Source organism: Actinomadura chibensis NBRC 106107, assembly GCF_001552135.1.
In the GTDB taxonomy this organism is placed as follows: domain Bacteria; phylum Actinomycetota; class Actinomycetes; order Streptosporangiales; family Streptosporangiaceae; genus Spirillospora; species Spirillospora chibensis.
Genome location: NZ_BCQP01000058.1, coordinates 1 through 57671 on the forward strand (window position 1 = coordinate 1; position 57671 = coordinate 57671).

Below are 57671 nucleotides of genomic sequence, written 5' to 3' on the forward strand. Positions count from 1 at the left end.
GCGGGTACCCGCCGGGGCAGGGCGGGCGCCCGGGCGGCGGCGGGCCGAGCAAGCCGCTGATCGCCACCGTCGCCGCGCTGGTCACGGTCGCGGCGGGGGCGGTGCTGTACGTCGCGTGGCCGTCGGGGGACGACTCGTCCGGGAAGACCGGCGCGCATCCGTCGCCGTCCAACACGCAGGTCGCGCAGAAGAACCCGATCCCGCCCGCGACGAAGGAGCAGGCCGCCGCGCTGAACGCGATCCTGAACGCCAGCGTCGACACCCGCCGGATCCTCGCCGGGGCGCTCGGCCGGGCCGGGAAGTGCAAGACGCTGCCGCAGGCGATCCAGGGCTTCCAGATCGTCGCGCAGCGGCGGCAGAACCAGCTCGTCCGGACGCGCGACCTCCAGGTCGACAAGCTCGCGAACGGCGAGCGGCTCCGCGCGTCGCTGACCGAGGCGCTGACGGCGTCCCTCCAGGTCGACCAGGTCCTGCTCCAGTGGGCGCAGCAGAACCAGCCGCGCTGCCACGGCCGGCCGAAGCCGAGCGCGGCGCAGGTCCCGGGCCGCGCGCCGATCGAGCAGCGGGCGACGGCGGCGAAGAAGAAGTTCGTCGTCCTGTGGAACCCGGTGGCGAAGAGGACCGGCCAGCCGCTGCGCAACTGGCAGCGGGTGTGACGGCCGGTCACGACCCGGTTTCGACCTTGGGCGGACGGGTTCCCGTCCGGCGGCGGGGCAGTATCTTGTCACCGTCGTGTCTCACGGGGTAGGGGGCCTCATGCGGTGTCCGGTCTGCGGAGGCGAGACGCCCGCGGCGTTGCCGAGGTGCACGCGCTGCGACGCGCCGCTGAACGGACCGCCGGGCGTCGAGTCGACGACCCGCGACGAGCCCCCGGCGCCGCCGTGGGGAGCGCCGCGGCCCGAGCCGCGGATCCCCGTGCCGTGGGAGACGCCTCCCCCGCCGGGGCAGCCGCCGTCCGACTACACGACGCCGATGCCGCCGTCGGACGAGACGATCACCCGGCTGTCCGCCGAGCCGTGGTCGGAGCCCGCGATCTGGCAGCCGCCCGCGCCGCCGAAGAAGAGCCGGGCCCCGTACTTCCTCGCGGCGGCGGGGGTCGTCCTGCTGCTCGGGCTGGCGCTCGGAATCGTGTTCTGGCCGAGCGGGTCGGGCCCGTCCGCCGGGCCGACGCGAGGCGGGGCGCCGTCGACGCTGCAGAGCCAGGGCGCCGTCCCCGAGACGGAGGAGTCGGCGAGCGGCGGCGACCTCGACGCGCAGGCCAAGGCGGTCGACGGCCTGCTGGAGGAGATGGGCTCGACCCGGTCCGACCTCGGCTCGGTCGTGGTCGCCGGGTGCGGGACGAGCGGCCTCCAGCGCGTCCTCGACGCGCGCAAGGCGCAACTGGAGAAGGCCCGCGCGCTGGAGGTGAGCGCGCTCGACAACGGCGACCAGATGAAGGACGCGCTGGTCCGCGCCCTTGAGGCGTCGTCGGAGTCGAACCAGCGCTACCTGGACGTCGCGCCCGGCTGCCCGTCCGACTCCGAGGTCGCCGACGTCAACCAGCGGGCGAGCGACGCCAAGAACGAGTTCATCGGCTACTGGGCGCCGATCGCGGAGAAGGCCGGGCTGCCCGCCCGCAGCGCCGACGACATCTAGCGGCCCCCGGTCACTCGCCGCCGGGCTGGCCGCTGGGCTGGCCGAGGACGGGCGGCCCGCCGGACGGGTCCTCGAACGGCGCGATGAAGCGCTCGACCCAGCTCAAAACCGGTTCCAGCCAGTCGGTGACGCGCATCGTCTCGGCGACGTCGTCGATCTGGGCGTCCTCCTCGACGCCGATCGCGACGACGGACAGGTCGCGGTAGAAGCCGTCCTGGCCGTCGTCGCCGTAGAGGGCGGTGAGCGCCAGCGGGCGGTTGCGCTCCAGCTCCATCGACAGCGGGTGGCGGCGCAGCGCGCGGAGCCGGTGGCCGAGCTTCGGCGCGGGCGGCTGCTTCAGCCCGGGGAGCTGGTAGTCCAGCGGCGGGGCGGCGGCGTGCTTGTCCGGGGTGCCGCCGCCGTAGGGGAAGATCCGGTCCAGCTCGTGCAGCCATCTGACCTGCGGGATGACCCAGGTCGGGCCGGGCGCGGCGCCCGCCTGCGCGCCGCCGAGCAGGCGTCCGGCGACCTCGGCGACGGCGGCGGTCAGCTCGGCGGGCGGGTACGCGGTGCGCAGCGACCGCGACCGCCTGGTCACGGCACGTTCCAGCACGGTCGCGAGCGCGCACTCGCGCAGCCGGGGCGCGAGCCGCGACCAGGCGCGGCCGAGCTCGGCCGGGACGGCGGGCAGCGGCCGGTTCACGACGTGCGCCAGCACCAGCGTGTCCGCCCACAGCCGGAGCCACGCCCAGTCGGGGTTCCCGGCGACGAGGTCGGCCTCGCGCAGCTCGTACAGGGTGCAGGCCCGGCCGGACCGGCACTCGCAGCCGCACGCGGCGGAGCGGCGGCCGTCCACCGGCGGCGGCGGTCCCGGCAGCTCCGCCTCGCGGCCCTCGCCCAGCGGGACGCGGACGCGCAGCGGGCGGTCCATGCCGTCGGCGAACACGGCCGCGACGCCGGGCCGGAGCGACACCACGGCGCGGGACTGGTCGGCGTCGAGGTTCATCGCCGCGCCGACCTGGTGGCGGTCGTCGAAGGCGGGCAGCCGGTGCACGACCTTCAGCGCCGTGTTCTTGATCACGTCGGGGACGAGCTTGGTCGGGATCTGCTCGGCGACGATGATGCCCTCGCCGTACGCGCGGATCTCGGCGAGCATCCCCGCGAACAGCTCGACGGCGTGCGAGCTGCCGCGCTCCGGGCCGCGGTTGCGGAGCAGCCGGTGCGCCTCCTCGATGACGATCACGTGGCGGAGCGCCGGGTCGTCGGTGCGGTCGCGGCGGCGTTCGCGCATGCGGAGGTGCTCGACGATGCGGATGATGAGCGTCCCCATGAGGAACGCCTTGTCCTCGTCGTTGGCGACGTCCTCGATGGCGAGGACGATGTTGTCGCGCAGCATGCCGCCGATGTCGGCGGGGTGGCCACCCTCGAAGAACCGCCCGGCGGAGCCGATGCGCAGGGAGCGGAGCCGGACGTCCACGAACCCTTGCACGTCGGCCATCAGCTCGCGCCCGTAGCCGACGTCGGAGATGACCTGAAGCGCGGCGTTCTGCAGCTGCTCCAGCGTCGGGACGGCGGGCTCGATCAGCGAGCCGGGCACGCCCGCGCCGGTCACTACGTCCCACCCGTTGTTCTCGTACACGCGCTGGAGCGCCTGCGCCATGATCTGCGGGAACGGCTCCTCGGCGTCGAACGCGGCCTGGAACAGCGCCCGCACCATGTCGATGTGCGCCTGCACCGGGTACCCCGGCTCGGGCGCGAGCGGGTTCACCGACAGCGGCACCGACTCCGGGTCGGACGGGTTCACGACCGTCACCGGCCCGCCGAGGTCCCGGATGCGCCCGGCCATCGCCGCGTACTCCGACTTCGCGGGCTCGATCGCGAGCCACGGGATGCCCGCGCGGGTGAGCTGCTCCAGCAGGTGCCGGACGGTCTGCGACTTGCCCGCGCCCGTCGCCCCGGTGACGAACACGTGCCGGTTGATCGTCGAGCGCGGCACGGTGAACCGGCCGACCTGCCGGTCCTGCCCGTCGAGGATCGCGCCCAGCTCGATCTGCGCGGGCTCGTCCGCCGGGCTCTCGGCCGCGACGGTCTCGGACGTGACGTCGAAGTACCCGGCCTCCAGGACGCGCAGCCCCGGCACCTCGCGGCGCGGCAGCCCGGCCAGCGCGGCGAGCGCCCCGGCGGTCGCGACGAACGGGAAGCGCTGCTCCGGCTCCGCCGCCGCGCGGACGGCGGCCGGTTCCGCGCCGGGCCGCAGCATCCCGCTGAACGAGCCGCTGCCGTGCCCCGACCGCAGCCGGTACGGGTGGTGGCCGAGCTCCATCGACCCGACGAGCACCGGCGCGATCTGCCCGAGCTCCGCCTGCGTCGCGGCCCCGGCGACGACCCTGACCTGCCACAGCCCGGCCTCGCGGAACGCGTCCAGCTCGGCGAGCCGCTGGTCGGCCCGCGCGACGGCGAGCCGGGCCTGCTCGTCCTCGCCGCGGCGCAGCATCCGCAGCTCGTGGTGCAGTTCGCGCATCTCGGTGTCGATGAGCCGCTCGTCGCACGGATCGGCCACGACGAACCATCCGAACGGCCGCTCCATCAGCGTGACGAGCGTCGCCTCGAACAGCCCGGGACCGGTGTCGGCGCGGCCGACCTGCGGGGCGAGGCGTCCCGGGCAGCGCGTCCACGCCATCCGCTCGGCGCGGCGGAGCCACTCGTCGCCGATCGGCACGCCGCGCGCCCCGCTCGGGAACAGCAGCCCGTCCCCCGCCCCGCCGACCGGCCCGGCGTTGGTGATCAGTTCGAGCGGGGACCCGCCGCCCGCCGACAGCCAGCCGACGACGAACGGCCTGCGCAGCCGCGCGGCGGACAGGGCGGCGGGCAGCACGCTGACGAAGTCCCACTCCGCCGACGCGTCCCGCTGCGGCGCCGGGATGGCCTGGATCCGGTACCAGGGGCCGGGCAGGGCGAACTCGTCGGGGGGCGGCACGGCGGCGGCCGGGACCGTCCCGCGCGTCATCCCGCGCATGCCCGGCGGCGGCGACCCCGGCGGCACGCCGGGGCCCCTCCCGTAGGGCGGCATTCCCGGGGGCGGCGAACCAGGCGGCGTCACCCCAGCATCCTTACGCGTCGCCCGCTCCCCCGACAACGCACGATCAGGAAGTGGACGGCGGGTCGGCCTTGTGCCGCCCGGACGGTTTCAGCGGCGGCATGATCCGTGGCGGCCGCGGACCGGCGGCGCCGCGCGGGAGGGCGTGCCGGGCGCGCGGGAGGCGCGGGGACGCGACGTCCGGCTGCTTCGGCTCGGCGGGCGCGGGCGGCTCGGCCGGCTCCGGCGGCTCCGGTGGCGCGTCGTCGGCCGCGTCGCGGGTCTCCTGGTGGCGGAGGTACTCCTCGAACTCCATCGAGTGCGCGGTCGGCAGCGTGATGATGCCGGGGTTGGCGTCGACGAGGAGGGTGCGGCGGCCCGTCGTCCCGGAGTGGGTGAAGACCATCGCGGTCGGCGGCAGCTCCTGGAGCTGCGGCGGCTCGACCAGCAGTTCGCGGAAGCGCTGCTTGCGGTCGGCGGCCGGGGCGCGCCCGGCGACGGTGCGGCCCCAGGCGGTGGCGGAGCTGATGCCCTCGACGAGGGCGGAGTCGTCGGCGGCGGGGGCGGGCAGCGGCGACCAGACCGGGTCGGTGAGGCCGTCGCCGCGCGGGCGCGCGTAGGCGACCGTGCTGGCGTAGCTCTCGCCGGCGATGTCGAACAGCGTCTCGCCCGCCGAGTCGGTGATCTCCGCGACGAGCAGCGGCTGCCCGGCGCCGATGTGCTCGGCGGCGACGCGGGCGTCCTCGGGGTTGCCGAGCCGCATGAAGCCGACGGCGGCGTGGCCGCGGCGGCCGAGCCGCTCGCGGACGTGGCCGGGAATGGAGCGGTACATCAGCACGAGCCCGGTGCCGGTGGCCTCGCAGGCGTCGATGAGCCGGTCCAGGACGTCGCCGCGCAGCTTCTCGGCGCCGCAGAGGAACAGCGTGTGGTCCCAGCGCCCGCCGGGCGGGGACTCGCGGATCCGGTGCGTCAGCGCGGTCGTCACGTACGTGCCGAGGATGCGGTTGGTGAGGACGCCCGCGCGCCGGTCCATCGACACGACGTGCAGCCTGGACGGCGGGAGCCGGACCTGCTCGGTGGCGAGCTTCTCCAGCTTGCGGAGCTGCGCCTCCAGCGCCCACGCGCGGCGGACCACGATCCGGTCGGTGGCGTCGCGGCCGAAAAGCGTCGCGATCCGCTCCAGCTGGTCGTCGGTGAGCAGGCCCTTGCGCAGGTCGTCGCGCGGGTCGCCGACCTGGGCGAGGACGCGCAGCGCGGCGGTGATGCGCGGGATCGTCGCGTCCGCGCCGAGCACCTCGATGAGACGTTCCAGGATCGAGTTGTCGAAGGACAGGTCGCGGGTGCCGCCGTCCTCCTCGCCCGCGCTGACGACCAGGGACAGCACGTCGGCGAGCGCCTCGCGGTTCAGGCCGCGGGTGACGTCCAGGCGCGGCAGGTCGGCGGGCAGCACCCAGACGAGCGGGTCGTCGCCGCGGTCGGCGGCGAGCCGCAGCAGGTCGTGCGCGACCGCGCCCTCCGACAGGTCGATGACGGTGAGCCGCGCGCCCACCGCGAGCCGCGCCGCGCCCATCGTCGTCACGGCCGCGGACCAGCCCGCGAGGGTGCCGCCGACGACGTCCACCCGGTCGACGCCGGGCGGGACGGCGACCGGGTACCACTCGCGCTGCCCCTCGTAGGCCGACCGGCGGCGCTCCCACTCGGCCCTGGCCTTGGCGTAGGCCTTCTCGGCCGCGTCGGACTCGCGCTCGCGGGCGGCGCGCTCGCGCTCCTCGGCGTCCCGCTCGATCGCGATCCGCTCCCGGACGCCGCGCTCGTCCCGCCACAGGGCGCCGCCGGTGATGGCGAGGACGACCGCGCAGGCGAGCAGCGCCACCGCCGCGAACGCCCACGGCAGGACGCCCGTGACCGCGCACACCAGGAACAGGACGACGCCGACGAGCCCGCCGCCGAACGCCGTGCGCAGCGGGCGCGCCGCCATGTGCTCGCCCGGCCGCCGCGCGGGCGCCGCCGCCGGCATCCGCTCGGGCCGCTCGGGACGCCCCGGGGGCGGCCCCGGATCGGGGTGCACCTGCGCGTAGCGCCAGCCCACGTAGACGCGGTCGGGCTGTGTGAGCCGCGCCATCGCGGACCCGCTCGCCATGTCCGTCACGTCGAGAGACCCCTGGGAGTCGCGGGAATGATGGAAACGCCTGGGGGTGGCCGGGTTGGTTGGTTTTCTACGTTCTTCTACACCGCACAGAGTAAAGAGCTTCCCGCGTCCACGCGTCTTCTTCAATGGAACAGGACTACCGATGCCCGACTCCCCGCGCTAATTCGGTCACCAAGCCAACCTGCGGGAAAGATCGGACACGCCGTGCCATACCCCTGGCCGCATCCGGCCATGGCGGCGGTGCGGACGGTAATGTCCCGTGTCGGGCGGACGACGACCGACGTGTGAGGAGCCCGTGTGTCGCTGACCGGCTGGCCGCTGGCGGGCCTGCTGATCGTCGCCGTGGCCGCCGCGCTGGCGGGCGTGGCGCTGGGCTGGGGACGGCTCGCGGGCCCCGGCGTCCGGCGCGTCGCCGCCAGGTTGGGCGTCCTGGTGCTCTGCCAGGCGCTCGTCACCGTGATGGTGCTGACGCTGGTCAACCGCCATTTCGGTTTCTACGCGACGTGGGACGAACTGGTCGGCGCGGCCGGGATTGGGACGGGCCGAATCGTCCCCCAGCAGGGGCGCGGCGGGGCCGGGGCCGGACTGGTCCACCGCGCGCCCGAGGTGTCGGTCGGCGGCGCCCCCGAGCGGGACGGGCGGCTCGACACCGTCGACATCCACGGCGCCCGGTCGGGCCTGGACGCGCACGCCTACGTCTACCTGCCGCCGCAGTACTTCGACCCCGCCGCGAAGGACCGCCGGTTCCCCGTCTCGCTGGCGTTCAGCGGGTATCCGGGGGTGCTGAGCAACCTCGTCACGCAGGTCAGGCTGCCGCAGACGGCGCGCGACGAGGGCCGGGCCGGGCGGGTGCGGCCGACGGTGTACGTCATGCTCCGCCCCTCGACGGTGCCGGGACGCGACACCGAGTGCCTCGACGTCCCCGGCGGCCCGCAGTCGGCGACGTTCTTCACGCAGGACGTGCCGGAGGCCGTCCGCTCCGCCTACCGGGTGTCCGGCGAGGCGAGCGGGTGGGGCGCGCTCGGGCTGTCGACCGGCGGCTACTGCTCGCTCAAGCTCGCCATGCGCCACTCGGACGTGTTCTCCAGGGCGGCGTCGCTGTCCGGCTACTACGGCGCGATCAAGGACATCACGACCGGCGACCTGTACGGCGGGAGCCAGGCCGTCCGGAACGAGAACGACCTGTTCTGGCGGCTCCGGCACCGGCCGCAGCCGCCGATCTCGGTGCTGCTCACGACGAGCCGGGTCGGGGAGGGGAACAGGAACGGGACGCAGCGGTTCCTGTCGCTGGTCAGGCCGCCGATGCGGGCGTCGTCCCTCGTCCTGGACAGCGGCGGCCACAACTTCGGGACGTGGCGGCGCGTCCTGCCGCAGGTGCTGCGCTGGATGAGCCAGGGCCTGACGCCGTGAGAGCGCTCGCGGCGGCACTGGCGACGGTCGTCGCAATCGCCGGGTGCGCGGCGACCGAGGCGGGCACGCGCCCGCACCGGCCCGCCCACCGCCCGGCGGCCGCCGCCTTCGCCCCCTTCCCCGAGCACCTCGTGGACGACCGGCAGGCGATGTACCCGCGGCTCGTCCGGCTGCGCGACGGCCGGATCGTGCTCGGCGTCGCGACGGGCGCGGGCGGCGGCCTCACCGACACCGCGCGGTTCTACGAGAGCGCGGACGGGGGCCGCACGTTCCGGACGCTGTCGGAGATCCACGACCCGGCCGCCGCCGGAGGGCGCGGCGCCTGCTGCGGCAGCCTGCTCGAACTGCCGCGCGCGGTCGGCGCGCAGCCCGCCGGGACGCTCCTGTGGGCGGGCACGGCCGGGATGAAGAACGACGCCCCCGAACGCCTGCCCGAGTTGCGCGTGTGGCGCAGCGGGGACGGCGGGCGCACCTGGTCCTACCTGTCGAGCTGCGCCACCGCCGACGCCGGGACGCCGTGGGACCGGGGCCTCTGGGAGCCGGAGCTGTCCCTCGACGCGCGGGGACGGCTCGTCTGCTACTACTCCGACGAGACGCGTCCCGGACACGACCAGGTCATCATGGAGGCGCTGTCCCTGGACGGCGGCGCGACGTGGGGTTCGCGGACGCCGGTCGTCGCCCTGCGCGGGCGCGGCGACCGGCCGGGCATGCCCGTCGTCCGGCGCCTCCCGGACGGTTCCTATTTCATGGCCTACGAGATATGCGGGCCTTATGCGAAGTGCGGGGTCCGCTACCGGCGCTCGCCGGACGGCTGGGCCTGGGGCGACCCGGCCGCGCCCGGCGCCGCCGCGCGCACCTCGGACGGGCGCGGCCTCTACCACGCGCCCACGGTCGCCCGGGTCCCCGGCGGCGGCCCGGCCGGGACGGTCCTGCTCATCGGCGGCATCGTCCGGGACGCGCGCGGGCGGCTGGCGCGGGACGCGAGCGGCTCCACCGTCTTCGCCGCGAACGCAGGCGGAGCGGGCCTCGACTGGCGTGTGGAACCGGCGCCCGTCCGTGTCTCGTTCCCGGCCGAGCCGGAGCAGTCCGACGTCGTCTGCGCCAACTACAGCTCGGCGCTGCTCCCCGCGGAGGACGGGAAAGGGCTGCTGGAGGTCGCCACCAAGCGCGGCAAGGACGGCATCTGCCGCGCCTACGCGGGCGCCTCCCTCCGCCCGCAGCCAGGGCGGTGATCCGTCCGGGTCACAGGTCGCGGCATTCGGCGCCCGCGCAATGGCGGTACGAGGCGACCAGCGATTTGAGTTCGGCCTTGCGCGGCTCGGGCGCCTGCGTCCACAGATTGCCCAGCTCCCACGGATCGCGGGCGAGGTCGTAATACTCGCGGTCGCCGTTGTCGTACTCGACGTACAGCTCGTTGGCCGTGCGGACGGCGTAATAGGTCGGCGGGTTCCCGCCGTACCGTTTCGGCAGGTCCGGGTCGTCGTGCCGGTAATTGGGGCCGAGGTGCTCGATGAACGCGCTCGTCCGCCAACTGGGCACGGGCCGCCCGCGCAGCAGCGGGACGAGGGAACGGCCGTCCGCCGACTCGGCGGGCCGCAGCCCCGCCATTTCCTCGATGGTCGGGCAGATGTCGGTGTTCTGCGCGAACCGCCGCTCGGTCTTCCCGGCCGGGACGCCGGGGCCCGCCACGATCAGCGGCACCCGGATATCGGTGTCGTAGGCGGTCAGCTTCCCCTCGACGAGCCGGTGCTGCCCGAGGTGGTAGCCGTTGTCGGAATTGAAGACGAAATAGGTGTCGTCGGCGAGGCCCTTGGCCTCCACCGCCGCCTCCAGCGCGCCGATCATCCGGTCCACCGACTGGACGGCCCGCACCCGCTGCCGGAACGCCTGGTCGACGGCGCCGACCTGCCGGGCCCGCAGCCGCGGGTATTTCCGCAGCCAGCCGGGCTTGTCGCCGATGTCGGGCTCGTTGAACCCCGGCGTGCGGGGCGCCCTGACGTTGCCGAACTTGCGGGCGTCCTCGGGCGCGGGCGTCGCGGGCGCGTGCGGGGAGAACGTCGACATCTCCAGCAGGAACGGCTGCCGGACGTCCGCCGCCCGGTTGATGAAGTCGACGCCTTTGCCGCTCAGCACGGTGTTCAGGTAATCCCGCGGGGAGCGTCCGTAGTGGGTGAGCGTCCCGTTGCCGTTCAGCCAGTAGTTGTAGTTCGCGTATCCGAGACCGGTGACCTGCCATTCCGTCCAGCCGGGCGGAACGTAGGTCCGGGACGACCCCTGCCGCTTCGTCGTCTCGTAGCCGTTCAGGTATTTGCCCATGAGGGCGGTGCGATATCCGGCCTTCCGCAACGCGACGGCGAAGGTGTCCTGCTCGTTGCCGCGGTCGCGGAACACCGGGAAACCGCCCGTGGGCGGGTCGTTGCTGCGGACCCCGGTGTTGTGCGGGTATTTCCCGGTCAGGATCGTCGCCCGGGACGGGCAGCACAGCGTGTCCGCGACGAAGTAGTTCGAGAACGTCAGCCCGCGCCGCTGCAGCCGCTTGACGTTCGGCATGTAGTCGACCAGGTCCCACGAAAGGTCGTCGGTCAGGATGTAGACGATGTTCGGCCGCCCCTTTTCGGGCGGGCGCGTCGCCTCGACCCTTCCGTCCTTGCGGTCGCCGGATTCCTGGGAGCGCATGCATCCGGCCAGGGCCAGGGCGGCGGCCAGCAGCGCCGCCACCGGCACGACCCATCGTCGCGGCATCGCGGCGAGCATCACACACCCTTCGGACCGGCGGGGGGACCGACCGGGGCGGCGGGGCCGCGCCGGGACGGGATCGACATGATCAGGCTAGGGCACCGAGGCGGGCGGGACCGCCGGAGCGTCAAGCCGCGCGCGCTCCCCCTCGTCCGGCGGACCGTCCGGCTCCGGGCGGGCCGGCGGCCCGGCGGGACGCGCGCCGCCGCCGCGGATCTGCGCCATCGCCGCCGCGAGCCGCGGCCGCATCAGCGCCTGCACCGGACGCTCCACCAGCCAGTGCACGGCCGCCGCCGAGGCGACCGCCGCCGCGACGATGACGGGCAGGATCGTCCACCGGTCGAGGAACGGGTGCGGGAAGAACACCTTCACGATCGCCCGCGCCACCGTCTCGTGCAGCAGGTAGAGCGGGTACGCGAGCCCGCCGAGGACGGTGAACAGGCGCCACCGCAGCCACGACAGCCGTCCGAACGCCGCCAGCGCCATGACCGCGTAGAACACCGTGACCACGACCGGAATGACGATTTCGTGGACGCCCTTCCACGCGTTCAGCGGGCTGACGCCCTCGACGAGGTAGTGCACCGACAGCGCCCACGACGCGGCGACGACCAGCCAGAGCGCGATGTTGGACCCGAACCGGTGCAGCAGGAAGAAGGCCATCCCCGCGATGAAGAAGGGCGCCGTCTCGGGCAGCACGACGTCCTGCAGCATCCGGCTGCCGCCCTCCTTGGCGAACGCCCCGATGATCAGCCAGGAGACCATGAACGTCACGCACCGCGCGTACGTGATGCCGACGCGGGCGAAGAGCGCGATGAGCACGTAGAAGTGCAGCTCCACCCAGAGCGCCCAGTAGACGACTTCGAGCGGGGCGACGTGCATGCCGTCCTGCAGCATGGTGAGGTTCGGCAGGACGCGCCGGACCGGGTCGGCGCCGTCCCCGTACGGCACCGCCGCCCCGCAGGCCAGGTAGAGCGTCAGGCTGAGCAGGACGCTGACCCAGTACGCCGGGTACAGCCGGACGACGCGCGCGACGGCGAAGTCGCCCGCGTTCCGCCCCCAGGCGGACATCAGGATGACGAAGCCGCTGATCATGAACACGAGCTGCACGCCGAGGTAGCCGAAGTGGGCGACGTCGGCCAGCTCGGGATAGATCTTCTGCGCGTCCCGCCCGGCCCAGACGGTGCTGCGCACGCCCGCGAAGTGGTGCAGGACGACGAAGCCGACGGCGGCGAAGCGCAGCAGGTCCAGCTCGCGCAGCCGGGTCGGCGGGCCGGCGGCGGCGGGGGGACGGGTCATCGGGAGGCCTCCGCGGGACTGCGGGACGGGGTCTGGCGGCGGACGGTCGGGAGCCCCTCCCGGCGCAGCCGGGCGAGGGCGGCCTTCAGCCTGCCGCGCGCCCAGCGCTGGGCGGGCGCCTCCACGAACCGCTGGACCAGGTACGCCGACGCGAGGGCGGCGGCGCAGGACACTCCGAGGAGCGTCCACCGGCCGAGGTGGGCGCCGAGCAGATCGTCCAGGACGCGTCCGACGGTCTCGTGCACGAGGTACAGCGGGTACGTCAGCGCGCCGAGGACGGTGAAGCCGCGCCACCGCACGATATCGAACATGCCGACGGACACCATCGCCATGACGAGGAACGCGAACGTGACGCCGCCGGTGACGACCGCGTCCCACACCTTCGGCCACATGAGCTCCGGGCTGACGGACGCGATCCGGTACGGGACGGCGAGCGCCCAGCACCCGAACACGACCAGCCACAACAGCAGGTTCGGCCCGAACCGGTGGATCAGGTAGAACGCCATGCCCGCGACGAAGTACGGGGCCCAGGGCGGCATCAGGATCGCGGCCAGCGGCAGGAAGTCGGCCTCCATCGAGAAGGTGCCTAGAACGATCCAGAGGACCATGAACGCGAGGCACCGCTCATAGGTGATGCCGCGCCACACGAGCAAGGAGATCAGGACGTAGAAGTGGAGCTCGACCCAGAGCGTCCAGTAGACGACCTCCATGTGGTTCACTCCGATGCCCATCTGGAACATCGTCATGTTCGGCAGGTACACGGCGAGGGGGTTGTGGCCCGACCAGGGCGACTGCCCGATGGCGAGGAACGCGACGAGGGCGAGCGTCACGCCGAACCAGTAGCCGGGGAAGATGCGGGCGACCCGGGACACGGCGAAGTCGCCGACGCCGCGTCCCCACGCGCTCATCAGGATCACGAACCCGCTGATGAGGAAGAACAGGTCGACGCCGAGGTTCCCGAAGTGCGCGATCTGCGCGATCCCCGGCATGTTGTGGTGGTTCTGGACGCCCCATCCGCTGAGCCGCCCCACATAGTGGTGGATCATCACGAGCATCGCCGCGACGAACCGCAGCAGGTCGATCTCCCGGAGCCGGGCGGGCGGCGGACTGAGCGCGGTCATCGGCCCGCCTCGGACGCCTCCGCCCGCCGCAGGCTCGCCCGGCGGCGCTCCTCCCGCTTCTTCAGCAGCAGGTCGGCGGCGGTGTCGATGTCGCCGTCGAAGACCACGCGGCCGTCCTCCAGGAAGACGCCGCGGGTGCAGAGCTGGCGCAGCAGCGTGACGTCGTGCGCGACGATCACCATCGTGCGGCCGCTGTCCCGGTACTCGTGGAGCCGGTCGATGCACTTGCGGCGGAAGAGCGGGTCGCCGACCGCGAGCACCTCGTCGATGAGGAACACGTCCGGGTCGGTGTGGACGGCGATGGAGAAGGCCAGCCGCATGAACATGCCGGACGAGTAGAACCGCACCGGCTGGTCGAGGAACTGACCGATGTCGGCGAACGCGACGATCGAGTCGAACTTGCTCAGCGTCTCGGCACGGTCCATGCCGAGGATGGCGCCGTTCAGGAAGACGTTCTCGCGTCCCGTGAGGTCGGGGTGCAGGCCGGCGCCGACCTCGATCAGCCCGGCGACCCGGCCGCGGACGCGCACCGAGCCCTCGTCCGGCGGCATCACGCCCGAGATGATCTTCAGGAGGGTGCTCTTGCCGGAGCCGTTCACCCCGACCAGCCCGAGGGCCTCGCCGACGCCGACCGTCAGCGTGACGCCGTCCAGCGCGGTGAACCGGTCGCGCAGCCTCTCCCGGCGCAGCGCCCGCACGGTCATGTTCTTGATCGAGCGCGCGTGCCGCAGCGTGAACCGCTTGGACACGCCGTCGACGACCAGGGCCCGGGGCATCACAGCTCCTCCGCGAAGCGGCGCTGCAACCGGGCGAACACGAACTGCCCCACCGCGAGCAGCACGACGGCGATCGCCAGCAGGACGAGGGCGTCCCGGGTGAGCCCGGCGGGGAACTCATGCGTCCGGTCGGTCGTCGGCCACCAGAACGCCCGCTCGAACAGCAGCACCCCGACCGCCATCGGGTTCGAGAGGTAGAGGTCGAGGCCCCAGCCGGGCGCGGTGTCGCGGACCATCGTCCACGGGTAGATCATCGGCACGGACCAGGTGACGAACAGGGTCGCGATGTCCACCACCTTGTCGGTGTCGCGGTAGAAGACGTGCAGCGCTGAGCAGATCAGCCCGAGCCCGATGCCGAGCACGGCGACGAGCGCGAAGCCGAGCAGCGCCGACCCGACCGCGAGCGCGGACGGCGTCCACCCCCACGCGATCGCGACGCCGAGCGCGATCGCCACCCCCGGCACCAGGTGCACGCACGACACCAGCAGCGACGCGACCGGGAACAGCTCGCGCGGCAGGTACACCTTCCGGATGAGCGGCGCGTTGCCGAGCACCGAGTGCGTGGTGTTGATCAGCGTCTCGTTGAAGAACGAGACCAGCACGAGCCCGGAGAACATGAAGATCGGGAAGTGCTGGACGTTCTTGCTCATCCCGAGGAACACGCCCGCCACGAAGTAGAAGACGGAGAAGTGCGCGGCCGGGCGGACGTAGGACCAGCCGAGGCCGAGCAGCGACCCCTGGTAGCGGGCGCGCAGCTCGCGCCGCACGATCAGGCGCAGCAGGTAGCGGCGGCGCAGGACGTCGGCGAGCCCGCCGCCCCGGCCCGGCTCGACCAGCTCGGGATCGTCCGGCGCGACGGCGGACTCCGGGGCCGTCGTCACCGGCGCCGCGCCCGGTCGAAGGTCTCGCGCCATTCCTCCGGCGAGGTGAGGCCGGGCAGGGCCTCCCGGTAGCGGCGGCTCAGCGGCGCCCAGTCCTTGCCGAGCCGGGCGTGCAGCGCCGACGCGCGCCGGATCAGCGACCAGAACCGCTGCGGGTCGCGCTGGTACCAGGACACCTTCGTCCCGTCGGCGGACGACACGAGCGCGCTGTTGAACTTCGTCAGCAGCCACCAGGTCTGGTCGACGTGCGGGACGAGCGCCTCCGGGTGCGTCTTCGGGAACGGCCCGACCGGCTTCACCTGCCGGGCCGCGCCGAGCAGCGCCGTCTGGAACATGGCCCGCCGGTTCTTCGGCGCGACGACGTCGCGGCCCTTGCGCGGCGGCTTGCGGCGCCGGACGGCGGGGAACTCGTCCAGGTCGGACTTGGCCTGCGCGTCCACGAACCCGGCGCGCAGCTCCCGCAGCTCGCCCATCTTCGTGACGATCGAGGGGTGCAGGTCCTCCGGGCCCTTGAGCGCGTCCTCGATCGCCAGCAGCATCAGCTCGGCCGTGGAGTACTGCATGGCGAGCGCGTGCTTGATGGTGATGAAGAGGCTCTCCTTGAGCATGTTGCCGCCGCGCTCGTACGGCGAGTACATGAGCGCGGTGACGATCCTGTTCCGCTCGGTGAAGTACGCCTGCCAGTCGGTCATGACGTCCTTGGAGTGCCACGGGACGTGCCACACCGCCGCGCCCGGCAGCGAGACGGTCGGGAACCCGGCGGCCTTGGCGCGGAGCCCGTACTCGATGTCGTCCCACTTGATGAAGAACGGCAGCGAGAGCCCGATCTTGCGGATGACCTCCACCGGGATGAGGCACATCCACCACGCGTTGTACTCGACGTCCGCGCGGCGGTGCAGCCACGGGGTGTCGCGGAGCGGGTGGGCGGCGAGGTCGTGCGACAGCTCGGTGTGCGCGGCGGGCACCATCCACCAGCGGTAGCGGGCGATGCTCTCGCCGAACACGTGCAGCACCGACCGGTTGTAGAGGTCGAGCATGTGCCCGCCGACGAGCATCGGGCCGCGCGCGAGGTCGGCGAACGTCACCGAGCGGAGGATGCCCTCGGGTTCGAGGATGACGTCGTCGTCCAGGAGCAGCGCGTACGTGCTGCGCCCCGACTCGACGGTCTCGTGCATGACGCGGGAGAAGCCGCCGGACCCGCCGAGGTTGGCCTGGTCGATGACGCGGAGCCGGCCGCCGAGCGCGTCGGCGGCGGCGGCGAAGTCGGGGTGGTCCTCGACGCGGTCGGTGCCCTGGTCGACGACGAGGATCTCGTCCACGGCGTCGAGCACGTCGCCGGACGCGGCGAGCGCCGTCAACTGCTCGACGCAGAACCTCGGGCGGTTGAAGGTGGTGATGCCGATCGTGGCGGTGCCGGGCGTCGTCCGGTCGGTGGACGCGCACCAGTCCGCGCTGTCGAGCACGGCGGTGCGGCCGTCGGCGACGATGTCGAACCAGTACCAGCCGCCGTCGATGAACGGCGCGAGCGGCAGGTCCACGACCCGCTCGACCGACGAGTCGGAGTCGACGTGCAGGGACTTGACGCGCTCCTGGTGGCCCTTGCCCGTCGAGCGGTAGATGAGGATCGTCGCCTCGCCGCGCACCTGGACCCGCAGCCGGACGTCCTCGACCGTGCTCCACCTGCGCCAGTACCCGGCGGGGAACGCGTTGAAGTAGCTGCAGAACGACACCCGCGTCCCGGACGGGACGACGATGCTGCGCCGTCCGACGATCTCGGCGCTGTCGTCCTTGGACGAGGGGCGGTAGGCCGCCGCCGCTCCGCCGTCGTCGTCCTGCTCGGCGCGGACCCGCTCGGCGGCGCTCCGCAGGTCGGCGGTGCGGCGTCCGAAGACCGCGTTCCCGTCCACGTACAGCTTCAGGACGTCGAAGTCGCGCTCCCCGGGCATGACCACCCGGTGCAGGACGCGCAGGTTCTCGTCGGTCATCGGTCAACTCCTCCGTCGGTCAGCCGCTCGCCCTGGGTGAAGTGGGGGCGCAGCCGGTTGTCGACCATGCCGAGCGCGCTGGCGATCGCCATGTGCATGTCGAGGTACTGGTAGGTGCCGAGGCGCCCGCCGAACAGGACGCCCTCCTCCCGCCGGGCCAGCTCGCGGTAGCGCAGCAGGCGGGCGCGGTCGGCGGCGGTGTTGACGGGGTAGTACGGCTCGTCGCCGCGCTCGGCGGACCGGGAGAACTCCCGCATGATCACGGTCCGGTCGTCCGGGTAGTAGCGCCGTTCCGGGTGGAAGTGCCGGAACTCGTGGATGCGCGTGTACGGGACGTCCTCGTCGGCGTAGTTCATCACGGCGGTGCCCTGGAAGTCGCCCGTCTCCTTGACCTCCATCTCGAAGTCGAGCGTCCGCCAGCCGAGGTCGCCCTCCGCGTAGCCGAAGTAGCGGTCGAGCGGGCCGGTGTAGACGACGGGGACGCGCCCGGCGAGGTCGTCGCGCAGGTCGAAGAAGTCGGCGCCGAGCCGCACCTCGATGTTCGGATGGTCGGCCATCCGCTCCAGCCACGCCGTGTACCCGTCGACCGGGAGGCCCTCGTGGGCGTCGCCGAAGTACCGGTTGTCGAACGTGTACCGGACCGGGAGCCGCGTGATGACCTCCGCCGGAAGGTCGAGCGGGTCGGTCTGCCACTGCTTCGCCGTGTACCCGCGGATGAACGCCTCGTAGAGCGGGCGCCCGATGAGCGAGACCGCCTTCTCTTCGAGGTTGCGCGGCTCGCGTCCGGGCGCGATCTCGGCGGCCTGCTCGGCGATCAGGGCGCGGGCCTCGTCCGGGGTGAACGCCCGGCCGAAGTACGCGCAGATCGTGCCGAGGTTGATGGGCAGCGGGTACACGCGGTCCTTGAACGTCGTGTACACGCGGTGCTGGTAGCCGGTGAAGCGGGTGAACCTGTTCGCGTACTCCCACACGCGCTCGTTGGACGTGTGGAACAGGTGCGCCCCGTACCGGTGGACCTCGATGCCCGTCTCGGGCTCGTCCTCGCTGTAGGCGTTGCCGCCGATGTGGTCGCGGCGTTCCAGGACGAGCACCCGGAGGCCCAGTCCGGCCGCGCAGCGCTCGGCCACGGTGAGCCCGAAGAAGCCGGAGCCCACCACTACAAGATCAACGTTCACGGCCCATCTTTCCTGCGACGCCCCCGCCGCGTCGGAGCGCGATCCGTCCCCGCGTCCTGGCCCGCGGCCCGCAGGCGTCGGGAGGGAGCGACGTCGAGGATCGGCACTGAGAACTGACACGAGTTGATCGACGATGCCGCCCGCTAAGATACCGACACCCTCATCCCGGTTGTGCTGAATGACCCCGGTTGGCCGGTTGTACCCTGCCTTGTGATCCGGACCGGCGCCCCGCGCGTCGCACCCGTCCAGCCAGAGGAGTCCACTGGTGGCAGCGGTCTCCGGCGACTCCCCGCCGGTCGTCTACCTCCATATCGGCGCCCCGAAAAGCGGCACGACATTTCTCCAAGGTCTGCTCTGGAAGAACGCCGACGCCCTTTCCGAGGCGGGGGTGCTTCTGCCGGGCGGCTCGTTCGACGCGCACGTCCGCGCGGCGCGCGACCTCCGCGGGATGAAGCCCGAGCCCGACGATCCCGGCCCCGGCTGGGACGGCGCCTGGGACGAGCTCGCCGACGCGGTCAAGGCGTCGTCCGGACACCGCGCCGCCGTCATCTCCAACGAGGTCATCTGCGCGGTGGACGAGGAGGTCGCCGGACGGGTCGTCCGGTCGCTCGCGCCCTGCGAGGTCCACGTCGTCTACTCCGCGCGCGACCTGACGGGGCTGCTGCCGTCCGAATGGCAGGAGTACGTCAAGCACCGGTTCCACTACGGCTTCGACCACTGGCTGGACGAGGTGGTCGACGGCCCGCGCGGCACCGGCGCGGCCTGGTGGTTCTGGCGGGTCCACGACGTGGCCGACGTGCTCGGACGGTGGGCGCGGCACGTCCCGCCGGAACGGGTGCACGTGCTGACCGTCCCCGGCCCGGACGCGCCCCGCGAGCTGCTCTGGGAGCGGTTCGCCGGGCTGGTGGGCTTCGACCCGTCCGTGGCCGACCCGTCCGAGGCCCGCGCGAACGCGTCGCTGAGCTGGACGGAGACCGAGCTGCTCCGGCGGGTGAACGCGGCCGTCGACGACGACGTCCCGATGTGGCTGTACCACCGCCTCGTCACCGACGTCCTGGCGCTGACCGTCCTCCCCGGGCGGGGCGGGCCGGGACGGGTGCCGCTGCCCGCCGAGCGCCGCGCGTGGGCGGAGGCGAAGGCGCACGAGCGCGTGGACGCGGTCCGCGCCGGAGGCTACGACGTGGTCGGCGACCTGGAGGAGCTGCGGCCGCGCGGGCCCGCGCGGGCGCCGGAGTCCGGCGCGCCCGGCGACGCCGACCTCCTCGACGCCGCCGCGCACACGATCCTCGGCCTCCTCGACCGGGTCTCCGTGCTCACCGAAGAGCTCACCGAACTTCAGCGCGAACGGCGCGAGCAGCACGAGACGGCGCTGCCCAAGCTGATGGCGCGGCACCTCAGCGAGCGCAACGGGGCCGTGTGGAGGATGCGGGTCGGCTACTGGCATCTCGTCGAGAGGATCAAGGGGATCGAGCCGCCGCCGCCCGCGCCCGAGCCCGACTCCGAGTCCGAGGACGACGGGGCGGACGCGCCGGGGACCGTCCTGTCGAGCAGGGCCGCGCGGCGATGAGGCCGACGGTGTACGCCGTCGTGGTCACCCACAACCGGCGCGACCTGCTGACGGAGGCGCTGGACGCGCTGGGCCGCCAGACCCGTCCGCCGGACGGCGTCGTCGTGGTGGACAACGCGTCCGGCGACGGCACGGCGGCGCTCGTCCGCGACCGGTTCCCGGACGTCGACCTGGTCGAGCTGGCCGCGAACACCGGCGGCGCGGGAGGCTTCGCGGCCGGGATCGCCCGCGCGCTGGAGACCGGCCGCGCCGGGACGCTGCTCCTCTGGCTGATGGACGACGACACGATTCCCGAGCCGGGCGCGCTCGCCGCCCTGCTGGACGCGCGCGAGCGGGCGGCGCCGGAACCCGTCCTCGTCGCGAGCCGCGTCGTGTGGACGGACGGCCGCGACCACCCGATGAACACCCCGCGCGTCAAGCCGGGCGCCTCGCGCGCCGAGCTCGCCGCCGCGTCGGCGGCGGGCTGCCGCCCGATCCGGTCGGCGTCGTTCGTGTCCGTCCTCGTGGACGCGGCCGCGGTGCGCGAGCGCGGGCTGCCGGTCGCCGACTACTTCCTCTGGAACGACGACTTCGAGTTCACGACGCGGCTGCTGCGCGGGCGGTCCGGGCTGTACTGCCCGGCGAGCGTCGCCGTCCACAAGACGCGGACGTTCGGCGGCGCCGACGCCGACCCCGGCGACCGCTTCTACTACGAGGTGCGGAACAAGGTGTGGCTGTTCACGCGCAGCCGGGGACTCGCGCCCTGGGAGCGCGTCCTGTACGCGGGGTCGTCGGTGCGGCGGTGGGTGCGGACGTACGTCCGGTCGGCGGACCGGGCCGTCCTGCGCAGGGGCCTGCGGGCCGGTCTCGCGGACGGGCTGCGCCGCCGTCCCCGCCCGACGGCGGAGGTCATTTCGGCGGCCATGCGTCGATATGATCCCTGACGACCACGACCGCGGAGGGCCGACGGGGAGGCGGGTGTGACTCCGAAGGAGACGCCGGACGGCGAGCACCGGGACGACCTGCCCGGCCCGCCGCCGCGTCCGCAGTGGCTGGACGAGGACGACGAGCCCGCCGAGCCCGCCGAGCCCGCCGAGCCCGCCGCCGATCCGGCGCCGTCCGAGGAACCGGCGGAGGACGACGACGGCAGGACGCAGGTCGTGAAGCGGGCCGCGCGGCCGTCCGGCGGGCTGGCCGACTTCACCATGACCGACTTCTCCCGAGGCACGCCGTCCGCCGAGACCGAGACCGAGGACGAGGAGGAGGGCGCCGACCGCACCCGCGTGGAGCGTCCGGCGGCGCGTCCGGCGCAGCCCGAGCAGCAGCTCCCGCCGCTCCCGCCGTTCCCCTGGGCGCAGGAGGTCCCGGACCCGCCCGCCCCCTCGCCCCAGCCCCCGCCTCCGCAGCCTCCCGCTCCCCGGCCACCGGCCCCGGAGCCGTTCCCGTACGCGCAGGAGATCCCGGAAACCCCGAAGCCTCCGGCTGCCGAGCCCTTCCCCTACGCGCAAGAGATCCCGGAGACACCGAAGCCCCCGGCGGCCGAGCCCTTCCCCTACGCGCAGGAGATCCCCGACACCCCGAGGGCACCGGCTCCCGAGCCGTTCCCCTGGGCGCAGGAGATCCCCGGCCAGACACCGGCGCCGGCGGCGCCGCAGCCGTTCCCGTACGCGCAGGACGTCCCCGGCCGGGGCCCCGCCGCCTCCCCCGGCCCCGTGGCGCCGCATCCGGTCGCGCCCCCGCCGCAGGTCGACGAGCCCTGGCGGCAGGCGCCGAAGCCCAAGCGCAAGGGCGGGGGCGTCGCCAAGAAAGTTCTCCTCGGGACGGCCGGTGTCGTGGTCGTCGGCGGCCTGGTCGCGGGCGGCTTCGTGATCCTGAACGGCCGCGGCGGCGGCTCGGACGACGGCGGCGAGGACGGCGCGAGGCTCGCCGGGAAGCTGTTCGCCGCCGACCCCGCCGCCCGCGTCGACGGACGCGACCAGGAGCTCACCGGCGTCGCGGCGTCCGGCGCCACCGTGGTCGCGGTGGGCGGCGAGGCCGACCCGGGCAACTACCGGGGCGTGTTCGTCGTGTCCGGCGACGGCGGCCGCACGTTCAAGACCGCCGAAGTGCGGGGCGCGGACGGCGGCGAGCCCGGTCCCGGCGAGGTGCCGCGCGTGGTCGCGGGCGGCCAGGGCGGCTGGGTCGCGATCGGCACGCGTCCCGGCGGCGGCGCGGTGTGGACGAGCGCGGACGGCCGCGCCTGGCGCCGCCAGCCCGACGCGGCGGGCGACGTGTTCGGCCCCGGCAGCCGCGTCACCCAGGTCATCGGCACCGACAAGGGCTTCCTCGCGCTCGGCGAGCAGTCCCGCAAGGGCGACTTCAGCGACGCGACCCCGGCCGTGTGGCTGTCCGCGGACGGCCGCAACTGGGACGCGCTGACCGGCTCCCGGATCGGCGTCCCGCTGCGCGGCAAGGTCGTCCTGGAGGAGGCGGCGGCGAGCGGCGGCACGGTCCTGATGGAGAGCGCGCACACGCCGTCGCCGGGCAAGGCGTCGTTCCGCCGCGCGTGGCGGTCCACCGACGGCGGCCGGACGTGGACCCCCGCCAAGATCCCCGCGCCGAAGGGCACCCGCGGCCTGCGCATCGGCGGCGGCCGGACGGGCCTCGTCGCCGTCCGCGAGGTGCAGTCGGGCAAGTCGGTGTTCGGGCAGGTGTACACGTCCCCGGACGCGGCCCGGTGGAAGGCGGCCGGGAAGCTGGCGCCGTCCGGATACCGGCAGGTCAGGCAGCTGCTCTCGACGGACGCCGGGTACGCCGCCATCGTGGAGCGGGCGCGCGACGTCGCCGTGAGCCGGTCCGCGGACGGCGCGTCCTGGCAGGACGCCGGGACGCTCCCCGCCGCGTCCGGCCGCGCCCTGCTCGGCGCGTCCGCGACCGCCGAGCAGACGGTGCTGGTCGGCCGCGACCCGGGCGAGGGCGACCTGAACCCGCTGCTGGCGGTGCGGGACGCGCGCGGCGCCGAACTCCCGGTCGACCCGCTGAAGATCCCCGGCGCGTTCCGGCCCGACCAGGCGGTCGCCGCGGTCGCCGCCGCCGACGGCACGCCCGCGGTCGCGGTCGGCAGCACCGGCGGCGACGCCGCGATCTGGACGTCGGCCGACGGCGCGTCCTGGACCCGCGCCCGCTTCTCCGGCGGGGTGTCCCGGCCCGCGCTGCAGCGGCTGACGGCGGTGGCGCACGGCGCCGCGGGCTGGCTCGCGGTCGGCGACGGCGGCGGCGCCCCGCGCGGCCCGCTGGTGATGACGTCGGCGGACGGCGCGCTCTGGCGTCCCGCCGACACCGACCCCGTGTTCCAGCGGAAGGGCTCGCAGCCGCTCGCCACGCAGGGCGCGGCGGCCGGGCAGGCGGGGTACGTCGTCGTCGGGGACGACGGGCCGTCCGGCGCGATCTGGTTCTCCCCCGACCTGAAGACCTGGCAGCGGGGCCGCGGCGTCGGCCGCACCGACCTCACCGCCGAGAAGGGCGGGGGCCGCTGGGTCCGCGACGCCGCGGGCGGGACGTTCGGCTTCGCCGCGGTCGGCGGCATGCAGTGGCCCGGCAGGCCCGGCGGGCGCCCCGCGGTGTGGAGCTCGCCGGACGGCAAGAAGTGGCGGCTGCAGGAGTTGAAACTGCCCGCCGGGCTGTCGCAGGGCTGGCTCACGCACGTCGCGGCGAAGGGGAACGCGCTGTTCGCGGCGGGCGAGGCGCTCGGCTCGTCCGGGACGGCGATGCTCGGCTACTCCTCCGCCGACGGCGGCCGGACGTGGCGTCCGGCGACGCCGCCCGTGTCCGGCTCGAACGATCCGGTCAGGGTGACGGCCGTGACGGCGACGCCGGGCGGCTTCGTCGTCACCGGGACCGCCGGGCCCGCGGGCGCGGCCGACGTGGTCGCGTGGACGTCGGCGGACGGCGCGTCCTGGCGGGAGCAGGCGCCGGGCGACAGCGTCCTCGGCGCGGCCGGACGGCAGGAGATCACCGGGCTGGCCCCGTTCAAGGGCGCCCTGCTCGGCGTCGGCCGCACGGTCGCCCGCTCCGGCGAGCAGCCCGTCCTCTGGAAGCGCCCCGCGCCCTGACGGCTCAGTGCTAGTGCTCGGGGTGCGGCGGCGCAGGGTCCAGCCCGGGGGCGTCGTACCCCTCGGCCGCGCGGGCGCGCGGCACGAACCGGACGGGCTCCACGGCGCCGCGCGCGTCGTCCCGGTCGCGGGACCGGTTGCGCCGCGCGCCGTAGGAGGCGACCACCCGCCGGTAGAACGGCCTGCGGATCGCGGTCGGGACGAGCCGGTACCCGCCCCGCACCATCACGTTCCGCCAGTACTGCGGCTGGGAGATGAAGCCCTCCCGGAGCATCTGCCGCTGCAGCCGCAGCTCCGAGCGGAGCAGGTCGCGGCCGCCGCGCCGCTCGTAGGCGCCGTCCCCGACCCGGTAGAAGACGAGCGGCTCGGCGACGTTCACCGTCCGCGCGCCGTTGGCGATCATCCGGGCGAAGAGCCAGTAGTCCTCCATCAGCGGGAGGTCGCCGTAGCCGCCCGCCGCGACGACGGCGCTGCGCCGGTACACGACCGTCGGATGGTTGAACGGGTCGTGCAGCCGCGAGTAGCGGGCGATGTCGGCCGGGTCGCTCGGCGGGACGCGCCGCCCGACGATGTCGGTGATGTCCGCGCCGAACTCCAGCAGCCCCGCGCCCACGAGGTCGGCGCCCGCGCGCACCAGCGGCACCTGGACCTGGAAGCGGTGCGGCATGGCGACGTCGTCGGCGTCCATCCGGGCGACGATGTCGTGGCGGGCGGCGTGCAGGCCCGCGTCCAGCGCCGGGCCAAGGCCGCGGTTCTCGTCGAGCCGCACGAACGTCACCTCGACTGGGCTGCCCTCGACCAGCGCGCGCAGGCGGCCGGCGAGTTCGGCGGAGACCGGACCGTCCTGGACGAGGACGACCTGGTCGGGGCGGAGGGTCTGGTCGTGCACCGCACTGTGGAAGGCGTCCCGCACGTGTTCCTCGTGGTCACCGCCGTAGACGGTCATCAGGAGGCTGAAGGGTTCGGGCTTCATGCTTCCGTTCCGGGGGGAGCGTGGCACCCGGAGAGCCCGGTGCGGGGGGCGGCTCCTCGGGGCGGGGGTCGGGAGGATTTAGTTGTCGCGTCCTACGTGGGACGCGTCGGCGGCTTCGATGGTTGGCCGGGGTCAAGATACCGGTGTGCCGCGACAAAAGAGGCGTGACCGGCGTGCCCGGTCGGCGACGAGTCAGGATTGAGCGCAGATGTCGCGATCGGCCCGAACCTCGCCCGCGACCTTCGGGACGGCGGCGTTCTGCCCGCTCAGCATCGCCCCGTCCTTGCCGATGACCAGGTACACGTAGCCGGGCTTGGCGGCCGCCCAGGGACGCGGCGGATGCCCGGGCACCGCGAGCGACATCCGCGCGGCCTGCCGTTCCGCGCCCACCCCGTAGAGGATCTGCGTGCGCGGATACCGCTTCTTGCTGCTGCCGACCTTGACGATCTGGAAGCCGCGCTCGGCGAGCTGGTCCGCGGTCCGCTGCGCGAGGCCCGGCACCGCGGACGCGTTGAAGACCGCCGCCCTCACCTGGTTCGGCGGGACGGGACGCACCCCGTTCTGCGCCACGACCGGCGCCGGGGCGGCGGGCTCGGGCAGTCTGTTGTCCTCCCGGACGGCCCGGAACAGCGGCTCCGCCTGCGCCATGTCGAACTGGACGCGGTTCTTGTCCTGCGGGAACGGCTGCACCGGGACGGTCACGAACCGCACCTTCCCCGCGCTCATCCCGCGCAGGCCGGCCGCGAGCTTCTGCATGACCGAGAGCGTGAGCCGGTCGTCCGCCTTGATCGACTTCGTCGCGGCGGACAGGAAGCCGTAGGTGCGGCCGGGGTCGGTGAGCATGCCCTTGTCGGTCGCCTTCTGCACGACGGACGCCATGAACGCCTGCTGCCGCTTGATCCGGTCGAGGTCGGAGCCGTCGCCGAGGACGTACCGGGTGCGGACGTACCCGAGCGCCTGCTCGCCCCGGACGACCTGCCGTCCCGCCTTGAGGTGCAGTTCGGCCTTCGGGTCGTCGATGCGCCTCGGCACGCAGATCTCGACGCCGCCGAGGGCGTCCACGACGCGCTTGAACCCGGCGAAGTCCACCTCGACGTAGTGGTCGATGTGGATCTTGGTGAGGGACTCGATCGTCCGCCAGGTGCAGGCCGGGCCGCCGTTGGAGAACGCCGCGTTGATCATCCCGAACTGGGCCGGGATCTTCGCGCCGTTCTTCTTCTCGCACGGCGGCATCTGCACCATCGAGTCGCGCGGGAAGCTGATCCCGATCGCGCTCTCCCCGCCGGGCGAGATGTGCAGCAGGACCGTCGTGTCCGAGCGCTGCCCGGCCTCGACGCCGTAGCGGGCGTTCTCCCCCGCGCGGCTGTCGGACCCCATCATCAGGATGTTCAGCGAGTTGTTGAGCTTCGCCGGCCGGTTCTCGCCGAGCCGGTCGTCGACGTGCTCGCGGTCGATCTGGCCGTCCAGCCTGCGCCAGAACCCGTAGGCGGTGAGGCTCGCGCCGACCAGCACCACCGACATCGCGACCGACAGCCAGCCGAGCACGCGCCACAGCCGCCCCCGCGCCGGCGGCCCCGGCTGCGGCGGGGCGGCGTCCGCGTAGTACACGCGGGAGGGCACGGCGGCTCGCGGCATCCGCACCATTTCAGCACAGATTGGACAATGGCCACCTCGGTCGCGGCAAGTCGTCCGGCCCCGGACGGGTGCGCCGGGAGGGGCGCCGGAGGCCCGTGGTGCGCCCCTCCCCGCCCGGCCGCGGTCGCTAGACTCCTCCGAAGATGAGCACCGTAGACGCGCTGACCGACCAGGCCATGGTCGTCCTCCAGGACCGGCCCCTCGTGCCGCTGAGCGCCTGGCTGAACAGGGCGCTAGCCGACTGCGCCGGCAGCGGGCGCACCCTCCAGCTCGTCACGCCCCTCGACTCGCGGCTGTCGCTCCCGCTGCGGACGGCCGCGTCCGGGCAGGACGTGCAGTGGGTCGTCCGCGACGGCGACGGCTACTACGAGGGCCTCACCGGGCGCCCGCTCAAGTGGAACGGCGGGACGTTCGTCCCCGTCCCGGAGGCGCGCGACTACGCGCCCGGGTTCACCACCCGCCCGACCGCGCCGATCGGCGCGCAGCTCACCCTCGTCTACCGCACCCGGCACGGCGCCGAGGGCGACATCGGCGGGCCCGTCGAGCGCCTCCTCCAGCTCCTCACCGGCAAGCAGCCGGGCGCGCTCGGGCCGACCGAGCCGCTGGAGCACCCCTGGCGCCGCGACCGGTTCACCGAGTACGCGCGCGGGCGGGCCACCGCGCGGCTCCTCGTCGGCGGCGACGGGCCGCGCCCCGCGCAGGCCATCTGCGACTTCACCACGGCCGACGGCGGCGGCGTCGCCGAGGTCAGCACCGTCACCGTCGGCTACATGCCGGCGGACCCGCCGCCGCTCCAGCACCTCCCGACGCTGGTCGGCGCGCTCGCCGCCGACCAGCCGGTCGCGTCGCTGTTCGTCCAGGTCACCCCCGGCCGGGCCGACCTCACCACCGAGCCGCGCTGGACGGGCGCGCCCGCCCCCGTCGCGCTCGCCGTCGCGGGCACCGTCGCCGGGCCGACCGGCATCCCCGGCCAGCAGGTCGGACCGCCGCGCGCGCCGCTCACCTTCTTCCCGCTCGGGGACGGCCGCTCCCAGGACGGCTGGCAGCGGCACAGCCTCCTCATGCAGCACCTCCAGTCGGGCTGACCGTCCCGCGCGCGGTGTGAGAGGTGCGGTGAAGCGGTCATCGCGGTGGCCGTCCCGACAAACGCCTGCACAGTGCGGATGATCTACCCGTAAGGGATGATGTACGGTCCTGCCCATGGGAGAGGCCGGTCAGCTCGACGCGCTTGAGCGGGCCGTCGAGGGGACCCTCGCCGAGGGGTCGTTCGAGTTCGACGGCGAGGAGGCGGTGCTCCGCATCGATGGGTCGTTCGTCGTCACGACGGGCTGGTTCCTGTCCCTCGGCGTGGGCGGCGTCGCGTCGCTGCTCGGCGGGGCCGTCATGTCGCTCACCGGGCTGCAGGACGAGGCCCGCTGGGTGCTCGGCCCGGGCGCGGCCCTGATCGCCGTCTCCCTCGGCTACTTCGTGCTCCTGCGCTTCACCCCGCTGCACGGCCTGTGGCCCGACCTCGAACTGCGGTTCGCCGAACGGACGCTCGTGCACCGGCGGACCCGCATCCCGTTCCGCGACCTGCGCCCCGAACACCTCGTGTGGAAGAACGGGCGCTTCTTCCGGCGGCTGTACGTCCGGCATCCGTCGCTGCGCAAGCAGCTCGCCGGGTTCTTCGACAGCGAGCGGCGGCAGGCCGCCGAGTTCCAGCGGCGGCTCTGGGAGCTGATCTCCGCGCCGGACCTGCCCGGCGTCCTCGCCCACGGCGGCGGCCTCACCCCCGTGCAGCGCTGGATCGTCGCGGCGGGCGCGCCCTACGCCGCGATCAACGGGTTCCGGATCGACCGGCTCGGCGCCGCGCCCGGCGCGGACGCCGCCACCGCCGACCGCCGCGCCGCGCAGGAACTCCTCCACGACCCGTGGGGCGCCTACGACCTCGAACAGCTCCTCGGCGCGGTCAACTGGCTCGTCCAGGACGGGCACCGCGCCGACTTCGCCCACGACGCGCACCTCGCCGCGCGTCCGCCCGCCGCGCAGGAGGAGTACGGGACGCTGCTCCGCGAGGTCGACGGCCTTATCGCGGGCGACCGGCTCGAACCGCCGTTCGTGGAACGGCTCATCGAACTGGTCCGCGTCCGGTACGGGGACGAGGGCGGGTCGTACGCCCGGCTCGTCCCGAAGCTGCTGCGCGACGAGCCCGGCGCCGACGCCAGCGAGGAGGGCGCGGAGCTCGCGCAGTTCCTCCACCAGCTCTTCAACGACCGCAACCACGCCGCCGAGGAGCTGCACCGCCTGAAGGCCCTCGCCGACCCGGAGCTGCGCGCCAACGTCGGACGGTTCCTCATCTGGGACTACGGCCGCGCGCTGATGCTCTACCGCTGGGGCTACATGGTCGGCTGGCTGACGGAGGAATACTGCTGGGAGCGCATGCTGCCGCTGGCCCTCGACATCCAGCGGCGCTACAAGTCCTGGCAGGACATGGCGACCTGCTACCTCCAGGGACGCCGGCTCTGGTCGGGCGGCGGCGGGAAGACGCAGGGCGAGTACGAACACCTCATCCACGAACTGTCGACCGAGCCGCACAGCCCGTGGAACCTCGTCCCGTGGGAACTCGACCTCACCCGCGACTGGACGTGAGCTCGGGGCCTTCGGCTAGCCGCCGATGACCCCGCCCTGGTAGGCGGCGCCGTCCTGGCCGGGCGCCTGCGCGGCGGACCCGCCGCCGCCCTGCCCGGACGCCTTCCAGCTCCGCGCCGGGGCCTCGCTCGCGCCGTCCGGGTAGACCGTTCCCCCGGCCCAGTGGACGAGGGAGTCGGCGAACCGGCGCGCCACCCGCACCGCGTCCGGCATGTCGCCGACGGCGCGGACGTCCACCCACCAGACGGGGACCGCCACCCGGTCGGCGAAGTCGGCGCCGAGCAGCCGCCGGATCTCGCTCCGCGCGGACACCTGCACCGCGTCCTCGATGGAGACGAGCAGCCGGCCCTCGGCGTCGTAGAGCAGGGTCGGGTCCGGCTCCCCGCCGCGCAGCTCCAGCGGCTCGCCGAGGGCGATCAGACCGTCCGCCACGGCGTGCACGTCCGGACGGCGGCGCACCAGCGCCACCAGGTCACTGCTCATCGGGTCACCCCATCGGGCGGACTGAGCGGGCCGTCGCCGCGCGCCGCGGCCGGCCGCCGGCTTGAGTCGGACACCTGCCTCCCCTCTCCAGCGCAACCCTATGAGACATCCGGACGCCCCGCCGCCCCCGCCGGGCACGTACATCCGGAGTCATACCTACCATCCCTCGTGAAATTGGGAACTTCCGCCCGCTAATCTGGTGCGATCCGCGAACCGTCCCCCGCATGGACACAAGCACGGAGCGCTCATGAGTTCCCCCCAATGGCCCGGCCAGCCCCCGGGCGGCCCGTTTCCGCCGCCCCCGCCGCCGGGCCCGCCGCTGCCGCCCGGCGGCCCCGGCTTCCCGCCTCCGCACCGAGGAGGCGGCGGCGGCGCGCTCGTCCCGCTGCTGATCATCGGTGTGGTGGTGGTACTCGCGTTCATCGGCATCGGCGCGTTCGTCATCCTCAACACCGGTGACCACGACTCCCACCGGACGTCCGCGTACCCGAGCTACACGCCGTACAGCCCGTCCTACACTCCCTACTCACCCGAGTCGACGCCGTCGTCCTCGCCGTCCAGCGGGACGTCGTCCGACCCGGCCTCCATCCTGGGCCCGACCATCCGGACGGCGAAGGGCAACACCTTCACCCGCGCGGGCACGCGCACCGCGTCCTGCACCAGCCGCGCCAACGCCAAACTGCAGACCGCCCTGCGCGTGAACCCGTGCGTCGGCGAGATGTACTCGGCGGTGTACGCGAACCCGACCAAGAACATCATCACGTCGGTGTCGATCGCGAAGTTCGCCAGCCCGTCGGCGGCGAGCAGCGTCAGCAACGTCACGAACACCGAGGGGTGGCCGCTGCTGCTCACCCCGTCCGACGCGAGCGGGCTGCCGCAGCCGCGCCCCGACCCCGCCTACTGGACGCGGTCCTGGTCGCAGGGCTCGTCCGTCGTCTACGCCCAGTCGTACTGGTCGAACGGCGGTCCGACCGGCGGCCGCACCGGCAGCGTCTTCGCCACGGCGGGCGAACTCGGCGTCGAGATCACCAACACTCTGATCTGGTCGAACTGACCCGCTGACCCTCTACCGGCCGGAGCGCCCGCGTCCCAACGCCCGCGCTCCGGCCGTCCCTTTCCCCCGCCTCCGCTCCGCCGCTCCGCTCAGCGGGCGCCGGGGGCGACGTCGCCGAGCGAACGCGCGAACGCCTCGTAGGCGATACGGCTGACGGCCGCGTGGGTGGCCTCGCCCAGCCGGGAGAAGTCGACGGCCGCGCCGGTCGCGATCTGCCGGTCGTAGGGGACGTGCACGACCGGCGTCCCCCACGCGGTCAGCATCTGCGCGGCCCGGGCGAGGTCGGCGCCGACCTGGGGGGCGTGCGAGACCATCGCGATGACCGTCCGCGCCAGCAGGCCGCGCTGCGCGCCCTGCGAGAACCACTCCAGGGCCCCGCGCGCGCTCAGCGCACCGTCGACCGTCCCGGGGGTGACCAGCACGACGCTGTGCGACTGGCCGAGGAGCGAGCGGTGTAGATCTGTGAGGATGCCCGCGCTGCAGTCCGTGATGGCGGCCGAGATGTACCGGCTCACCGTGGTGAACGCCGCCTGGTACGTGTCGAAGGTGAACTCACCGGTGATCCGGCCGCCGCGGGTCGCGGCGAGGACCCACAGCCCCTCCCTGGTCTGCTTCAGGTACTGCGCGGCCTCCTCGAACGTCCGCGGCTGCTGCGCGGCGAGGTCGAACAGCGACAGCTCGGACCGGACGCCGAGCCGCAGCGGCAGCGACCCGAGCTCCGCGTCGGCGTCGATGGCGAGGACCCGGTCGGGACGGTGCCGGGCCAGCTCCGTCGCCAGCAGCGCGGCCATCGTCGTCTTCCCGGCGCCGCCGCGGACGCTGACCACCGTGATCTGCCGGAACCCGCCGACCGGACGGCGCAGGTACTCCGCGATCTCGGCCTGCGTCCTGATCTGCCCGGACGCGCCGACCGCCTTGCGGACACCGCGTCCCATCCGGCGCACGAACGCGTCGCCGTGCTGGTTCTTCCGAACGAACTCGTCCGCCGTGGGCACCGCGCCATGCTGGTGTTGCTGCTGCGGCGGTGCGGGCGGCGGGACCGGCTGCCCAGGCGTCTGGACGGGCGGCGGCGCGGGATGCCCGCCGGACGCGTCACGCTCCTGCTCCTCGGCTCCGGGAGCCTGCGGGAGCCCGGGGGCCTGCGGTGCGCCGCCCCCGACCGGGGTGATCGCCGCCTCCCAACTGAACTCCTCGTTGACCAGCGGGACCTCGGGCTCGGCGGCCTGCTGCTGCGGCTGCTGCGCCACGGGCTCGGCGGCCTGCTGCTCCAACGGCGGCCGCTCCGGCGTCGCGGGCGGTGCGGGCTCGGGCGGGCTCGGCTGCGGCGCGTCCGGAAACGGGTCGTACGACGCCGGCTGAGCGGCCTCCGCAGGCGCCTGCTGCGGCGGATCAGGAAACGGGTCATAGGACGCCGGCTGAGCGGCCTCCGCAGGCGCCTGCTGCGGCGGATCAGGAAACGGTTCGTACGGCTGCGGCGGCCCCGGTGGCTCCGCCTGCTCGACCTGCTCGGCCTGCGCCGCCTGCGCGGTCGGCTGCGGCGCCACGGGCGCGGCCGGAGGCGCCGCGAGAGGCTCCGGATCCCGCGCACCGGCGGGGGCCGCCGAGGGCTCCTGCCGGGCACTCCGCTGAGCCGCCTCCGCCCCCCATCCGGCGTCCGCCGGACGGGCCGCCGCCGACCCGAACGTCGCGAAGCCGCGCTGGGACGCGCCGAGTTCGCGCAACACGCCAAGCTGCCAACCCGAGTCCGGCACCCGCCCTCCTCTCGTCCCGGTGCCAGCCTAGGGGCTCCGGGGCCCCGACCGAACGCCCGCTCCAGCCCCTGAGACCCCCGCCTGAGCGGTGACGGGGATCTCAGGGAGACCTCAGGAACTCCCACCCGGTTTGTTCGAGTCAGGCATGTCATAGCCCAGCCAGCGCACACGCGCAACGACCTCGCCCGCCACCTCCGTCTAGCCGGAGCCCAACACCCAGCCACGGCCACTCAAAGAAGGAACTACTGCGGAGGCCGGGAACCCCCCGACCCGTCCGGCGGCACAAAAGGCGGCCCACCCTGCTGAGGCCCGCCAGCAGACGCCACCCGCCCGGCCCGCCTCCTCCCCCGCACCACCACGAAGACGACGAACCCCACCCCGAGCATCCCGGCCACAACAACCCCGCCAATGAGCACCCACGTATTCCGCGCCGCCTGATCGTCGCTGTCGTCCGCTCTCTTCCCGGACCACTTGCCTGGAGTCACCGCGGCTGGCAGCCCGTTCGTCTTCACCCATTCGTCGTAGGCGGCGAAGACCGGATTGGGCGCGGACTTGGGAACGTCGGCGGTCAGCGCGGCACGCGGAATGACGACCCCGTAGCCGGTCCTGTCGTCCTTGCCGGGAGGGCCCGCGTCCTCGGTCGTATTGATGATGCGCTGGACCACTTCGCGAGCCGACATCCGCGGGAACCTCGACCGGATGAGGGCGGCGACCGCGGAGGTCAACGCCGTCGCCTGGCTCGTCCCGACGCGGTTCGTGGCCACCCGACCATCGGCGTTGAGCGTGTTGACGGCGTAGCCGGGCGCCGCCACCGCTACATAGGGCTGGCGCTCGCTGCCCGCCCACGGAGTTCTCTGGAGGTTGACCGCCCCGACCGCAAGGGCGCCCGCGCAGTTCGCGGGCTCCATCGACTCATTGTCCCCGGCACCGTTGTTACCGGCGCCCGCGACGACGACGACATCCCGCTGCAGCGCGTAGGAAATCGCCTGCTGGACTTCCGGACGGCATCCCCGAACAGCGGCGAACGCCTGGGAAATACTGATCACTTCGGCACCGTGATCAGCGGCGTAGCGGATCGCCTTGTCCCACACGGTGAGGTTCGATTTCACCGACATGATCTTCGCATCGGGAGCGACGCCCACGTATCCGGTGCCGGTTCCCTGCGCGGCGATCAGACCGGCCATCCCCGTGCCGTGCGAGGCGTCCACATCCGATGTGGGTCCGATCTGGCCATCGCCGCTGCCCGTCAACGCGTCGGTTCCGGGGACCACGACTCCCTGGAGATCAAGAATCCGTCCATTAACCCCATTGTCGACTAAGGCGACGGTGACCCCTTTCCCCGTACTTACCGACCAGACTTTCTTCTCCACCGCCCAAGCCGAAAACCACCACTGGTCTTCGCGCCCTCTGGGAGCCGCGCCGACTGGCATCGCCGTGGTCAGAACCAGGGCCGAACTGGCGGTCATCGCGGCAAACAGTCGCGCCATCCGTCGCATATCGAAACCTCACTACAGAGGAAGAAGGCGTGAACGTCACGATGAAATCGATTCGCTCACGCCGACTCCTACATCGTCTCGTGACCGAACTCGGCGTCAGCCAATCACGGGCGGTGTGGTGTCGCCATCGTTTCCGCCCCACACGTCTTCGTCTTCGGTGAGCCAGGTGGTGCGCTCGTGTTCGTCCTCGCCATTTCCGCCGCCGCCACGGCCACCGCCCATGGGAGCGCCCATGCCACCACGTCCCGACAAACCGGCCTTGCCGAGACCTCGACCGCCGCCGACACCGCCCCGGCCCGCGCTGGTGGAACCGGAACCGAGCAGACCGCCGGGAACGCCACCGGCCATCCCACCGGCACCGCCGCCGGGAATGCCACCGCCGCCAGGAAGCCCGCCTCCGGGCAGGCCGCCCTTGCCGAACGGGTCGACGCCACCGCCGCCGGGAAGTCCGGCGAGGTCACTGCCGCCGCCACCGCCGATTCCACTGGGAAGGCCACCACCGCCTGGGATGCCGCCCGGCATGCCGCCGCCTCCACCAGCGGGGATGCCTCCAGGACCACCGCCCGGGACCCCTCCCCCACCGCCGGGGAGGCCACCACCGGGGACGCCGTCTCCAGGGGGAGTGTTCGGTGGAAGCCCACCTGAGACCTGGGACTGCGGAAGCTCGACATCGAGTTGCGTCGGCATGGCGGCATTGGCCTCGCGGGCATGGTCACTCAGGCGCTGGACGTATTCGACGGCGGCCTTGGACTCCGTGTGTTTGATCAGCCCTAAGGCTTCGCCTTTGCTCAGCCCAATCAAGCCACCAACCGGGCCGCCCAGGAGAGTACCTCCGGTGACGATCCCCGCCTGATCCCAGGTGAGTCCCTTGAAGAAACCTTCCTTGGGAAGATGCTCCTTGTACCAGTCCAACTTCTCGCCGTGCTCGGTCAGGACCCAGGCCGTCCTACCGGAGACCTGGTAGATGTTCTCGGCGCTCCGCTGCAGCTTCCGCATCTGCGTGATGGTGGCGTCCGCGTCGTCGCCGTTCCAGACGGCGGCCAATGCGGACGACTGGGTACGGAGGGCGCCCGCAATGCTCTCGAACCTGTTGGAGACGTTCCTGAACACGCGTCCGGCCTTGATCACTCTCTCGGGGTTGATGCCCGCGAAGAGTTGATGCATGGCGTCCATGTCGCCGGACCATTGCTGGCCGTTATCCGTGTTGGAGCGGATGGGCACCTGGAACCGTTCGTCGCCCATGCTCAGTTCCCGCCCCATTCCGGTGCGTCTCGCCGCCCCAGTTTCGCGCCACCACTCGAAATCGTCCCGTAGATGGCGGTGCTGTTCGTCTGTTCCTTCTCGTCATGGTTCGCGACCATGCGCTCTAGAGCTGCGATCAGCTTGTCGTAGCTGCTGAGGAAGGCCTGGTACTGACCCGAGATCTGTGTGTACGCCGCACTGGTGGACGCGCCCAAGACCTGACCGGCCGGATACATTCCGAGGTCGTGCATGGTGATGTTGCCGTTCTGCTGGAGGTCGAAAGTGCTTCCATCACCGCTTTCGAATTTCTCGCGCTCGACCTTCAAGGCCCGGATGATCTTCCTGACCTCGTCGCGGTCGATCTCGCTCTTCTGATGACCCATGGGAGCCTCCGGCGGGCCGGGAGTCGCCCGCTACCCCGTCTCGGTCAGCCGATGCCGACGTTGGTCTTGACCGCGCCCCGCCCCGTGTGACTGGACGACCGGATCACCTGACTCAGCCGTTCAGCAGTCCGGCGACCCGATTGACCGCCTCGGTCTGCTGCTGCTCACTGCCCTCGTAATTGATCTTCACCTGCACCAGCTTCTCGTGCAGGTTGTTCAGCACGTCCAGGACCTTGCCCAGCTCACCGTTGAACTCGTTGTACACCTTGGTGAACGCGCTCCCCGCCTCACCGATCCACCGCCCGGAGAGGGCCGCCTGCTCGTGACCGAGATCAGCCTGGATCTTACGGAGGTCCTGCGCGGCCTCTTCGACCCGCTGGGCCGCCTGGGCCATTTCCCCTCTGTCGACCGAAGACTTCTGGCTCATCAGTCACCCTTCCCCGGCTTCTCGCTCGACGCGGTAACCCTGCCCAACACGACCGAAATGGTCGACTTGAGTATCACCGTCAAGCTCGGCGCACATCCTCGTAAAGCGAGGTTACATGCCAGGATTGCCCGCTGCCGGAAATCTGACCTTACGGAAGGCCACATTGATCGAATGGTGACCACCGAAGTCAGTGAGTCTTCGCCACGCGATCAATCCCCGCAATCTCTGGAAAATTCCCCTTTCATCACTAATTGCGAGGCGCAGGCGTCCCTCGGTCGTGGAGGAATACGGAAATTTCCAGAGAAAGCGCTTCGAGCAGGAAGGACGGGCGAAGGGGACGTGCATGGGATCGTGGCACGGGCTCTACGGGGCCTCGGAGGCGCGCCCGGAGCGGCCAACGGGATACGGCGGGGAGCGGCGTCTCGGATCGGGGTGGGCCGGGGTGACTCGGTTTCGCTGGGGGGTTCGCGCGCCTTGCCGAGCTTCTACGGCTCTGGTCGGCGGGCGAGTTTCGGAGTCACCCCGGCCAGGTCTTCTGGAGGGTTCGCGCGTCAGCCGCCGGACGGCTGCGACTGCGCGGCGCACTCCGCGGAGTCCTTGTTGACCTGCGCGTCGCTCTTCCCGTTCTTGTCGGTCGGGACGACGACGGGCGACGTCGGCTCGGGCATGCCGTAGCCCTTCTTCCGCATGCACGCCACCACCTTGCCGAGCGCCTCGCGCTGCGCCGGGGTGAGCTCCGAGCCGCCGCCCCCGCCGTTCGTGCCGCCGCCCTTGGTGCTGCCGCCGGTGCTTCCTCCACCGCCGTTGCCCGTGATGGTGCCGCCACCGTTGCCGGTGATGGTGCCGCCGCCCGACGGCGACACCTTCCCGCCGGCGTCGTCCTTCGAGTCGCCCCCGCAGGCGCTCATGCCCAGCGTCAGCGCGGCCGCGACGACCGGGACCACCAGCAGTCTCTTCATGATCACTCTTCCGTTCGGGTTGATTGCACACCAATGAGGACGGCCGTCCGCGCGCACGGAGGTGGGCGCGCGGGCGGCCGCTTGGGGATGAAGGTCAGTTCGGAGGTCGCGATCCTCCCGGGCCCTGCGGCGGCAGGTAAGGACGCCCGCCCTGGCCACCCGGCGGCGGACCACCCCATCCGGACGGTCCGCCCTGCGGCGGCACCGGCTGCCCGCCCTGCGGCGGCGCGGCCTGGCCGCCCCAGCCCGGCGGCGGACCGGACGCTCCCCCGCCCGGCCCCATCGGCGGCGGGCTCTTCTTCCCGCGCCGGACGAGGAGCAGGAGCACACCCCCGCCGATGACGACGACCACGGCGACGATCCCCAGCAGGATGTAGAGGTTGCGATCCGCCTGGTCGGCCTTCTTCGTCGCCTCCGACTTCGGCACCTTGGTCTTCGTGGGCGCCTTGGAGGTCGCCTCCGGGTGGGATGCCAGCCAGCGGTCATACCCGGCGAAGACCGGGTTCGGCGCGTTCTTCGGCACGTTCGCCGTCAGAGCGGCGGCCGGAATGATGACGCCGTACCCGGTCATGTTGTCCTTACCGGGAGGACCCGCGTCCTTGGTCGTGTTGATGAGCCGCTGGACGACCTCACGCGCCGGCATCTCCGGGTACTTCGACCGGATCAGCGCCGCCACCGCCGAGGTCAGCGCCGAGGCCTGGCTCGTCCCCGCCACGTGGTCGGTGACCTGGCCGTTGGCGAGCACGGTGTTGACCAGGAAGCCCGGCGCCGCGACCGTGACATACGGCTGCCGCTCGGTCGCGTTCCAGGCCGCCTTCTTGTTGTCCACGGCGCCGACGGCGAGCACGCCCGCACAGTTCGCGGGCTCCATCGACGGGTTTGCTCCGTCGCCGCTGTTACCGGCGCCCGCCACGACCACGATGTCCTTTTGCAAGGCGTAGGAAATGGCCTGCTGGACCTCGGGACGGCAGCCACCCTGCGCGGCGAAGGCCTGCGAGATGTTGATGACCTTGGCGCCGTGATCAGCGGCGAAGCGGATCGCCTTGTCCCAGACGCTCAGGTTGGAGTTCAACGACATGATCTTGGCTTCGGGGGCGACGCCGACATACCCCGTGCCCGTGCCCTGGCTCGCGATGAGCGCCGCCATCGCGGTGCCGTGCGAGTCGTCGAGATCCGAGGACGGTCCGACCTGCCCGTCCCCACTACCCGAAATCGCGTCCCAGCCGGGAACCAGGACGCCTTGCATATCTGGAATTCGGCCGTTGACGCCGGTATCGACGACCGCGACGGTGACGCCCGCCCCCTTGGTAGTGGGCCAGACCTTCTGCTGGATTTCCCAAGCCGAGAACCACCACTGATCCGAGCGCGGGGCCGGTGCCGCTCCGGCGGGAGCCGCGGTGGTGAGGACCAGAGCGGATGTCGCTCCGATCGCGGCGAGCCATCGTGTCATCCGTCGCACAACGAAACCTCACTGCACGGAACACGGCGTGAGCGGCCCGACTTCGCCGATCCGCTCACGCCGTCTCCTGCTGCGTCCTCTGGTGACTGAGCCTTGCTCAGCCAATCACGGGAGGAGCGGTGTCACCATCGTTTCCGCCCCAGACGTCCTCGTCCTCCATGAGCCAGGTGGTGCGCTCGTGCTCGTCCTCGCCCTTGCCGCCGCCGCCGCGTCCGGCCATCGGGCCGCCCATGCCGCCGCGACCGGCGGCTCCGGCCTTGCCGAGGCCGCGGCCCGCGCCGAGAGCGCCCTTGCCCGCGCCGAGTCCGGCGCCGGGCATGCCTCCGGCCAGACCACCGGCACCGGCGCCGCCGCCGGGGATGCTGCCGCCGCCACCGCCGCCGGGAAGCCCGCCTCCGGGCAGGCCGCCCTTGCCGAACGGGTCGACGCCGCCGCCGCCACCGCCGGGCGGGAGACCGGCGAGGTCGCTGCCGCCGCCGGGGCCGCCGGGGATGCTGCCCCCGCCGCCACCGCCGGGAAGGTGGCCGCCACCGCCGCCGGGGATGTTGCCCCCGCCGGGGATGTTGCCGCCGTGACCGCCGCCGGGGAGGCTGCCGCCGCCACCGCCGGGCATGCTGCCGCCGCCGCCCGGGATGCTGCCGCCGCCACCGCCGCCGCCCGGGTCGCTGATCTTGCCGCCGCCCGGAAGCTCGTTCCCGATCCTGCGCTCGACGTTGGTCGGCATGGGCAGGTCGGTGGAGATGCGTTCCGGCATGTTGCCGTTGGCCTGGACGGTCCGTTCGCCGAGGCGCTTCATGTGCTCCTTGGCGGCCTTCTCCTCGGCGTTGTCGATGATGCCGAGGGCCTCGCCGATCTTCTTGCCGCCGAGGGCGAGCATGCCGCCGCCCGGGCCGCCGACCATGGTGCCCGCCGCGACGACGCCCGCGTCGTCCCAGGAGAGGTTGCCGACGAACCCCTTGCCGGGACGGTGCGTCTTGTACCAGTCGAGCTTCTGCCCGTGGTCCGTCAGGGCCGCGCCGGTGGTGTGGGAGACCTGCTGCATGCCCGTCGCGCTGTCCACCAGGCGCTGCATCTGCTTGAGGGTCTCGTCGGCGTCGTCGCCCTTCCAGACGCCGGCGAGCGCGCTTTTCTGCGCGCGAAGGATGCCTGCCGCCTCCTGGAACTTCTGTGCGGCGGCCGTGTAATATCCGCCGGCGTCGCTGACCCGCTGCGGATTGGTGGCATCCAGGATCTTGTTCATGTCGTCGATGCCGCCGTCCCAGTCTGTGGGACTGTTCTGATGTGAGCGAATCGGCTCGTCGTGCTTGCCCATGAGTATTGATCCCGCCTAGTCGCGCCTAGTACGCGCTCGTGTTCTTGGTGGTGGGTGTGGCAGCACCACCGCTCGTCATCGCCCGGTTGGCGGCGGCCGTGTTCTGCTGTTCCTTCTCGTCGTGGTTGCCCACCATGCGATCAAGAGCGTCGATCACACCCTTGTAGCTCTGGAGGAACTGGTCGTACTGGGTCTTGATCTGCGTATAGGCGGCCGTGGTGGAGGCGGCCAGGCCCTGCACCGCGGGATACTGCCCCAGGTCGGCGTTCGTGATGTTGCCGTGCACCGAGATGTCGTTGCGCGTGCCCTTGCCCTTGTCGAAGTCCTCGTAGTTCGCTCTGAGCTTTTTGAGGATCTTCTTGACCTCTTCGGTGTCGATCTCGCTCTTCTGATCACCCATGTGAGCCTCCGGCGGGCCGGGAGTCGCCCGCTACCCCGTATTGACTTCTCTCGTAGAAGTTTCGCGCCTGACCGCCGCCACGGCCGGCCGCCTCGGTGTCGGGCGGCCGGCCGGGGAGCCTGTGGTCTGTGTGGTCAGCCGCTGATGATGCCGACGTTGGTCTTGACCGTGCCCTGCCCCGTGTGGCTGGACGACTGGATGACCTGACCCAGCTGCTGCACGATCCGCGCGATGTCGGCCGCCGAGGCCTCCCACTGACGCTTGGCGTCGAAGTAGGCGTCGCGCGCACCGTCCTCCCACTGACCCAGCTTGGCCTCGACGCTGCTGGCCAGATCGTCCAGCTCCGAGTTCATCTGGTTGAACTTCTGCTGGAACTGCGCGTACGCCTGCTCCATCGCGCCGAAGTCCATCGAGCTGTAGCCCATTGTTCCTCCGTGTCCTCGTGAGTACTGAGAAGACCGATCAGCCGTTCAGCAGTCCGGCGACCCGATTGACCGCCTCGGTCTGCTGCTGCTCACTGCCCTCGTAATTGATCTTCACCTGCACCAGCTTCTCGTGCAGGTTGTTCAGCACGTCCAGGACCTTGCCCAGCTCACCGTTGAACTCGTTGTACACCTTGGTGAACGCGCTCCCCGCCTCACCGATCCACCGCCCGGAGAGGGCCGCCTGCTCGTGACCGAGATCAGCCTGGATCTTACGGAGGTCCTGCGCGGCCTCTTCGACCCGCTGGGCCGCCTGGGCCATTTCCCCTCTGTCGACCGAAGACTTCTGGCTCATCAGTCATCCTTCCCGACTTGGTACCACTCGTGTTCGACGCGGCGCGAGCCCCCGTTGGTTCACTGCCGACCCGGTCGACCTTGAACACCATCGTCAGGCACAACGCACATCCTCGTAAAGCACGTTACGGATGCAGTACGGCAGATGATCGCCGATTCAGCTTACGGAAGACCACATGACACGAAAAGGGGTCGTCGTCAAACGGCGGGGGGCGCGGACGGACGACCCGGCGGTGTCAGGCCCACATCTGGGTGTTGGTCCCCTCGGCGGACTTGTAGTTGTGGTGGGCCGCGCCCACCGACTCCCCGAACTCCTTCACCGTGTCGGCCTGCTCACGCGCGACCTTGTCCCACTTCCCCTTGGCCTCGAAGTAGGCGTCGCGCGCGTCGTCCTCCCAGCGGCCGAGCTGGCTCTGCAGATCGGCTTCCAGCGCGTCCAGCAACTGGACCATTTCCTGATGCTTGGACTGGAACATCGCCTGGGCGTGCTGCATCGTGGCGTACTCGGTGCTGAACGCTTGACTCACGGCAACCCTCCGTCATGAACCGCAACGCCGGGCGATCGTATCAAGATTCGCCGGTTCGTTGGGAAACTCGCCATTTTTTCTGATCATGCGCCGGTACTGCCCGGTTGAATGGGTTCAAGTGCCTTCTGCGGGTCGAGCGCCGGTCCCTGCGGAACGAGATTGAGCAGGTTCGCGGGCACCGGGACGGCGTCGTTCTTCTCCGCGGAGATGCTGTATCCAAGGGCCTTCGCGGTCTCCGGAGACTTGAGCGAGTAGCGCTTCCCGTCGTCGGCCACGAGCGCGTAGGTGTTGATCGCCTCAATCGATCCGGAGGCGGGCAGCACACCCGCGAGGACGGCGCTCCCCGGCGGCAGCACCACGTTGTCGACGCCGGTCCCGGTCGCCTGCGTGGGCATGGGCAGGTCCGCGCCGCCGCCGATGGTGAGCTTGGCCGCCGTGGAGCTCTTCTTGGTGTCGGGGTAGACGACGCAGAGGGAGTCCTTCGCGTCGTAGGGGCGCACCTTGATGGCCGTCTGCGGGAGCCGCTCGTCCAGGACGGGCTGCGCCGACCGGTGGTTCGTCACGGCCGCGCCGTCGAGCGGGGTGTCCTTCGGCTGGGTGTAGGCGGCCGAGTTCTGGATGAGCGCCGCCTGCAGCGGGCTGATCGGCGCGTAGCCGTCCGCCATCAGGACGTACGGCTGGTCGCCCGATCCGACGCCCTTCACCCGGAAGACCTGCCCGATCACGCCCGCGGCCCCGGCGAACTGCGGTTTGCCGCCCGCGCCCGGAATGCGCGGCGGGGCGAAGTCGGGGCCGGGCGGCAGCGCGTTGACGAACCCGGGCGACACCGCGGCGGGCGCCGACGCGCTGAGGACGGTGAGCCCGGCAGGGGACAGCAGCATCCGCTGGTTCTTCCAGATCAGCCAGTTGTTGTTCGCGCCCGTGCTGACGACGACGCCGGTCGCCGGGTCGAGCGGCTCGCCGCCGACGTCGCGCCCGCCGACGAGCGAGACCACCGACTGCCCGGGGCCGCCGCCCGCGTTCTGCCGCACGCACACCGACCACGGCCCGCCGACCAGCCGCTTCGCCGCGGGCACCGAGTCGGGCGCGCCGGGGATGCCGATCATCGGGCCGCGGGTGAACTTCGACAGCGACTTCGCCGACACCGACTTCTGCTCGGCCGGTCCGCCGCCGCCCCCGTTCGCGAGGGACGCGGCGAGCTTCGCGGACGCGTAGTTCGCGACCGGGCACAGCACGTCCTTCTGCGCGCCGCGCGGCTTGCACCACACGAACGCGGCGCCGGTCTCCTTCTCGATGAGGACGACGCCGGGCTTGTCCAGCCCGTCGCTGCCGCCGCCGATCAGCAGCCCGACGATGCCGAACCCCGCGGCGACGAGGATGCCGACCATGATGCCCGCGAACGTGCCGACGTTCATCTTGCGCAGCGGCTGCTCGGGGTAGTCGGGTTCGGCGAGGATCAGCGCCTGCGAGGCGCGGTGGGTCATCAGGCGGTGCGCCTGGAGCAGATCCCTTTTGGTCTGCATCGAGCCTCCTCCTCGTCAGCCTCGTCAGCCCACCACGGAGCGGACGTACTCGAAGACCCCCGCGACGCCGAGCGCCAGCGGGACGAGCGCGACCACCAGGATGATCTCCAGGATGTCCCCGGCGCGTCCCCAGAACGGTGTCAGCCGGTTACCGGGCAGCCACATTCCGACTCCGGTCGCGATACCGGAGACGATCAGCGTGGGCAGCAGGACGCCGACCAGCAGCAGCATCTGCGAGTCGGTGTCGAGGGCGGTGGCGAGGGCGAGCGCGCCGAGCCCGGCGACGCCCGGGATGAGGAGCCAGAGCTTCTGCGCCCTCCCCCGCAGGATCCGCGCCCGCAGCAGGAGGGTGAAGGAGAGGACGACGCACATCGTCGGGCTCACCCAGCCGCCGTCCAGGGACAGCGGGACGACGGCCCCGAGCGCGGTCAGCCCGATCGCCGACACCCCGCCGGTCACGAACCGGTCGGCGACGGCCGTCCGGTCGAGGAGGGCCTTGCCGTCCACCATCAGGGTGTCGCGGCGCAGGTCCTCGGCGCTGCCCGGGACGGGCGGCAACTGCACCCGCGCCATCTTGAACGCGACGCCGGGGAGCAGCGGCGTCAGCGCGAGCGCGACGGTGACGGTGATGGCGGCGATGCCCGCGGCGTCCATGTCGAAGCCGAGCGCGATGGCGCAGTTCGCCGTCCCGAGGAGGGCGGCGACGGCGGCGCCGTAGAAGACGGGGAGGCCGTCCGCGATGGCGAACCCGGCGATCGTCGCGGCCAGCACCACCGCGCCGAAGCCGGCCGCGAGGTGGAGCGATCCGATGTCGCCGAGCTTGTCGTCGCCGGCCGGGCCGAGCACTCCGGCGAGGAACGCGTACGGGAGGGCGGCGTAGCCGAGCGCGGCGCCCGCGCCCGCGTCGCCGAGCGCGCGCGACAGCGCGATCGCGGCGATCAGCAGCAGCAGCGCCACGCCGCCCGCCGCCCCGGCCGGGGCGTACCAGGACGGCCCCGCGAGCAGCAGCGTCAGCGACCCGACGACCAGCCCGGCGACGCCCCAGCCGAGGGCGAACCTGCGGGTGGAGTCGTTGCGCCAGCGGCCGGGACGGTCCTTGACGGCGGTCGCGACGACGTCCGGGACGTCGTCGAAGACGAGGTCCGGGATCTGCGCCATCCGGGGACGCAGATAGATGAGGTCGCCGTCGCGCAGCCCGGCCTGCGCCGGCGTGCTGGACGGGTCGAACGGCGCCTCGTCGAGCTTCTGCAGCACCCACCCGCCGTGTGCCAGCCCGGCGTCGGCGAGGTTCTGGCCGGCGTAGCGCAGCATCGTGGGGTAGAGCTCGGCGAAGGTCGCGTCGGAGGGCAGTGCGATGTCGACCCGCCGGCTCGGTCCGACGACCGTGATCCGGCAGAGGTCAGCTCCAGGGAGCGCACTCACGACTTCTTCCTCGCAAATCTTCCGGTGCGGACGGGGGGCGGGGCATCAGCATGCTGCCATGCGCGGTGCCTCGGCTGCGGGGCCTCGGTGTGACGTGAACCGGGCCAACCATAATGTCTGGATGCGTCCGGCGTGTACCCGTCCCGTGACCGGCGGGCCCCGCACGGCTCGCACGCCGGAACCGATGGCCCTACGATTCGTACCGATCGAGTAACGGCACGACGACGCGACACGGTATGCAGCAGGATGCCGGCAGGCCGACGGCGCACCCCGCCCGCTGCATCGAACGCTCCTGATCCCGGCCTGCCCGCGGCCACGCGGCGTGGGCGACCGCGGATGAAGTGTTCCCTGGACCCCCCGCTGCGACGCAGGGGTGCGACGGAAGGACGGCTAGCGTGAGCACGGACATCGTCCGGCGCAGGGAGAGACGTGACCCCCCGCCCATGCCGCGTGGGGAGATCCTGCTCGAATCGCCGCCCGAGCTGCCCGAGCTGATCCCGCAGGGCATGCAGGCGGTGCTGACCTACCTGCCGATGCTCGCGGGGTCCGGCGCCATGGTCTTCATGATGGCGGGACGCGGCGGCGGCACGCTCCAGTACGTGGCGGGCGGCATGTTCGCCGTCTCCATGTTCGGCATGATGCTCGGCCAGGTCGGCCGCGGCAGCGGCGAGCGCAAGGTCAAGCTGAACAACGAGCGCCGCGACTACCTGCGCTACCTCGGGCAGGTGCGCAAGAAGGTCCGCCGGGCGGCCAAGCAGCAGCGCGAGGCGCTGGAGTGGGCGAGCCCCGACCCGGCGTCGCTGTGGTCGCTGGTGATGAGCGCCCGGCTGTGGGAGCGGCGGCCGTCCGACGACGACTTCATCCAGGTGCGGCTGGCGAGCGGCGCGCAGAAGCTCGCCGTGCAGCTCATCGCGCCGGAGACCAAGCCGATCGAGGACCTGGAGCCGATGACGGCGGGCGCGCTGCGCCGGTTCATGCGGACGCACGCGAACGTCCCGGGCCTGCCGATCTCGCTGTCGCTGCGGTCGTTCTCGCGGATCGTCCCGTCCGGCGAGCCGGAGGCCGTGTACGGGATGGTCCGGGCGCTGATCGCGCAGATCGCCACGTTCCACTCCCCCGACGACGTGCGCGTCACGGTGTGCGCGTCGCGGGAGCGGATGCCGTGGTGGCAGTGGATCAAGTGGCTGCCGCACAACCTGCACCCGAGCGAGCACGACGCGGCGGGCGCGGTGCGGCTGATGGCCGAGAGCATGACGACGCTGGAGGCGATGTTCGGCCAGGAGGTGAAGGACCGCCCGCGCTTCCAGCCCGGCCTGTCCCAGGACGACCTGCCCTACCACATCGTGATCATGGACGGCGGCCAGGCGTCCTATGACTCCCAGCTCGCCGCCGACGGCGTCGAGGGCGTGTGCGTCATCGACCTGACCGGGTCCGTCGCGCCGACGCCGGAGCCGACGATGCTGCGGCTGCGGGTCACCAAGGAGCAGGTCGCGCGTCTTACCAAGGACCGCACCGGCAAGGACGTCGCGACCCGCATCGGCAAGCCCGACTCGATCACGCTTCAGCAGGCCGAGGCGCTGGCCCGGCAGCTCGCCCCGCTGCGCGCGAGCGCCGCGTCCGGCCCGATGGAGGATGCCCTGTCCGGCGCCACCACGGTGACGTCGCTGCTCGGCATCGAGAACCCGTTCAGCGTCGACCCGAACGAGACGTGGCGGCCGCGGGCGCCGCGCAACCGGCTGCGCGTCCCGATCGGCGTGGACACCGAGGGGCGTCCCGTCCACCTCGACATCAAGGAGTCGGCGCAGGGCGGCATGGGTCCGCACGGCCTGTGCATCGGCGCGACCGGGTCCGGCAAGTCGGAGGCGCTGCGCACGCTGGTGCTCGGGCTGGCGCTGACGCATTCGTCGGAGGTGCTGAACTTCGTCCTGGTCGACTTCAAGGGCGGCGCGACGTTCCTCGGGATGGAGAACCTGAGGCACGTCTCCGCCATCATCACGAACCTTGAGGACGAGCTCCCCCTCGTCGACCGCATGTACGACGCGCTGCACGGCGAGATGGTCCGCCGCCAGGAGTACCTCCGCGCGCAGGGGAACTACGCGTCGCTCCGCGACTACGAGAAGGCGCGCGAGCAGGGCGCCGACCTGAAGCCGATGCCGACGCTGTTCCTGGTGCTGGACGAGTTCTCCGAGCTGCTGTCCGCCAAGCCCGAGTTCGCCGACCTGTTCGTCATGATCGGACGCCTCGGCCGCTCGCTCGGCGTCCACATCCTGCTGGCGTCGCAGCGCCTGGAGGAGGGCAAGCTCCGCGGCCTCGACACGCACCTCTCCTACCGGATCGGCCTGCGGACGTTCTCCGCGCAGGAGTCGCGCGTCGTGCTCGGCGTCCCGGACGCCTACGAGCTGCCGTCCGCGCCGGGCCACGGCTACATGAAGTTCGGCACCGAGTCGATGACGCGGTTCCGCGCCGCGTACGTGTCCGGCCCGGCCACCGAGGACCTCCAGCCCAAGGAGAAGGCGGGGCCGCAGGTGGTGCGGCAGATCGTCCCCTACATCCCGGACTACATCCGCCCGCACGTCATCGAGAACGGGCAGGAGCAGCAGCAGGGCGCGGAGGAGGAGTCGCAGGCGTCGCTGTTCGACGTGGTCGTCAAGCAGCTGGAGAACCACGGACCGCCCGCGCACCAGATCTGGCTCCCGCCGCTCGACGCCCCGCCCACGCTGGACGAGCTGCTCCCGACGCTCGCCGTCGTCCCCGGGCTCGGCCTGACGACCCAGCACGAGGGCTGGCGGAACCGGCTGCACGCCATCGTCGGCATCGCGGACAAGCCGTTCGACCAGCGCCGCGACCCGATGTACGTCGACCTGTCCGGCGCGGCGGGCAACGCGGGCATCGCCGGGTCGCCGCAGACCGGCAAGTCCACGATGCTGCGGACGCTGATGGCGTCCCTCGCGATGACGCACTCGCCGCAGCAGGTCCAGTTCTACTGCCTCGACTTCGGCGGCGGCACCCTCGCCGGGCTCGCCGACCTCCCGCACGTCGGCGGCGTCGCCAACCGGTTGGACGGCGACCGCGTCCGCCGGACGGTCGCCGAGGTCACCGCCCTGCTGGAGCAGCGCGAGCGCGAGTTCGCCGAGCGCGGCATCGACTCGATGCCGACCTACCGGCGGATGCGCGCGTCCGGCGAGATCACCGGCGACGGCTACGGCGACGTGTTCCTCGTCGTGGACGGCTGGATGACCCTCCGGCAGGACTTCGAGAACCTCGAACCCGTCATCACCGACCTCGTCGCCCGCGGCCTCGGCTACGGCATCCACGTCATCGCGACGGTGAACAAGTGGTCGGAGTTCCGGATGAACGTCCGCGACCTGTTCGGGACGAAGCTGGAGCTGAAGCTCGGCGACCCGTACGAGTCGGAGATCGACCGGAAGCTCGCCGACAACGTCCCGGAGGGCAAGCCGGGACGCGGCCTGACCCGCGACGGGCACCACTGCCTCACCGCGCTCCCCCGGCTGGACGGCGACCCGGACGACTCGACGCTCGCGGAGGGCGTCCGCAAGCTGGTCGCCGCCGTCGCCCAGAACTGGGACGGCCCCGGCGCGCCGAAGGTGCGGATGCTGCCGTCCGTCCTGCCGGTGTCGTCGCTGCCCGCGGCGGCGGAGAGCGGCTCGCGGATCCCGATCGGCATCGACGAGGAGAGCCTGTCGCCGGTCTTCCTGGACTTCGCGTCCGAGTCCCACTTCCTCGTGATCGGCGACACCGAGTGCGGCAAGTCGAACCTGCTGCGCATGATCACCAGCGGGCTGATCGAGCGGTACACCCCCGCGCAGGCGCGGATGATCTTCATCGACTATCGCCGGTCGCTGCTGGACGCCGCCGAGACCGAGCACCGGATCGGGTACGCCGCGTCCTCGGCCGCCGCGCAGGGCCTGGTCAAGGACATCGTGGGCGCCCTCCAGCAGCGGCTCCCGCCCGCCGACCTCACCCCGGAGCAGCTCCGCGACCGGTCCTGGTGGAGCGGCGCCGACCTGTACCTCATCATCGACGACTACGACCTCGTCGCGACGTCCAGCAACCCGGTCGTCCAGCTGGCGGAACTGCTCCCACAGGCGCGCGACATCGGCCTGCACGTCATCGTGTCCCGCGCGTTCGGCGGCGCGGGCCGCGCCATGTACGACCCGGTCCTCCAGCGCATCAAGGAGATGGGCTCGCCCGGCCTGCTCATGTCCGGGAACAAGGACGAGGGCGTCGTGCTCGGCAACGTCAAGGGACACTCGCTGCCGCCCGGCCGCGGCTACTTCATCAACCGCAGGAACGGCACCCGCCTCATCCAGACCGCACACCAGGAATAGGAGCACCCCCTTATGGCCGAGTTCAGCCTCGGGCCGGACTTCGAGCGCTACCAGCGCGACATGCAGCAGCAGATGGGCGACCTGACGAAGATGCAGGAGTCCATCAAGGCCGCCGTCGGCCGGGGCGAGGCGGCCGACGGCCGGATCGTGGCCGAGTACAGGTCAGAGGGCGGCCTGACCAAACTGGACCTCGACCCCCGAGCCCTGCGGCTCCCCGCCGTCGAACTCAGCGACGCGATCCGCACCGCGGTGAACGCCGCCGCGCAGGACTTCCAGACGAAGGTCCGCGAGGCCAGCTCCTCGATGTTCAACCTCCCGGACGACCCGCAGAAGGCCGTGGACCCCGCCAAGGCCCTCGCCTCCCTGGACAAGATCGCCAACGGCTTCGCGGGCCAACTCCGCGACCTGGCCCGCGAACTGGGCGTCCAACAACAACGCGCCCAACAAGCAATGGAAAACTACAAGGGCCCCGGCTCCCCCGGCCCCCGCTAACCCCCACCCACGGCCCCGGAACGCCACAACCGCTCCGGGGCCACCAAACCCCCACATCAGCGGGCCTAGAGCGGGGTCTCGTCAGGCGCCGTCGAGGAGGTCGAAAGCGATGGGCGAGGCGACGACGAGCAACTGGAGCGGGTCCGGTAGTGGGAACTCCACGTGCAGCCATCTACCGTTGAAGTGAGCGATGCGCATACCGGCCGAGTCGGCATAGTCGACCTTCTTGCTGTCCGATGGCGCCTTGAACAGTCCCCGGTAGACCCGCTGCTCCGCGTTGCAATGAATGGCTCCATCCGCATCACGCAGTCGCCACCTGTCCTGCATGATCCGCCACCGGTCCATTCCTCGACCGTCGAGCAGCGGATCGCTGTCAATTCGACCGATGCGTCTCCCGTCCGCGGCGTACAGGATCGGCGCTACCGATCCCTCTGCCGAACTGTCCGGACGCTCGATGATGAAGACCGGCTCGCCTTCCGGCGAAACCGCCTGAAGCACGGTACGGGAGTAGTCACGCTCGACGGCGAACATGCGCCCCAACTTCCCGCGCGGACGCCCACCTTCCAGTTGCCTCACGGAGGCGACGAGCCCGGAGTCGGCGTCGAAGTACTCGTACTGACGACGCCCCAGCATATGGACGCGCAATCGCGGCGGACCAAGACGACTATCCATCCGAGGTCCTGATGACCACCGTAGCTATTTCCATGGTGGGTCGAAGTTCTTCTCCTGACTTCCCCAAGGTGTCACGGAGGTCATCTTGTTCTCGCCCTTCCCGTCGACCCCGGCCGTGCCCTCGTAGTCGACTTTGGCGCCCGCATCCGGTTGTTCAGCACCGACGCCATAGGTGGTCTTCGCGTTCCCCTGGGCGTCCCACTCCTTCTTGATGCCACCGGTGAGGTCGACTCCAGGCCCGGACTCTTTTCCTTTGAGTTCGAAGTCGCTTCCCGCATATCCTCCAGGTCCGTGCTGCCGGTGGCCTGACACTTCGAGTTCGGGGCCGTTTTTTCCCGGAACCTGGACTTTGGCCCCTCCTCCCACGTTCCATGTAGTGTCGTATTTCCGGTCGGCATCGAGATCTATTTCTTGGAGCGGAAAACCCTTCGTGCCCGAGAACTCGTTACGGCGGCCCGGGATCGGGCTCCGCTCGCCGTTCGAGCGGTTCATGTAGGCGAGGCCGGTGTTGGCGGCGCTCTGCAGGAGGTTCGCGGCGGCTCCGGCCGAGCCGGTTACCGCGGCCTTCTTGAGGGCGGCCCAGGCTTCGGTGTTGCCGTGGTCCGACTGGTACTTCGCGGTCACCGCTGTACCGCCGGCGAGGACGGCCGCGCAGGCGTGACCGGCCATTCCGAGCGCCCCCGTGACGACGTACGTCACGTTGAGTGCCGTCTGCGCCAGCGAGACGCACGCTCCGTACATGGCGCCGAGGCTGGCACCGGCCGCGGCGACCAGGGCCGCGAGGAAGCCCGCGATGGCGATGGCGAACATGGCATAGGCGAAGAGCGCCCAGGCCAATGAGATGAGCGCATAGTGGACGGCCATGCAGTAGTTGTGCAGGTAATCCAACTGGAGGCGGTACTCCTCCACCCTTTCCTCATACTTTTCACGGTCGTCCATGTTCCAGGCGGGTCGGGGAATGCCCTCGACCAGGGACTTCAGTTCCCGCGAAGCTCGCTCCAGGTCGTTCGCGGCGCTCTCCCAGAACCCCGCCGCCTTCTCAAGGTTCTGCGGCTTGCCGGTGGCCAGCTTGAACTGGAAGGCGATCAGGAGCGCGGGTGGCAGGACGCCCGCCGACGCCGCCATCGTGACCGCCGCGCCCATCAGGGACTCCGCGGCCCCCGTCACGGAGTTTCCCGGGATGAACGAGCCCGCGACCGCCGCCGCGCCCGCGCCGCCCGCCGCGGCGCCGCCACCGGCGAGAGCCCTGCCTCTCGGCGCTCCGCGCGTACCGCCAGGAGGGGTCATGTCCGAATATCCTCCGTTCCACTTGCCGAACTGCGGTCAGCGCTCGATGTTGCTTTGCCGGTCTGCTCGCGCGTAGTTCTGTGCCGTCTTCGCCAGCCGCTCGGCGTAAGTCTCGGCGACCTTTTTCTGCGCTTTGAGGTCCTCGAAGGCGAACTGGACGGCGACAGGGTAGGCCGCGGACGCCGTGAAGCAGACGATGCTGAAGTCTCCGCCTTCGAGGTTGTAGGCACCGTCTTGGGAGAGCGTCTGACCGGCTCGGTCCACCAACGGGACGACGATCTCTTGGAGATCCTGTCCGTGCTTGTCGATCCGCACCGGATCGGCGTCCTTCTGCCCCATGCACATCCTCTGTCAGGGCGGCCGAAACTCGCCTGAGGTCAATCGGACATGCATGTTAGAGCACACAGTAACGAGGGATCTACCGATAGCGACGACGACGAATCGCTTTGCCCCTTACGGCCAAACGGGGCAATTCGCCGGTCGGTCGCACCCGCCCGCATGGATGCGCTGCTAATCGTGGCGGTCACATGCCCGAGGAGGGCCCGGGTAGGTCACGTAGCACGTTTGGGTCCCAGGATCGACCATAGTCGCCTGTCCGAATTTAAGGGCGCATCGAGCCGGGCATACGCAACCAAAGACGGCCGCCATCCGTAAATGCGTAAGAAGCGGGCGTCAGGTGAGGAAGCGGATTACTAGGACTATTGCCGCTATGGCTACTGCTATTGGGAATACTAGTTTGTAGAGGTGTTCTAGGTGGGCTCTTTGGACGCCTGGGCGGAATACGGCTGAGGAGGCTCGGGTGCGGGTTGGGGTGCTGTATTCCGCTACGAACCTGTGTTGGAAATCGTCGTAGGCGGTGTGGACGTTTGTGAAGCCCGGGTAGATTTCCGGGGGTGTTTCGGTGGGGTCGCCGTTGGCTATGGGGAGGTGGAATTCGAACGCGGTTGCCAGGTAGGAGCCTATTAGCAGGGCGCGCCAGGCTCCCGTTACGCGGTTGTCGATGTGGAGGTCGCCGTTGCGGCGTTCGGCCAGGTGGGCGCCGTTGGGGGCGGTCCAGCGGACGGTGCGGGCGTCGCGGCCGTCGGGCAGGGTCGGACGGTCCAGGTTCGGCGGCTGCTCGAACACCAGGTCGGCGAAAGGTCGCCCGTTCGCGTCCAGCAGGCGGGCGGCGGGGGTCAGGTTCAGGCCCTGGTCGGTCGTGCCCAGGACGCGGCCGCCGCCATGGAACGTGGAATGGCTGTCGTATTCCAGCCTGCCGAGAATCGTGCCGTCGGGTCCGATGAACGCCATTTGCGGGGCGATGGGGTTGAGCTTCAGGTGCTCGGCCCGGTCGGCGTACATCAGCGTCGAGCCGTCGGGGGCTCGGACGGCGAAGGTGAGGCGGGGCGTCTGCACCTGGTCGGGGGTGAGGAAACTGCCGCGTGGGGAGCGGACGCGCGCCATTTCGATGAGCCGGGCTTGTGTCGCGCCTGTTTCGGCGTCCTGGAATTCGTAGAGGTCGGCGGGGTTCAGGCGGAGGGCGGTGGCGGTGAAAAGGGCGGCGGTCATCATTTGTCCCAGGGCGGCGTCTCGTCCTTCGGTTGGTCGAAGGAGCCCTCGCGGTTGAAGACCGGGCTGTTCACGTTGTACTTGTCCGTGTAGTCGCCCTTGCCGTCCCAGCCGCCCTCGTATTCGGCCTTACTGCCGCTCTTGTTGTCGCCGACGCCGCCTTTGAAGCCGCCGCCGACGTTCTCGTTCTCGTCCCAGGTGACCTTGCCGCCGACGGTGCCGTTGTAAGTGCCGGTGGGGTCGTTCACCTTCTGGTTGACGCCGACCTCGCCGCCCGCCCAGCCCTGCTCGTTCTTCTTGATGTTCCCGGCGATCTCGGTCTCGCCCGCGGGGGTGTTGACCTTGACCCCGCCGCCGTAGGTCCACGTCTCGTTGATGTTGCGGTCGGCGTCGAGGTCGATCTCGCTGATCGGGAAGCCCTTGCCGCCCGCGGACTTGCCGCCGGGAAGGCCGCCGTTGATCGTGGTCCCGTCCGACCGGTTGACCCACGACAGCCCGGCGTTCGCGGCGTTCTGCAGCAGGTTCGCGGCGGCGCCCGCGGAGCCGTTGACCATCGCCTCCTTGAACGCGGCGCCCGCGCCGTCGTTGCCGTGCCCGGCCTGGTAGGCGGCGGTGAGCCCGGCGCCGCCGCCCATCACGGCGCCCGCCATCGTCCCGGCGGCGGCGAGGATCGCGGTCGCGACGTGGGTGACGGTCAGGCCGGTCGCGGCGGCCGACAGGATCGCGCCGTAGGAGGGGGCGCCGACGATGCTCGCCAGCGCGGCCACCGCCAGCGCGAGGAGGACGTCGATGTACACCGCCATGCCCATGGCGAAGATCGCGTAGGCGAGCAGCGCGTAGGCGAGGACGGTCAGCGCGATCGACACCGCCTGGAGGTAGGTGCTCAGCGCGTCGACCTGGGCCCGGAACTCCTCGACCTTGCCCTCGTAGCCCTGGCGGTCGTCCATGTTCCAGGCCTGCTCGGGGACGCCCTTGGCGAGGCTCTGCAGGTCGTTCGCCGCCTGCTGGATCTCCTCCGCCGCCTTGCTCCACTGCGCCGCCGCCTTCTCCAGGCTCTGCGGCTTGCCCTTCGCCAGCCGGAACTCGAACGAGATCATGAGCGCCGGGGGCAGCAGGACGGCGGCGCTGACCATGGCGATCGCCGCGTCCATCAGGGGTTCGGCGACGGCGGTCGCGGAGCCGCCGGTCGCGGCCGCGATCAGCGCGCCGCCGGCCGCGGCGCCGCCCGCGCCCATGCCCTTCCCGCGCGCCTGGCTCCCGGGGGTGGACGGGGCCGTCCGCCCGCCGCCGGACCCGGTGCTCCCGCCGCCCGTGCCGCCGCCTCCGCCGCCCGTGCTGCCGCCGCCTCCGGTGCTCCCGCCGCCGCCACCGGTGCCGCCGGTGCCGCCGGGGCCTCCGTGCTGGGTCATGTCCGCCCGCTCCTCGTCGCGTCGCTCTCGTCGGGGATCTCGGAAAGGCTCAGACCAGCGTGCTGGACTGCTCCGCCTTGGCGTAGTTCTCCGCCGCCGCGCCGATCTTCTTCGCGAAGTCCTGGGCGGTGTCGATCAGGAGCTTGGTGTCCTCGAAGGCGAACTGGATCGCGATCGGGTAGGCGGTGGAGGCGCCGGTGCAGGCGATGCTGAAGTCGCCGCCCTCCAGGTTGTACGTGCCGTCGCTGTTGAGGGCGTTTCCGGCGTTGGTGAGGCGGGGGACGACGACGTCGGTGATGTCCTTGCCGTGCAGGGCGATCCGCTGCGGGTCGGCCGACTTGGTGGGAGCCACGGGTGCCTCTCGTATCGGGGGGCTCTCGCTGGTCCGGGACATACTAGGGCACGGACGATCTTCCGGAGTCGTCCTCCGAAGGAGAGAGGCCCCTCAGGAGAGGGTCATTTGTCCCACGGCGGGGTCTCGTCGCCGTACTTCTTCGTCCCGCCGGGGGTGTCGACCGAGCCGGACGTGGACGTGTGCCCCTTGCCGTCGTAGTTGATGCCCGAGGTGCCCTTCACGACGTCGCCGCCGTTGACCGTGGCGCTGCCGGAACTCGACACCTTGCCCTGGCCCGTCTCGAAGTTGTGCTCGCCCTCGATGCCGACCTTGCCCCCGGCGGTGGGGATCGGCACCTCCTGGTTGCCCGACTTCACCGACCCCGGCGTCGAGTACTCGGCCCCGGCGCCGTACTTGACGCTGCCGTGGTCGCCCCGGCCGATGCCGTCCTCGTCGGTGTACTCGACGTTGCCGTTGACGCCGAGCCCCACCGGCGTCTTGACGCCGCCGGACACGTCGCCGCCCGCGAACCCGTGGTCGCCGTACTTGACGTGGCCGCCGCCGGTGACCTCGTAGCCGCCGGGCGTCTTCGCTGTCACGCCGCCGCCGACGTTCCACGTGTGGTTGGCGTTGCGGTCGGCGTCGAGGTCGACGTTGGAGATCGGCGAGCCCTTGCCTGGGCCGCGCGTCCCGGCGAAGGCGAGACCGGCGTTGACGGCGTTCTGGCCGAGGTTCGCGAGGGCGGCGGCCGAGCCGGTGGCCTGCGCCGTCATGAAGTCCGACAGCGCCTTGTCGTTGCCCTTGAACGCCTCGGCGGCCGCCGCGATCATGGACCCGCCCTGGAACACCATGGCCGCCATCTGCGCCGCCGCGGCGAGCACGCCGGTCGCGACGATCGTGATGGTCAGGCAGGTCGCGGCGATCGCCTCGCAGGTCGCGGTGATTTCCGCGGTGATGATCCCGGCGAGCGCGGCGGCGGCGACGGCGGCGAGCGCGGCGAGGAACGTGCCCATCCCGATCGCGAAGATCGCGTAGACCATCAGGACCCACGCGAACGCGATCAGCGCGATGCTGACGGCCTGGCAGTAGATCTGCAGGACGTCGAGCTGCGAGATGAACTCCTGGACCTTCTTCTCGTAGGCCGGGCGGTCGTCGGCCGTCCAGTCCTCCGCGGAGATGGCGGACAGGCGCTGCTGCATGAGCGTCTTCGTCTGCTCGATGGCCTTGGCGGCCTCGTCCCACGACTGGCTGGCCTTCTCCAGGTTCGTCGGGTTGCCCTTCGCCAGCTTGAACTGGAACCCGATCATCACGGCCGGAGGCAGGATGAACTGCGCGACGCCGACCTCCATGTCGGCGGTGCCCATGAGTGTGTCGTAGGAATTGAAGGCGCCCATCGCCGCGTCCCCCTCGCTCAGACGTACTTGATCGTGCTGGACGTTTCCGCGCCGCCGTAGTTCTTCGCGGCGGTGGCCAGGTTCTTGGAGAATCCGTCGAGCATCTCCAGATGGGTGTTCAGGTCCTCGTAGACGAACTGGAGACCCATCGGATAGGCCATGGACGCCATCGTGCCGGTGATGCTGAAGTCGCCGCCCTCGATCGTCCCGTTGTCGTTGAGGGTCTTGCGCGCCTTCTCCAGTGCCGGGCGGATCTCGCTCGTGATCTCCTTGCCGTGCTGGTCGATCCGCGCTGGGTTGACCTTGAGTTCGCCGCCCACACCGCCGCCCTTCGCCTCGTCGCGCCCGCCGGCGCCCTCCGGCAAAGGCGCCCCTTGGACGTGTTGGATGTCGTCCGACACACGGATTGTTCGCGATCGGTTCGTCCGCCGGTGGAATTCCGCCGGCGGGACGTCCCGGAATAGCAGACCGTATCCCCGTCGGTACCGAAGGATAGGTCATCATGGTCATCTGTCCACGTCCATCGGACGAAGTCACCATGGCGCCTCAGCTTTGTGCCGGGCGGCGTCGGCCTCGCCGGGCGGCGTTCCGTCCGGGACGTCCTCTAAAGTCATGTCCGGCGAAAGGAGCTCCCCCATGCGATGGACCGCCGTCGCCGTCCTGGCCGGATGCCTCGCGCCCACGGCGGCCTTCTTCACGGCGCCCGCCGCCGAGGCGGCGCCCGCCGCACGGACGGCGCCGGTCGCGCCGACGACACCGGCCACCCGCACGAAGCCGCCGACCCGCACGACACCGCCCGCGCGCACGACACCGGCCACGCGGACCGCGCCGCGGGCGCCGCAGGGGTGCGAGGCGCCCCGGGGGGTCATGACCGCGCAGCAGATCAACGAGAACGGGCCGCCCTGGGCGCAGCAGATCCTCAACTTCGGCGCCGCGCACGAGCACGCCACCGGGCGCGGCGTGAAGGTCGCGGTCGTCGACAGCGGCGTCTCCGCGGCCAACCCGCAGCTCGCCGGGCAGGTGCTGAAGGGCGCCGACGTCTCCGGGACGGGCCCGGACGACTGCATCGGCCACGGCACCTGGGTCGCCGGGATCATCGCCGCGAAGCAGGGCGTCACCCCGTTCTACGGCGTCGCGCCGGACGCGAAGATCATCCCGATCAAGTTCGCGGGCAAGTCGAGCGGCGTCGACAGCGGGCTCGCCGCGAAGGGCATCGACGCGGCGGTGCGGCTCGGCGCGGACGTCATCAACGTCTCGACCCAGTCGCTCGGCGACGACCCGCGGCTGCGCGCGTCCGTCGAGAACGCGATCGCGAAGGGCGTCGTCGTGGTGGCGGCGGCGGGCAACATCGACCCGAAGAAGGGCACCGTGCCGGGCCTCATGTACCCGGGCGCGTACCGGGGCGTGATCTCGGTGGGCGCCGTGGGGCACGACGGCCAGGTCACGACGTTCTCCAACCCGGCCACCCCGGTCTCGGTCATCGCGCCAGGCAAGGACATCGTCACCACGGCCCCGGACGGCACCTACGCGGTCGCCGAGCAGGGCACGAGCTTCGCCACCCCGTTCGTCGCCGGGCTCGCCGCGCTGATCAAGCAGGTGTATCCGAACATCACGCCCGCGCAGGTCAAGCAGCGGATCGAGGGCACGGCCGACGGCAGCAAGGGCGCGGGCAGCGGACACGGCATGATCAACCCGTTCGAGGCGCTGACCGCGGTGAACGTCGGCGCCGCCGGACGGCCGGGCGCCGCGCAGCCGGTGCGGATCGCGATGGCCGACCGGACCGACCCGACGACGCGCAACGTGGCGCTCGGCATCACCGGCGGCGCCCTCGGCGCGGCGGCGCTGGTGGTGGCGGCCGGGATGCTGATCCCGCTCGGCAG

Annotated in this window: 47 protein-coding genes (1 of these 47 running past the window's edge); 13 read left to right on the top strand and 34 right to left on the bottom strand. The window is 71.9% G+C overall.

Annotated elements, in window-relative coordinates; genetic code table 11:
- Window positions 1–656 (top strand): hypothetical protein (locus ACH01S_RS44655; protein ID WP_169809390.1); only part of this gene is annotated, 656 nt, incomplete at its 5' end.
- A 139-nt stretch (window positions 657–795) separates the two neighbouring features.
- A complete protein-coding gene (locus ACH01S_RS31355) occupies window positions 796–1635 on the top strand; it encodes a hypothetical protein (protein ID WP_067899940.1) in 840 nt (279 codons plus the stop codon).
- Between the two features lie 10 nt (window positions 1636–1645).
- On the opposite strand, the gene ACH01S_RS31360 is transcribed toward ACH01S_RS31355, so the two are convergent.
- Together ACH01S_RS31360 and ACH01S_RS31365 are read right to left on the bottom strand one after the other, a co-directional pair.
- Window positions 1646–4714, bottom strand: a complete 3069-nt coding sequence (locus tag ACH01S_RS31360) for an ATP-binding protein (RefSeq protein ID WP_246237202.1) — start codon at window positions 4712–4714, stop codon at window positions 1646–1648.
- Window positions 4715–4757: 43 nt separating this feature from the next.
- Window positions 4758–6830, bottom strand: a complete 2073-nt coding sequence (locus ACH01S_RS31365; protein ID WP_067899943.1) for a hypothetical protein — start codon at window positions 6828–6830, stop codon at window positions 4758–4760.
- Window positions 6831–7136: 306 nt separating this feature from the next.
- Between ACH01S_RS31365 and ACH01S_RS31370 the strand changes: the two genes are divergently transcribed.
- Together ACH01S_RS31370 and ACH01S_RS31375 are read left to right on the top strand one after the other, a co-directional pair.
- Window positions 7137–8249: an alpha/beta hydrolase gene (locus ACH01S_RS31370; protein ID WP_067899946.1), complete on the top strand. Its 1113-nt coding sequence runs from the start codon at window positions 7137–7139 to the stop codon at window positions 8247–8249.
- A complete protein-coding gene (locus tag ACH01S_RS31375) occupies window positions 8246–9481 on the top strand; it encodes a sialidase family protein (RefSeq protein ID WP_067899949.1) in 1236 nt (411 codons plus the stop codon). The genes ACH01S_RS31370 and ACH01S_RS31375 overlap by 4 nt, the downstream gene beginning before the upstream one ends.
- A gap of 10 nt (window positions 9482–9491) precedes the next feature.
- Here the strand turns inward: ACH01S_RS31375 and ACH01S_RS31380 are convergent, their stop codons facing one another.
- The 7 genes from ACH01S_RS31380 to glf all read right to left on the bottom strand — a co-directional run bounded on the left by ACH01S_RS31380 (window position 9492) and on the right by glf (window position 18219).
- Window positions 9492–10991 (bottom strand): sulfatase family protein, encoded by a 1500-nt coding sequence (locus tag ACH01S_RS31380; protein WP_169809391.1) that lies wholly within the window; start codon window positions 10989–10991, stop codon window positions 9492–9494.
- Between the two features lie 87 nt (window positions 10992–11078).
- The gene (locus tag ACH01S_RS31385; protein WP_067899956.1) at window positions 11079–12281 is read right to left on the bottom strand and encodes an acyltransferase family protein; all 1203 of its coding nucleotides are present in this window, start codon (window positions 12279–12281) and stop codon (window positions 11079–11081) included.
- Complete coding sequence (locus tag ACH01S_RS31390) at window positions 12278–13402, bottom strand: acyltransferase family protein (protein WP_067899959.1); 1125 nt, start codon at window positions 13400–13402, stop codon at window positions 12278–12280. The genes ACH01S_RS31385 and ACH01S_RS31390 overlap by 4 nt, the downstream gene beginning before the upstream one ends.
- Window positions 13399–14178, bottom strand: coding sequence for an ABC transporter ATP-binding protein (locus ACH01S_RS31395; RefSeq protein WP_067899961.1), 780 nt, complete (start codon window positions 14176–14178; stop codon window positions 13399–13401). The genes ACH01S_RS31390 and ACH01S_RS31395 overlap by 4 nt, the downstream gene beginning before the upstream one ends.
- A complete protein-coding gene (locus ACH01S_RS31400; protein WP_246237201.1) occupies window positions 14178–15059 on the bottom strand; it encodes an ABC transporter permease in 882 nt (293 codons plus the stop codon). Before ACH01S_RS31400 ends, ACH01S_RS31395 begins: the two co-directional genes overlap by 1 nt.
- A complete protein-coding gene (locus ACH01S_RS31405) occupies window positions 15056–17044 on the bottom strand; it encodes a glycosyltransferase (RefSeq protein ID WP_067899964.1) in 1989 nt (662 codons plus the stop codon). The genes ACH01S_RS31400 and ACH01S_RS31405 overlap by 4 nt, the downstream gene beginning before the upstream one ends.
- Complete coding sequence (gene glf / locus ACH01S_RS31410) at window positions 17041–18219, bottom strand: UDP-galactopyranose mutase (protein ID WP_067899967.1); 1179 nt, start codon at window positions 18217–18219, stop codon at window positions 17041–17043. The genes ACH01S_RS31405 and glf overlap by 4 nt, the downstream gene beginning before the upstream one ends.
- A gap of 265 nt (window positions 18220–18484) precedes the next feature.
- Between glf and ACH01S_RS31415 the strand changes: the two genes are divergently transcribed.
- The 3 genes from ACH01S_RS31415 to ACH01S_RS31425 are packed head-to-tail and all read left to right on the top strand — an operon-like array spanning window position 18485 to window position 23856.
- Window positions 18485–19786 carry a hypothetical protein gene (locus tag ACH01S_RS31415; protein ID WP_067899969.1) on the top strand — a complete coding sequence of 434 codons (1302 nt, stop codon included), beginning with the start codon at window positions 18485–18487 and terminating at the stop codon, window positions 19784–19786.
- Window positions 19787–19794: 8 nt separating this feature from the next.
- Complete coding sequence (locus tag ACH01S_RS31420; RefSeq protein WP_255220359.1) at window positions 19795–20709, top strand: glycosyltransferase; 915 nt, start codon at window positions 19795–19797, stop codon at window positions 20707–20709.
- Window positions 20710–20745: 36 nt separating this feature from the next.
- Window positions 20746–23856, top strand: a complete 3111-nt coding sequence (locus tag ACH01S_RS31425) for a sialidase family protein (RefSeq protein WP_067899975.1) — start codon at window positions 20746–20748, stop codon at window positions 23854–23856.
- Between the two features lie 10 nt (window positions 23857–23866).
- Here the strand turns inward: ACH01S_RS31425 and ACH01S_RS31430 are convergent, their stop codons facing one another.
- Window positions 23867–24829 (bottom strand): glycosyltransferase, encoded by a 963-nt coding sequence (locus tag ACH01S_RS31430; protein WP_083981357.1) that lies wholly within the window; start codon window positions 24827–24829, stop codon window positions 23867–23869.
- Between the two features lie 192 nt (window positions 24830–25021).
- On the bottom strand, window positions 25022–26464 hold the full coding sequence (locus ACH01S_RS31435; RefSeq protein ID WP_157406336.1) for an LCP family protein: 1443 nt from the start codon (window positions 26462–26464) through the stop codon (window positions 25022–25024).
- Between the two features lie 143 nt (window positions 26465–26607).
- Here ACH01S_RS31435 and ACH01S_RS31440 point away from each other — a divergent pair, with 143 nt between their 5' ends.
- Together ACH01S_RS31440 and ACH01S_RS31445 are read left to right on the top strand one after the other, a co-directional pair.
- Complete coding sequence (locus tag ACH01S_RS31440) at window positions 26608–27549, top strand: DUF6177 family protein (protein ID WP_222869227.1); 942 nt, start codon at window positions 26608–26610, stop codon at window positions 27547–27549.
- A 115-nt stretch (window positions 27550–27664) separates the two neighbouring features.
- Window positions 27665–29092: a DUF1266 domain-containing protein gene (locus ACH01S_RS31445; RefSeq protein WP_067899978.1), complete on the top strand. Its 1428-nt coding sequence runs from the start codon at window positions 27665–27667 to the stop codon at window positions 29090–29092.
- A 15-nt stretch (window positions 29093–29107) separates the two neighbouring features.
- Here the strand turns inward: ACH01S_RS31445 and ACH01S_RS31450 are convergent, their stop codons facing one another.
- Complete coding sequence (locus tag ACH01S_RS31450; RefSeq protein WP_174564929.1) at window positions 29108–29575, bottom strand: hypothetical protein; 468 nt, start codon at window positions 29573–29575, stop codon at window positions 29108–29110.
- 247 nt (window positions 29576–29822) lie between these two features.
- On the opposite strand from ACH01S_RS31450, the gene ACH01S_RS31455 reads away from it, so the two are divergent.
- The gene (locus tag ACH01S_RS31455; RefSeq protein WP_067899979.1) at window positions 29823–30629 is read left to right on the top strand and encodes a hypothetical protein; all 807 of its coding nucleotides are present in this window, start codon (window positions 29823–29825) and stop codon (window positions 30627–30629) included.
- An 89-nt stretch (window positions 30630–30718) separates the two neighbouring features.
- On the opposite strand, the gene ACH01S_RS31460 is transcribed toward ACH01S_RS31455, so the two are convergent.
- From ACH01S_RS31460 to eccD, 14 genes are all read right to left on the bottom strand, one after another.
- Window positions 30719–32380, bottom strand: a complete 1662-nt coding sequence (locus ACH01S_RS31460) for a MinD/ParA family ATP-binding protein (protein WP_067899982.1) — start codon at window positions 32378–32380, stop codon at window positions 30719–30721.
- 242 nt (window positions 32381–32622) lie between these two features.
- On the bottom strand, window positions 32623–33867 hold the full coding sequence (locus ACH01S_RS31465; protein WP_067899985.1) for a S8 family serine peptidase: 1245 nt from the start codon (window positions 33865–33867) through the stop codon (window positions 32623–32625).
- 105 nt (window positions 33868–33972) lie between these two features.
- Window positions 33973–35118, bottom strand: a complete 1146-nt coding sequence (locus ACH01S_RS43940; RefSeq protein WP_148344782.1) for a WXG100 family type VII secretion target — start codon at window positions 35116–35118, stop codon at window positions 33973–33975.
- Window positions 35119–35120: 2 nt separating this feature from the next.
- On the bottom strand, window positions 35121–35501 hold the full coding sequence (locus ACH01S_RS31480; protein ID WP_067899993.1) for a hypothetical protein: 381 nt from the start codon (window positions 35499–35501) through the stop codon (window positions 35121–35123).
- Between the two features lie 112 nt (window positions 35502–35613).
- Window positions 35614–35928 (bottom strand): WXG100 family type VII secretion target, encoded by a 315-nt coding sequence (locus ACH01S_RS31485; protein WP_083981362.1) that lies wholly within the window; start codon window positions 35926–35928, stop codon window positions 35614–35616.
- Between the two features lie 551 nt (window positions 35929–36479).
- On the bottom strand, window positions 36480–36887 hold the full coding sequence (locus ACH01S_RS31490; protein WP_148344781.1) for a hypothetical protein: 408 nt from the start codon (window positions 36885–36887) through the stop codon (window positions 36480–36482).
- Window positions 36888–36981: 94 nt separating this feature from the next.
- Window positions 36982–38337: a S8 family serine peptidase gene (locus ACH01S_RS31495; RefSeq protein ID WP_067900004.1), complete on the bottom strand. Its 1356-nt coding sequence runs from the start codon at window positions 38335–38337 to the stop codon at window positions 36982–36984.
- A 106-nt stretch (window positions 38338–38443) separates the two neighbouring features.
- Window positions 38444–39586, bottom strand: coding sequence for a WXG100 family type VII secretion target (locus ACH01S_RS43945; protein WP_157406337.1), 1143 nt, complete (start codon window positions 39584–39586; stop codon window positions 38444–38446).
- Window positions 39587–39683: 97 nt separating this feature from the next.
- Window positions 39684–40058, bottom strand: coding sequence for a hypothetical protein (locus ACH01S_RS31505; RefSeq protein WP_067900009.1), 375 nt, complete (start codon window positions 40056–40058; stop codon window positions 39684–39686).
- Window positions 40059–40192: 134 nt separating this feature from the next.
- Complete coding sequence (locus ACH01S_RS31510) at window positions 40193–40483, bottom strand: WXG100 family type VII secretion target (protein ID WP_067900012.1); 291 nt, start codon at window positions 40481–40483, stop codon at window positions 40193–40195.
- 37 nt (window positions 40484–40520) lie between these two features.
- Window positions 40521–40835, bottom strand: a complete 315-nt coding sequence (locus ACH01S_RS31515; protein WP_083981362.1) for a WXG100 family type VII secretion target — start codon at window positions 40833–40835, stop codon at window positions 40521–40523.
- A gap of 235 nt (window positions 40836–41070) precedes the next feature.
- Window positions 41071–41361 (bottom strand): WXG100 family type VII secretion target, encoded by a 291-nt coding sequence (locus ACH01S_RS31520; RefSeq protein WP_067900015.1) that lies wholly within the window; start codon window positions 41359–41361, stop codon window positions 41071–41073.
- A gap of 83 nt (window positions 41362–41444) precedes the next feature.
- Entirely contained in the window at window positions 41445–42884 is a 1440-nt protein-coding gene (gene eccB / locus ACH01S_RS31525; RefSeq protein ID WP_067900018.1) for a type VII secretion protein EccB, read from the bottom strand.
- A gap of 24 nt (window positions 42885–42908) precedes the next feature.
- Window positions 42909–44306: a type VII secretion integral membrane protein EccD gene (gene eccD / locus ACH01S_RS31530; RefSeq protein ID WP_067900021.1), complete on the bottom strand. Its 1398-nt coding sequence runs from the start codon at window positions 44304–44306 to the stop codon at window positions 42909–42911.
- A gap of 395 nt (window positions 44307–44701) precedes the next feature.
- Between eccD and eccCa the strand changes: the two genes are divergently transcribed.
- Both eccCa and ACH01S_RS31540 read left to right on the top strand, forming a co-directional pair.
- Window positions 44702–48655: a type VII secretion protein EccCa gene (gene eccCa / locus ACH01S_RS31535; protein WP_067900025.1), complete on the top strand. Its 3954-nt coding sequence runs from the start codon at window positions 44702–44704 to the stop codon at window positions 48653–48655.
- A gap of 12 nt (window positions 48656–48667) precedes the next feature.
- Window positions 48668–49147, top strand: a complete 480-nt coding sequence (locus ACH01S_RS31540) for a YbaB/EbfC family nucleoid-associated protein (protein WP_067900028.1) — start codon at window positions 48668–48670, stop codon at window positions 49145–49147.
- Window positions 49148–49228: 81 nt separating this feature from the next.
- Here the strand turns inward: ACH01S_RS31540 and ACH01S_RS31545 are convergent, their stop codons facing one another.
- The 8 genes from ACH01S_RS31545 to ACH01S_RS31580 form a co-directional block, all read right to left on the bottom strand.
- Window positions 49229–49678, bottom strand: coding sequence for a hypothetical protein (locus ACH01S_RS31545; protein ID WP_148344780.1), 450 nt, complete (start codon window positions 49676–49678; stop codon window positions 49229–49231).
- Between the two features lie 165 nt (window positions 49679–49843).
- Complete coding sequence (locus tag ACH01S_RS31550) at window positions 49844–50962, bottom strand: hypothetical protein (RefSeq protein ID WP_148344779.1); 1119 nt, start codon at window positions 50960–50962, stop codon at window positions 49844–49846.
- A gap of 180 nt (window positions 50963–51142) precedes the next feature.
- Entirely contained in the window at window positions 51143–51445 is a 303-nt protein-coding gene (locus ACH01S_RS31555; protein ID WP_067900038.1) for a hypothetical protein, read from the bottom strand.
- A 333-nt stretch (window positions 51446–51778) separates the two neighbouring features.
- Entirely contained in the window at window positions 51779–52657 is an 879-nt protein-coding gene (locus ACH01S_RS31560; RefSeq protein WP_067900041.1) for a hypothetical protein, read from the bottom strand.
- Entirely contained in the window at window positions 52654–54063 is a 1410-nt protein-coding gene (locus ACH01S_RS46575) for a WXG100 family type VII secretion target (protein ID WP_067900046.1), read from the bottom strand. Before ACH01S_RS46575 ends, ACH01S_RS31560 begins: the two co-directional genes overlap by 4 nt.
- A 49-nt stretch (window positions 54064–54112) precedes the next feature.
- On the bottom strand, window positions 54113–54415 hold the full coding sequence (locus ACH01S_RS31570) for a hypothetical protein (protein ID WP_067900048.1): 303 nt from the start codon (window positions 54413–54415) through the stop codon (window positions 54113–54115).
- 104 nt (window positions 54416–54519) lie between these two features.
- Complete coding sequence (locus ACH01S_RS31575; protein ID WP_067900052.1) at window positions 54520–55791, bottom strand: hypothetical protein; 1272 nt, start codon at window positions 55789–55791, stop codon at window positions 54520–54522.
- Between the two features lie 17 nt (window positions 55792–55808).
- Window positions 55809–56156: a hypothetical protein gene (locus ACH01S_RS31580; RefSeq protein ID WP_246237199.1), complete on the bottom strand. Its 348-nt coding sequence runs from the start codon at window positions 56154–56156 to the stop codon at window positions 55809–55811.
- Window positions 56157–56427: 271 nt separating this feature from the next.
- Here ACH01S_RS31580 and ACH01S_RS31585 point away from each other — a divergent pair, with 271 nt between their 5' ends.
- A protein-coding gene (locus ACH01S_RS31585) for a S8 family serine peptidase (RefSeq protein ID WP_083981363.1) crosses the window boundary here: on the top strand, window positions 56428–57671 show its 5' portion. 58 nt of this gene lie beyond the right edge of the window; the window shows 1244 of its 1302 coding nt (coding positions 1–1244); the start codon lies at window positions 56428–56430; the stop codon falls past the right edge of the window.

What these genes read in the sequence shown, in the direction of transcription:
- ACH01S_RS31365 (WP_067899943.1), bottom strand. Translation starts at nt 6,830, where the DNA reads ATGGCGAGCGGGTCCGCGATGGCGCGGCTCACACAGCCCGACCGCGTC.
- ACH01S_RS31380 (WP_169809391.1), bottom strand. Translation starts at nt 10,991, where the DNA reads ATGCCGCGACGATGGGTCGTGCCGGTGGCGGCGCTGCTGGCCGCCGCC.
- ACH01S_RS31385 (WP_067899956.1), bottom strand. Translation starts at nt 12,281, where the DNA reads ATGACCCGTCCCCCCGCCGCCGCCGGCCCGCCGACCCGGCTGCGCGAG.
- ACH01S_RS31390 (WP_067899959.1), bottom strand. Translation starts at nt 13,402, where the DNA reads ATGACCGCGCTCAGTCCGCCGCCCGCCCGGCTCCGGGAGATCGACCTG.
- ACH01S_RS31395 (WP_067899961.1), bottom strand. Translation starts at nt 14,178, where the DNA reads ATGCCCCGGGCCCTGGTCGTCGACGGCGTGTCCAAGCGGTTCACGCTG.
- ACH01S_RS31405 (WP_067899964.1), bottom strand. Translation starts at nt 17,044, where the DNA reads ATGACCGACGAGAACCTGCGCGTCCTGCACCGGGTGGTCATGCCCGGG.
- ACH01S_RS31430 (WP_083981357.1), bottom strand. Translation starts at nt 24,829, where the DNA reads ATGAAGCCCGAACCCTTCAGCCTCCTGATGACCGTCTACGGCGGTGAC.
- ACH01S_RS31435 (WP_157406336.1), bottom strand. Translation starts at nt 26,464, where the DNA reads ATGCCGCGAGCCGCCGTGCCCTCCCGCGTGTACTACGCGGACGCCGCC.
- ACH01S_RS31440 (WP_222869227.1), top strand. Translation starts at nt 26,608, where the DNA reads ATGAGCACCGTAGACGCGCTGACCGACCAGGCCATGGTCGTCCTCCAG.
- ACH01S_RS31445 (WP_067899978.1), top strand. Translation starts at nt 27,665, where the DNA reads ATGGGAGAGGCCGGTCAGCTCGACGCGCTTGAGCGGGCCGTCGAGGGG.
- ACH01S_RS31450 (WP_174564929.1), bottom strand. Translation starts at nt 29,575, where the DNA reads ATGAGCAGTGACCTGGTGGCGCTGGTGCGCCGCCGTCCGGACGTGCAC.
- ACH01S_RS31455 (WP_067899979.1), top strand. Translation starts at nt 29,823, where the DNA reads ATGAGTTCCCCCCAATGGCCCGGCCAGCCCCCGGGCGGCCCGTTTCCG.
- ACH01S_RS31465 (WP_067899985.1), bottom strand. Translation starts at nt 33,867, where the DNA reads ATGGCGCGACTGTTTGCCGCGATGACCGCCAGTTCGGCCCTGGTTCTG.
- ACH01S_RS43940 (WP_148344782.1), bottom strand. Translation starts at nt 35,118, where the DNA reads ATGGGCGACGAACGGTTCCAGGTGCCCATCCGCTCCAACACGGATAAC.
- ACH01S_RS31480 (WP_067899993.1), bottom strand. Translation starts at nt 35,501, where the DNA reads ATGGGTCATCAGAAGAGCGAGATCGACCGCGACGAGGTCAGGAAGATC.
- ACH01S_RS31485 (WP_083981362.1), bottom strand. Translation starts at nt 35,928, where the DNA reads ATGAGCCAGAAGTCTTCGGTCGACAGAGGGGAAATGGCCCAGGCGGCC.
- ACH01S_RS31490 (WP_148344781.1), bottom strand. Translation starts at nt 36,887, where the DNA reads ATGAAGAGACTGCTGGTGGTCCCGGTCGTCGCGGCCGCGCTGACGCTG.
- ACH01S_RS31495 (WP_067900004.1), bottom strand. Translation starts at nt 38,337, where the DNA reads ATGACACGATGGCTCGCCGCGATCGGAGCGACATCCGCTCTGGTCCTC.
- ACH01S_RS43945 (WP_157406337.1), bottom strand. Translation starts at nt 39,586, where the DNA reads ATGAACAAGATCCTGGATGCCACCAATCCGCAGCGGGTCAGCGACGCC.
- ACH01S_RS31505 (WP_067900009.1), bottom strand. Translation starts at nt 40,058, where the DNA reads ATGGGTGATCAGAAGAGCGAGATCGACACCGAAGAGGTCAAGAAGATC.
- ACH01S_RS31510 (WP_067900012.1), bottom strand. Translation starts at nt 40,483, where the DNA reads ATGGGCTACAGCTCGATGGACTTCGGCGCGATGGAGCAGGCGTACGCG.
- ACH01S_RS31515 (WP_083981362.1), bottom strand. Translation starts at nt 40,835, where the DNA reads ATGAGCCAGAAGTCTTCGGTCGACAGAGGGGAAATGGCCCAGGCGGCC.
- eccB (WP_067900018.1), bottom strand. Translation starts at nt 42,884, where the DNA reads ATGCAGACCAAAAGGGATCTGCTCCAGGCGCACCGCCTGATGACCCAC.
- ACH01S_RS31540 (WP_067900028.1), top strand. Translation starts at nt 48,668, where the DNA reads ATGGCCGAGTTCAGCCTCGGGCCGGACTTCGAGCGCTACCAGCGCGAC.
- ACH01S_RS31545 (WP_148344780.1), bottom strand. Translation starts at nt 49,678, where the DNA reads ATGTTCGCCGTCGAGCGTGACTACTCCCGTACCGTGCTTCAGGCGGTT.
- ACH01S_RS31550 (WP_148344779.1), bottom strand. Translation starts at nt 50,962, where the DNA reads ATGGGCGCGGCGGTCACGATGGCGGCGTCGGCGGGCGTCCTGCCACCC.
- ACH01S_RS31555 (WP_067900038.1), bottom strand. Translation starts at nt 51,445, where the DNA reads ATGGGGCAGAAGGACGCCGATCCGGTGCGGATCGACAAGCACGGACAG.
- ACH01S_RS31560 (WP_067900041.1), bottom strand. Translation starts at nt 52,657, where the DNA reads ATGATGACCGCCGCCCTTTTCACCGCCACCGCCCTCCGCCTGAACCCC.
- ACH01S_RS46575 (WP_067900046.1), bottom strand. Translation starts at nt 54,063, where the DNA reads ATGACCCAGCACGGAGGCCCCGGCGGCACCGGCGGCACCGGTGGCGGC.
- ACH01S_RS31575 (WP_067900052.1), bottom strand. Translation starts at nt 55,791, where the DNA reads ATGGGCGCCTTCAATTCCTACGACACACTCATGGGCACCGCCGACATG.